The organism is Streptomyces sp. NPDC001070 (assembly GCF_053598835.1).
The window spans coordinates 1-40615 of record NZ_JBSFLB010000051.1 but is presented as its reverse complement, the minus strand read 5'-3'; the positions used below and the strand labels follow the sequence as shown (position 1 = coordinate 40615).

At 68.8% G+C, this 40615-nt stretch carries 31 protein-coding genes and 5 pseudogenes; 17 read left to right on the top strand and 19 right to left on the bottom strand.

The genetic code is table 11. From position 1 onward, the window contains the following. Window positions 1–133: 133 nt before the first annotated feature. Together ACWDAS_RS38430 and ACWDAS_RS38425 are read left to right on the top strand one after the other, a co-directional pair. Window positions 134–364, top strand: a complete 231-nt coding sequence (locus ACWDAS_RS38430) for a hypothetical protein (protein WP_450400254.1) — start codon at window positions 134–136, stop codon at window positions 362–364. 160 nt (window positions 365–524) lie between these two features. Then, on the top strand, window positions 525–1502 hold the full coding sequence (locus ACWDAS_RS38425; RefSeq protein ID WP_450400252.1) for an L-threonylcarbamoyladenylate synthase: 978 nt from the start codon (window positions 525–527) through the stop codon (window positions 1500–1502). Between the two features lie 20 nt (window positions 1503–1522). Here the strand turns inward: ACWDAS_RS38425 and ACWDAS_RS38420 are convergent, their stop codons facing one another. The 5 genes and pseudogenes from ACWDAS_RS38420 to ACWDAS_RS38400 all read right to left on the bottom strand — a co-directional run bounded on the left by ACWDAS_RS38420 (window position 1523) and on the right by ACWDAS_RS38400 (window position 5042). Continuing rightward, window positions 1523–1723 (bottom strand): hypothetical protein, encoded by a 201-nt coding sequence (locus tag ACWDAS_RS38420; protein ID WP_450400251.1) that lies wholly within the window; start codon window positions 1721–1723, stop codon window positions 1523–1525. Between the two features lie 114 nt (window positions 1724–1837). Beyond that, a complete protein-coding gene (locus ACWDAS_RS38415) occupies window positions 1838–2479 on the bottom strand; it encodes a carbonic anhydrase (RefSeq protein WP_450400249.1) in 642 nt (213 codons plus the stop codon). Between the two features lie 257 nt (window positions 2480–2736). After that, window positions 2737–3366: a recombinase family protein gene (locus tag ACWDAS_RS38410; RefSeq protein ID WP_450400256.1), complete on the bottom strand. Its 630-nt coding sequence runs from the start codon at window positions 3364–3366 to the stop codon at window positions 2737–2739. Window positions 3367–3487: 121 nt separating this feature from the next. Then, window positions 3488–3829 (bottom strand): annotated as a pseudogene (locus ACWDAS_RS38405) (zinc finger domain-containing protein); the annotation flags it as partial. Between the two features lie 226 nt (window positions 3830–4055). Continuing rightward, window positions 4056–5042, bottom strand: a complete 987-nt coding sequence (locus ACWDAS_RS38400; protein ID WP_450400248.1) for an alpha/beta fold hydrolase — start codon at window positions 5040–5042, stop codon at window positions 4056–4058. A gap of 142 nt (window positions 5043–5184) precedes the next feature. Between ACWDAS_RS38400 and ACWDAS_RS38395 the strand changes: the two genes are divergently transcribed. Further along, window positions 5185–5790 carry a helix-turn-helix domain-containing protein gene (locus tag ACWDAS_RS38395; protein WP_450400247.1) on the top strand — a complete coding sequence of 202 codons (606 nt, stop codon included), beginning with the start codon at window positions 5185–5187 and terminating at the stop codon, window positions 5788–5790. A gap of 45 nt (window positions 5791–5835) precedes the next feature. Here ACWDAS_RS38395 and ACWDAS_RS38390 read toward each other — a convergent pair. From ACWDAS_RS38390 to ACWDAS_RS38375, 4 genes and pseudogenes are all read right to left on the bottom strand, one after another. Further along, window positions 5836–8972, bottom strand: a pseudogene (locus tag ACWDAS_RS38390) (Tn3 family transposase). Between the two features lie 133 nt (window positions 8973–9105). Continuing rightward, window positions 9106–9327, bottom strand: a pseudogene (locus tag ACWDAS_RS38385) (DUF2267 domain-containing protein); the annotation flags it as partial. A gap of 71 nt (window positions 9328–9398) precedes the next feature. Then, window positions 9399–9794 (bottom strand): DUF2267 domain-containing protein, encoded by a 396-nt coding sequence (locus ACWDAS_RS38380; protein ID WP_067303826.1) that lies wholly within the window; start codon window positions 9792–9794, stop codon window positions 9399–9401. A gap of 102 nt (window positions 9795–9896) precedes the next feature. Next, a complete protein-coding gene (locus tag ACWDAS_RS38375; protein ID WP_450400245.1) occupies window positions 9897–10328 on the bottom strand; it encodes an Hsp20/alpha crystallin family protein in 432 nt (143 codons plus the stop codon). A gap of 128 nt (window positions 10329–10456) precedes the next feature. Between ACWDAS_RS38375 and ACWDAS_RS38370 the strand changes: the two genes are divergently transcribed. After that, a complete protein-coding gene (locus ACWDAS_RS38370) occupies window positions 10457–11086 on the top strand; it encodes a type III effector protein (RefSeq protein WP_067303830.1) in 630 nt (209 codons plus the stop codon). A 204-nt stretch (window positions 11087–11290) separates the two neighbouring features. Here the strand turns inward: ACWDAS_RS38370 and ACWDAS_RS38365 are convergent, their stop codons facing one another. Beyond that, the gene (locus tag ACWDAS_RS38365) at window positions 11291–13465 is read right to left on the bottom strand and encodes a transposase (protein WP_450400243.1); all 2175 of its coding nucleotides are present in this window, start codon (window positions 13463–13465) and stop codon (window positions 11291–11293) included. 984 nt (window positions 13466–14449) lie between these two features. On the opposite strand from ACWDAS_RS38365, the gene ACWDAS_RS38360 reads away from it, so the two are divergent. Together ACWDAS_RS38360 and ACWDAS_RS38355 are read left to right on the top strand one after the other, a co-directional pair. Next, entirely contained in the window at window positions 14450–14968 is a 519-nt protein-coding gene (locus tag ACWDAS_RS38360; protein WP_450400241.1) for an AAA family ATPase, read from the top strand. After that, window positions 14965–15312 (top strand): hypothetical protein, encoded by a 348-nt coding sequence (locus tag ACWDAS_RS38355; protein ID WP_450400239.1) that lies wholly within the window; start codon window positions 14965–14967, stop codon window positions 15310–15312. Before ACWDAS_RS38360 ends, ACWDAS_RS38355 begins: the two co-directional genes overlap by 4 nt. Here the strand turns inward: ACWDAS_RS38355 and ACWDAS_RS38350 are convergent. Continuing rightward, window positions 15297–18695 (bottom strand): S8 family serine peptidase, encoded by a 3399-nt coding sequence (locus tag ACWDAS_RS38350; protein ID WP_450400238.1) that lies wholly within the window; start codon window positions 18693–18695, stop codon window positions 15297–15299. The two genes, ACWDAS_RS38355 and ACWDAS_RS38350, sit on opposite strands and share 16 nt — an antisense overlap. 887 nt (window positions 18696–19582) lie before the next feature. Here ACWDAS_RS38350 and ACWDAS_RS38345 point away from each other — a divergent pair. From ACWDAS_RS38345 to ACWDAS_RS38325, 5 genes are all read left to right on the top strand, one after another. Continuing rightward, window positions 19583–21625 carry a protein kinase domain-containing protein gene (locus tag ACWDAS_RS38345; RefSeq protein WP_450400236.1) on the top strand — a complete coding sequence of 681 codons (2043 nt, stop codon included), beginning with the start codon at window positions 19583–19585 and terminating at the stop codon, window positions 21623–21625. 188 nt (window positions 21626–21813) lie between these two features. Next, window positions 21814–22116: a hypothetical protein gene (locus tag ACWDAS_RS38340; RefSeq protein ID WP_450400234.1), complete on the top strand. Its 303-nt coding sequence runs from the start codon at window positions 21814–21816 to the stop codon at window positions 22114–22116. A gap of 477 nt (window positions 22117–22593) precedes the next feature. Further along, window positions 22594–22977, top strand: a complete 384-nt coding sequence (locus ACWDAS_RS38335) for a hypothetical protein (RefSeq protein WP_450400233.1) — start codon at window positions 22594–22596, stop codon at window positions 22975–22977. Further along, the gene (locus tag ACWDAS_RS38330) at window positions 22974–23714 is read left to right on the top strand and encodes a replication-relaxation family protein (RefSeq protein ID WP_450400231.1); all 741 of its coding nucleotides are present in this window, start codon (window positions 22974–22976) and stop codon (window positions 23712–23714) included. The genes ACWDAS_RS38335 and ACWDAS_RS38330 overlap by 4 nt, the downstream gene beginning before the upstream one ends. Next, complete coding sequence (locus tag ACWDAS_RS38325) at window positions 23699–23917, top strand: hypothetical protein (RefSeq protein ID WP_450400230.1); 219 nt, start codon at window positions 23699–23701, stop codon at window positions 23915–23917. The genes ACWDAS_RS38330 and ACWDAS_RS38325 overlap by 16 nt, the downstream gene beginning before the upstream one ends. Window positions 23918–24220: 303 nt before the next feature. On the opposite strand, the gene ACWDAS_RS38320 is transcribed toward ACWDAS_RS38325, so the two are convergent. The 4 genes and pseudogenes from ACWDAS_RS38320 to ACWDAS_RS38305 all read right to left on the bottom strand — a co-directional run bounded on the left by ACWDAS_RS38320 (window position 24221) and on the right by ACWDAS_RS38305 (window position 28694). Beyond that, on the bottom strand, window positions 24221–25690 hold the full coding sequence (locus tag ACWDAS_RS38320) for an FAD-dependent oxidoreductase (RefSeq protein WP_450400228.1): 1470 nt from the start codon (window positions 25688–25690) through the stop codon (window positions 24221–24223). A 223-nt stretch (window positions 25691–25913) separates the two neighbouring features. Then, complete coding sequence (locus ACWDAS_RS38315; RefSeq protein WP_450400226.1) at window positions 25914–26741, bottom strand: alpha/beta fold hydrolase; 828 nt, start codon at window positions 26739–26741, stop codon at window positions 25914–25916. A gap of 332 nt (window positions 26742–27073) precedes the next feature. Then, a pseudogene (locus tag ACWDAS_RS38310) lies at window positions 27074–27454 on the bottom strand (helix-turn-helix domain-containing protein); the annotation flags it as partial. Between the two features lie 166 nt (window positions 27455–27620). Beyond that, the gene (locus ACWDAS_RS38305) at window positions 27621–28694 is read right to left on the bottom strand and encodes a hypothetical protein (RefSeq protein WP_450400225.1); all 1074 of its coding nucleotides are present in this window, start codon (window positions 28692–28694) and stop codon (window positions 27621–27623) included. A gap of 403 nt (window positions 28695–29097) precedes the next feature. Here ACWDAS_RS38305 and ACWDAS_RS38300 point away from each other — a divergent pair, with 403 nt between their 5' ends. Then, window positions 29098–29745 (top strand): cysteine hydrolase, encoded by a 648-nt coding sequence (locus ACWDAS_RS38300; protein WP_450400223.1) that lies wholly within the window; start codon window positions 29098–29100, stop codon window positions 29743–29745. Between the two features lie 60 nt (window positions 29746–29805). On the opposite strand, the gene ACWDAS_RS38295 is transcribed toward ACWDAS_RS38300, so the two are convergent. Continuing rightward, window positions 29806–30768 carry an SLAC1 family transporter gene (locus ACWDAS_RS38295; protein WP_450400221.1) on the bottom strand — a complete coding sequence of 321 codons (963 nt, stop codon included), beginning with the start codon at window positions 30766–30768 and terminating at the stop codon, window positions 29806–29808. A 763-nt stretch (window positions 30769–31531) separates the two neighbouring features. Between ACWDAS_RS38295 and ACWDAS_RS38290 the strand changes: the two genes are divergently transcribed. Both ACWDAS_RS38290 and ACWDAS_RS38285 read left to right on the top strand, forming a co-directional pair. Then, on the top strand, window positions 31532–32977 hold the full coding sequence (locus ACWDAS_RS38290; RefSeq protein WP_450400220.1) for an aldehyde dehydrogenase family protein: 1446 nt from the start codon (window positions 31532–31534) through the stop codon (window positions 32975–32977). Between the two features lie 180 nt (window positions 32978–33157). Continuing rightward, complete coding sequence (locus ACWDAS_RS38285) at window positions 33158–34279, top strand: IS630 family transposase (RefSeq protein WP_450400218.1); 1122 nt, start codon at window positions 33158–33160, stop codon at window positions 34277–34279. A gap of 43 nt (window positions 34280–34322) precedes the next feature. Here the strand turns inward: ACWDAS_RS38285 and ACWDAS_RS38280 are convergent, their stop codons facing one another. Together ACWDAS_RS38280 and ACWDAS_RS38275 are read right to left on the bottom strand one after the other, a co-directional pair. Next, window positions 34323–34586 carry a hypothetical protein gene (locus ACWDAS_RS38280; RefSeq protein ID WP_450400217.1) on the bottom strand — a complete coding sequence of 88 codons (264 nt, stop codon included), beginning with the start codon at window positions 34584–34586 and terminating at the stop codon, window positions 34323–34325. Between the two features lie 240 nt (window positions 34587–34826). Further along, window positions 34827–36023, bottom strand: coding sequence for an RNA-guided endonuclease InsQ/TnpB family protein (locus ACWDAS_RS38275; RefSeq protein ID WP_450400215.1), 1197 nt, complete (start codon window positions 36021–36023; stop codon window positions 34827–34829). A 227-nt stretch (window positions 36024–36250) separates the two neighbouring features. On the opposite strand from ACWDAS_RS38275, the pseudogene ACWDAS_RS38270 reads away from it, so the two are divergent. Then, window positions 36251–36367 (top strand): annotated as a pseudogene (locus tag ACWDAS_RS38270) (IS5/IS1182 family transposase); the annotation flags it as partial. A gap of 240 nt (window positions 36368–36607) precedes the next feature. On the opposite strand, the gene ACWDAS_RS38265 reads toward ACWDAS_RS38270, so the two are convergent. Continuing rightward, on the bottom strand, window positions 36608–37207 hold the full coding sequence (locus ACWDAS_RS38265) for a TetR/AcrR family transcriptional regulator (RefSeq protein WP_450400213.1): 600 nt from the start codon (window positions 37205–37207) through the stop codon (window positions 36608–36610). A 90-nt stretch (window positions 37208–37297) separates the two neighbouring features. On the opposite strand from ACWDAS_RS38265, the gene ACWDAS_RS38260 reads away from it, so the two are divergent. After that, window positions 37298–38050, top strand: a complete 753-nt coding sequence (locus tag ACWDAS_RS38260; RefSeq protein ID WP_450400211.1) for an SDR family oxidoreductase — start codon at window positions 37298–37300, stop codon at window positions 38048–38050. A 299-nt stretch (window positions 38051–38349) separates the two neighbouring features. Then, entirely contained in the window at window positions 38350–39573 is a 1224-nt protein-coding gene (locus ACWDAS_RS38255) for an MFS transporter (protein WP_450400210.1), read from the top strand. Window positions 39574–40615 lie beyond the last annotated feature (1042 nt).

The following is a 40615-nucleotide window of genomic DNA, read 5'->3' as shown; positions in this document are numbered from 1 at the left end:
ACATCCGGCCCGACCGACTCCCCGGCCCATTCCCCCTGCATGCCTACAAGACTGGCCCCGACTCCACAGAGCCGGGGCCAGAACCCGAGATTTTCGGCAGTCTTCTAGGCAGAATGAGGGCTCCCAGTCGTTCGTGGACCGTCCGATATCGGTTTCCGCCGCGTTCGAGGGCAGCAAGGGCATCGCCGCAGCTCGCGACCTGGCCCGGTCGTTCCTGGCAGATCTGCATGCCCTGCACGGGCTGACGGTGTCCGCCCCTGCGCAGGGCATGGTCCAGCTGGTGGTGAGCGAGCTGGTGACCAACACGGGGTATCGCCGAGGTGAGCCCAAAAGGGGCCATGGGATGATCTTGCTCCGTGATTGATGAGCAGAGTCCTGGTGTGCGGGGTGGCTGGGGTGTCGCCGAGATAAGCGCCAAGGCCGCCAGTAGTTGATCTTGAGCGGCCCGGGTTCAGTGAGGCCGCAGTTGGCGCTGGGATCGATCATGGCCGTCGCCGGTCCTCTGTGCTCCTAGGATTGCGAGGGTGACGGCAAGAACCAGTGACATCGAGAAGGCGGCCGGTGTGCTGCGTGCCGGCGGCCTGGTGGCTCTCCCGACCGAGACCGTCTACGGACTGGGCGCCAACGCGGAGGACCCCGCCGCCGTCTCGCGCATCTTCCAGGTCAAGGGGCGTCCGCCCTCGCACCCGCTGATCGTCCACATTGGGAGCGCGGAGCACCTGGACGACTGGGTCGAGGACGTGCCCGCGACGGCCCGCCTGCTGGCCGAACGCTTCTGGCCGGGGCCCCTCACGCTGGTCCTGCGGCGCGGGCGCCGGGTGCCTCTGGAGGCGACCGGTGGCTTGGAGACGGTGGCCGTGCGCGTGCCCGACCACCCCGTGGCACTCGCGCTGCTGTCGGCCTTCGGCGGCGGTGTCACGGCCCCGTCCGCCAACCGCTTCGGCTCGGTGAGCCCCACGACCGCGGACAACGTCCGTGCCGAGCTCGGCGACGCCGTCGACTACGTGCTGGACGGCGGCCCCTGCGAGGTCGGTGTCGAGTCGACCATCGTCGACGCCACCGGCGAGATCCCGACCATCCTGCGGCCCGGCGGGGTGACGCGTGAGGACCTCGAAGCAGTGCTGGGATGCCCGCTCGCGGTCCCTGCGACCAGCCACATCCGGGTGCCAGGCCAGCATCCGTCGCACTACGCGCCGCGTGCTCGGGTCGTCCTGGTCGGGCCGGAGAAGGTCGTCGCCGAGGCGGAGCTGGCGCAGGAGCTGGGGCACCGGGTCGGCGTCTTTCTTCCTGCCGCCTTCGCCGGCGCCGAGGTGAAGGCGCACGCGGTGGTGCAGGTCCCCGGTTCGATGGCCGCCTACGCGCGCGGGTTGTACGGGTTCCTGCGCGAACTCGACCAGCGGGGGTGCGACCTCATCGTCGCGTCCCTGCCGGCGGAGGAGCGGCTGGGACTGGCGATCGCCAACCGGCTCCGCCGCGCCGCGGGGCCCCGGACCACCGTATGACCAGCGCCGACACCCTGCCCTTACTGCTCCCGGGCGCCGGGGCCTGGCGGATTCGTGGCGGATTCGGCTGAGCTTCCGCCGGTCTGGCAGACCGGGCACAGCTCGTGCCGCCCGTCGTCGGTGACGACCGTTCCCCATCCCAGGCACACCTCGCAGCCCGCGGCCCGCGCCAGGTCGGCGCGGGGGACGGTGCTGGACGCGTGGTCGGCTCCGTGAGCCATCGGGCGGTGCCCTTCCGGCGTGATCGAGCGGTGAACCCGGTGGGTTCCCCATCCACGTATACGGGTCTCCTCGCACCGGGGCAAATCACGCTGGGGCAGCCACGGCCGGGATGGTCAGGACGCGGCAGGGACCGCCGCATCAAGGCCGCGAGAGGCGACGAGCTGTGCACTGCCGTCGGCCAGCCGGTAGGACAGCCCCACCACGCCGAGGCGGCCTGCGGCCACCCGTTCGGCCAGGGCGCGAGAGCGCTCGAGCAGCAGGTCCACGGTGTGCTCGATGTGCTCGGCCAGGATCTCGTCGGCCTGGTCGCGTCCGGCGGCGCGGGCTGCCAGCACGCTCGGGGTCACCCGTTCGACAACGTCACGGACGAAGCCGCCGGGCACCCTGCCGCCGTCGGCTGCGGCACGGGCGGCTGCGATGGCCCCGCACGAGTCGTGGCCGAGCACGACGACGAGCGGGGCGTCGAGCACGCTCACGCCGTACTCGATGGAACCAAGGGCTTCTGCACCGGCGACATGTCCCGCGGTGCGCACCACGAACAGGTCGCCCAGGCCGCGGTCGAAGATGATTTCGGCGGCCAGCCGGGAGTCGGAGCACCCGAACAGCACGGCGAAGGGCTGCTGTGCCGGTGCGATCTCGGTGCGGCGCATGGCGTCCTGGTTCGGGTGCTCGGGGGCGCCTGAGACGAAGCGCTGGTTACCGGCCATGAGCAGCTCGAAGGCGCCGCGGGGCGTCGGGTTCTGGATCTCGGTCATGGCGGCAGCCTACGAGCCGGCACCAGCCGTCGCACCGCCTGGTCCCGCTGGAGCTCACCAGGTCGGGCCACACCGACGGCCTTGCCATCACCCCCAGGCGCCCGGCGAGAGCGGCCTCGGTAGGGAACCTCAGCGCGCGACGGTGCTGCCCCGCCCGTACGCCGACCGGTCCAGGACCCTCCGTTCGTCGTCCGCATCCGCACAACGAGCCAGGTGCCGCCCGCGCTGTCGGCCGAACGAGGGTGGACCGCCCGGGATCACTCGCCATCCCCGCCGTTGCGGGCCTGCGCCAGCAGCTGGGGCACCACGTCCTTCGCTCCGTCGTCGGTCTGCTCAGTGAGCGCGTCAATCACCTCGTCGCTCGTGCCGTCGAGAACCTGCTGCGTGAGGCGATCCATCAGCTCGGGGTCGGTGCCGCTGCCGGGGCCGGTGAGGTCCACCCGGGGCGGCCGACGCGGGGCGATGATCTTCGGCCCGGCCGGTGCCTCGGTCGCCTCGGCTTCGGCGAGCGCGCGGTACAGCGAGGCGATCGAAGGATGTTTGCCTGCGTTCTTGCCGGTCTTGATCATCAGCTTCTTCGCGATCTCCGGTACAGGGACACCGCGGTCCTTCAGCGCACGGGCGAAGAGAAGCATGTCCTCGTCGATGACCTTGGGCCGTCCGCCATGGTTGCCCTTGGCCGCGGCAGTCACCTGGCCCTCCAGGGTCTTCTCCCGGATGTAGTTGCGCTCGATCTGGGCTGCGGCGGCCAGGACGGCGAAGAACATCGCGCCCATGCCATTGGGGTCGTAGATGCCGCTGAGCGGTCCGGTGAGGAGTTCGAGCTGGACGCCGACCGCCTGGAGCTGTCCGGACAGCGTCATCAGTTCGGCGGCGTTGCGGGCCAGGCGCTTGAGCTCGTGGACGGTGAGGATGACCTCCCGGTCGGGGGCGGCCTCCTTGATGTCGTACGCCAGCTTCAGCGCCCTGAAGCTTCGGCCGAGTCTTCACCCGGGTGCTGATCTTCTCGGAGAAGATCCGCTTGCAGACCGGTTCCAGCGCGTCGAGTTGGGACTGGAGTTCCTGCTGGGCGGTCGAGCAGCGCGCGTACCCGATCCGGATCGGCTTTGCCGCCGAGGCGGCAGGCAGAGCCTCGGCGGACGGGCCCGGCTTCCACGGCCGTCCCGGGCCGCGGTCCTCCGGCACGAGGACGTCGAGTTCCTCCCGGAGCGCGGGCACGAGGATGAAGCGGGCGGTGTGGTACTTCGTGGCGGTCTTCCCGCCGCGGGTGCGGCACGGGCTGCCAGCCTGGGCTTCACACTTCGGACAGTCGTTTCGTTCTACCGCGTTTGCGGCTTGATCGGGCGTCAGATCCGCCCCTGAAGTCTGTCAGAACTGTCTCGCACAACACCTAGGTTTTGAGAGGAATTCTGCGAGTCGCGACCTGCGGAAACGTGATCGACCCCGAGGCTCTCGCAGAACTCTCGCAACCGGTCCATTTGTGAGAATCACGCAGCACCCGGCCGTAGCCGCTGCGCTCGGGTACGCCGCCGGGGCTTCTGTTCCGTGTACAGAAGCCCCGGCCGCGCCTGGCGGTTCAACCCGTGAGGGTGTTGAGCCAGCCGGTCAGCAGACGGTTGATCTCCTCGGGGCGTTCCTGCTGGATCCAGTGGCCGCAGCCCTCTACGAGGTGGGAGGCGGTCAGGCCGGGGAGGGTGGTGGGGAAGGCGTCGATAGCGTCGGACATCCAGGTGGTGGAGGCGTCCAGGGCGCCGCCGATGAACAGGGACGGCTGCTTGATCGGGGCTCCGCGGTGGGGGGCGAGGTCCTCCCAGTCGCGGTCCACGTTGCGGTAGCGGTTGAGGGCGCCCGTCAGACCCGTGCGCTCGAACTCTCCGGCGTAAACGTCGAGGTCGTCCTCGGCCAGCCAGGCCGGGAGGATGCCGGCGGGAAAACGGTCACGCAGCTGGCCGCCGTGGGCGACGAAGTGCGGGTCGGGCTCGCCCTGGGCGGCCATGGTATCGGCGGACAGGGCGGCGTAGAAGCCCGCGAGCCAGCCCCGCACGTCAGGCTCGATCTCCGTCTCGGCGCGGCCGGGCTCCTGGAAGTAGGAGACGTGGAACTCCTGCTCGGGGCCGCCGATCTGGCCGAAGATGTCGGTGGGGCGGGGGCCGCCGGGTGGCGCGTACGGGACGCTCAGCAGGGCGACGGCCCGGAAGACCTCGGGGTGGAGCAGGGCGGAGGTGGCGGCGATGTTGGAGCCCCAGTCGTAGCCGACGACCACCGCGTTCTCCTCGCCGAGGGCGTGCACGAGGGCGACGTTGTCCTCCACCAGGTCCAGCATCCGGTAGGCATCGGTCTCCGCAGGCTTGGAGGAGCGGCCGTAGCCGCGCACGTCGAGCGCCACCGCCCGGTAGCCGGCCGCGGCGAGGGCCGGGAGCTGGCGGCGCCAGGAGTACCAGGACTCGGGGAAGCCGTGCACGAGCAGGACCAGCGGGCCGGTGCCCTGCTCGACCAGGTGCAGGCGCCCGGCAGGGGCCTCGACGGTGCGGTGGCGGAGTGCGGCGGACGGCTCGGGCTGCATGAGGTCTTCTCTCGGTTCGCGGGTGGACGCAGGTACGCATCGATCATGCGGCGCAGCGACCGTCCACCGCGATTACCCTTGCCAATCTGGCAAACTTGCAGACAGGATGGTGGAGCGGCACGTCCGGAAGGGGGCAGAGCGGGTGACAGGCGACGACGTGGCCGACACGCTGGCGGCGATGGGCCCCCGGCTGCGGGCCGCACGCGAACACCGCGGCTCCACGCTCACCGGCGTCAGCTGCGCGACCGGCATCGCCCCGAGCACGCTGTCGCGGATCGAGACCAGCCGACGCAAGCCCACCCTGGAAGTGGTGCTGCAGTTGGCGAAGGAGTACGGCGTCTCCCTGGACGAGCTGGCCGGCACCGCTCCCGCCGCCGAGCCCCGCACCTCCGCGCTCCAGCGTTTCGGCGACGACAAGGCGGTGCTGCCGCTGACCCGGTACGTCGGGGGCCTGCACGCCCACAAACACGTCCTACCCGCCGTCCAGGAGCCGCCCGCGCGGCCCCGGCAGGTCTCCCACGACGGCTGGGAATGGCTGTGCGTCCTGTACGGGCGGCTGTGGCTCGCACTCGGCGACCGGGACCTCGTCCTGAGCGCCGGGGACGTCGCCGAGTTCGACACCCGCAATCCCCATGGGGTCGCGAACGCCGGCACCGGCGGCCCGGTCGAGTACCTGATCATGTTCGGGCCGCAGGGAGAGCGCCTGCGACCGCGCACCCCGCCCGCCCCCGGCCCCAGGGCCCGGTAGCAAGCAGCGAACGAACGGCCTGACGTCCCGGATACGCCCAGGATGTCAGGCCTCTTCCGCGTCGTCCTCAGCGGCGTCGGGGTCGCGGAAGGGGCGCAGGCCCTGGCCGGGGCCGCTGGCCTTGATGTTGAACAGGTAGCGGCCCAGGAAGTTGATGTGCCGGTCCTTGAGCGGGGAGAGCCGGGCGACGTCCTCGTCCTTGACGGCGTGGCCCTCGGCGCGGAGCCGGGCAACAGCAGCGTCCAAGTAGCGGGTGTTCCACAGCACGACGGCATTGAGAACGAGAACCAGACTGGCCAACTGATCCTCCTGCCCCTCGCGGTACGCCTGTCGGATCTGGCCCCGGCCGCCGTGGCAGATCGCGCGGGCCAGGCGGTGGCGGGACTCCTGCACGGTAAGCTGCCGGTTCATGAGCCGCCGGTAGGTGTCGTCCACCGGGTCGACCAGGGCGAGCAGGTGCATGGTCTTGTCGATCCGCCCGTACTCGGCGAACGCAGCCCCCAGCGGGGTGGGGTGGCCCTCACGGCCGAACATCCGCAGCAGGTCGTAGGCCCGGACCTGGTTCGTGATGAGCGACCCGGCGACCCGGAGCATGTCCGGCCAGTGCGTGGCGATTCGCTTGAGGTTGACCTTGTTGCAGGCGACGGCCTCCAGCGGCCCGTACCCGGCGGCCGGCGTCTCTCCGTCGTCGGGCAGGTCGGCCCGCCAGAACCGCTGGTCTTCCAGGTCCCGGAAGCGCGGGGCGAAGCGGAAGCCAAGCATCTTGTACAGGCCGAAGGCCATGTCCGAGTACGAGGCGTTGTCGGTCGCGACCATCTCCGGCTTCACCCCGCCGTCGAGGTTCAGCAGGGTGTCCAGCGTGTACAGGCTGTCGCGCGGCGTGCCGCGCACCACCATCGCGCCGATCCCCGCCACCTGGTCGTTTACTGCATTGAGCCAGGTCACGCCGCGTTTGTAGCCGTAGTACTTGGGCGAGGGGCCGGTGTTGATGCTCTTGACGGGGACGACGAAGCGCAGGCCGTCGACGGATGCGAGCAGCCCACCGCCCCACATCTGGCCAGCTCGATACGGGACTGGGCGGTGATGAGCGCGGCGTTCGCCGCGGCGATGGTGTCGGCGCGCACGTAGTTCTGGTCGACGTGGGACAGGCGCGAGCGGGTCAGCGCCTTGTTCTCCGTGTCGATGACCGGGGTCAGGCCGATGTTGCAGCTCTGCGAGACCAGCAGCGCGACCAGGGAGACGAGCAGGCCCTCCATGCGGGTGCGCCGCTCGGAGACATGGCCGAAGGCGTCGAGGAACCCGGTCCAGGAATGGACCTCGAACAGCAGGTCCGGCAGCTCGATCCGGGGGAGCATCGCCTCCGTGGTGTTCTTCAGCCAGGTCAGCGACTCCGGCTCACCCACCGCACCCAGCTTGTCCACCGACAACTTGGCCCTGCCGCCGCCCTCGGGGACGACGACCTCCACCTTCGCGTCGTCCCCGGCCTCTTCCAGCCGGTCGGCCATCTGCCGCCACGCGGCATCCAGTGCCCGGACCAGCTGGTCCAGGTGCTCGGCGGCGTCCTCGGACAGGGACAGGCCCGCCAGCACGTCCGCCTTCATCGCCTCCCACCGCGGCCCGTCCAGCAGCCTCGCGCGCGGGTCCGCCCACCGGTTCGACGGCGAGGCGAACACGTCCCGCCGGTTCAGCGCGCGGTGCAGCTGCTCCAGCACGCACACCACGTACGCGTCACGGTCGACCGAGCCCTGCGGCAGCTTCGAGTTGGAGATCACCGCCCGCTTCCACATCGCCGGCACGAGTTCGGCGTCGACCTCGCGGGGCAGCAGCGGCCGGTCCTTGACCCGCCGCCGCGACAGCGCGGGCAGCCGGCGTACCGCGGCGAGCACCCGCCGCCCGGCCGGGGCCGCACCGAGCGCGTCCGACTCACCCAGCAGGGACAGGAAGGGCCGGACGGTGTTGTAGCGCAGGGCCAGCTTCTCCCGCATCGCCGCCTCGGCCGACCCGTCGTCCTCCGGCACCAGGGCCTCCACGGTCGCGACCGCCCCCACGACCGCCGTACGCGGCACGGCCTCCTCGACCGCCGCCCACAACGCGCTGACGTCCAGGTCCGTCCCGGCCTCGGCGACCAGGTCCCGCTCCTCGGTGAGGATCTTCGACGCCTTCGCCAGGATGCGGGCCGCCTTCTCCAGCTGCGGCAGCATCGCGAGACGGTCCCGGTCCGACGCCCGGCGGGCCGGGCTGATCAGCCGGTTCGCCATCAGCACCGCGAACAGGTCCAGCGCGTCATCGACCGCCTGCGCCTCCAACTGACGCACCACCGCCGTCAACGGCGCGGTCCGCCGCGGCTCCGGCGCCCGCTCGATCGTCTGCGCCTTGCTCAACTGTCCGTACCGGGCCAGAGTGGACAGCCGGTTCACCGGCACCCGGGACAGGTTCACCCGCCCCAGCGCGAACGCCGAGATCTCCTCCACCCGCTCCATGGCCCGCACCATCGCCGTACCCGTCGACTTCGTCGGCGGAGTACGCAGCCGCTCCAGCTCAGAGACCCACTTGCCCTCCGGCACGACCAGCAGCTCAGCCAGCGCCGGCGCGAGCGACGGATCGGCCCGGGACGCGGCGCGGGCCACCGCCTCGTACAAGCGCCGCTCGGCAACCGTCCGGGCCTCCGACACCTGCCGGGCCAACACCGAAACGCCGGGCAGCAGCACCCGGTTCTTCCGCAGCCACGTCACCGCGTGGTTGAACAGCGCCACAGGCCCCTCGGCATGCGTCCACGCCCGCCCGTACAGGAAGCCGCGGAACTCCCGACCCCACTTCCGATCGGTGAAGTCCCGGTACTTGAACCGCTTCTGGATCTCCGCCGCGTGCTCGTACACCGTCGATCGGCGCTCCGGGTACCGCTTCACGCACGAGGCGTCGGCGATGCCGAGCTGCCCGGCCAGGTACTCCACGGCCTCCCACGGCACCGCGAGTGGGTCCTCACCGAGGAACCGGCCGATGTAGCGGACCGTGCAGATCTGCAGGGCCATGCCCAGGCGATGTGCGTCCGTACGACGCAGGGCGATCAGGTCACGGTCGTCATCGTCGAGAAAGAAGAACCGCTCCAGTTCCGGGCGGGTGGGCACCTCGGTGAACGTCCCGTACGCCTCGGCCTGCTCATCAGTTAAAAATTCCACCGGCATGCGGCGGACGGTAGCCATGCCCCGACAGCGATCGAGGATCTTCCTCCGAACCCCCGCACCAGGCCAATCACGTGTACTAGACGACCATGATCGTTCTCACCGGGATTTCCTTTACCTCAACTACTCACACCCGGGTCAGGACCCGTGCGGCCTCCAGGGGCAGGCAGGCGGCCAGGTCGACGCGTTCGTCGCCGGTCAGCTGACTCCCGAGCCCTCCCAGGACGAGGCGGACGGCTTCGTCGGCCTTCTCGCGGGTGGGGTAGGCGCCCTCGTAGCGGACTTTCTCCAGCATCTGCTCGTAAGCCGTCCCGTACGGCTGCTGGTGCCCTTGAGGTGCGCGTACGTCGGTGATCACTGCGGTGCATGCCTTTCATCGGAGCCGGGATGGGGTGGCGCCCGGGGGTGTGGCACCACCCCAGGTCTTGGTCAGGTGGGTTGTGGGCGGCCGAAGAGGAGGTCGTAGCCGGCGGGGAGCTGGAGCAGGATCTGCCCCATCAGGTCGTCGTCGGCGGTGTCGGCGACCGTGGACAGGACGGCGCTGACGTCCCAGGTCGCGGTGTGCTCGGTGGCGCCTTCGATCCAGGCCGCGGTCGCGCGGACGAACCGTTCGGGGGGCAGCGGTTCGGCGCTCTGCAGCGGGTTGAGCAGGATCAGTGCGAATTCATCCGGCAGGCGTGCGGCGAGCTGGGCTCGGACCTCGCCGACCAGGTGCGCGCCGAGCAGGGCGAGGACCACGCGGGCCGCCCGCTCCGCTTCCTGCACGGTCTCGTACTCACCGCGTTCTCTCACGTGGTCGAGGAACGCTTCGCGTCGCAGAGTCATCTCGGCCGCCCCTTTCCTGTTCGGACTGTCCAGGGGTGCGGAGGACGGGTGATGAGGGGGAGATCAGGTGCCTGTCCTCCGCACCGGTCCGGCGGGCTGGTGTCAGCCGGAGATCTCCTTGCGGCCGGAGCCGACGCCAATGGAGATCTTGCGGGGCTTGGCGCGCTCGGCGATCGGGATGCGCAGGGTGAGCACGCCCGCGTCGTAGTCGGCCTGGATGTGCTCGGTGTCGAGGGTGTCGGCGAGCACGATCTGGCGGGAGAAGACGCCTAGCGGCCGCTCGGACAGTTCCATCTGCACGTCGTCGGCCTTCGCCACTGGCCGGCGCTCGGCCTTGACGGTGAGCGTGTTCCGCTCGACGTCGATGTCGATCGCGTCCGCGGTGATACCGGGGAGGTCGAAGGCCACCACGTACTCGTCGCCCTCGCGATAGGCGTCCATCGGCATCGCCGACGGCTTGGACCAGGTGCCCGGGCCCATCAGCTGCTGTGCCAGCCGGTCCAGCTCACGGAAGGGGTCAGTGCGCATCAACATCGTGAAACACCTCCAGCGGTTTGTAGGCAGTTGCTGCCAATGCGCTGCACTGACACCGTTGTAACATGTCATCCAATGGATGACAAACATGATGTCGTCTACGTGATGACACAACGAGGGAGGTGCCCGTGACCGCAGCAGACCAGCCGTCCACAACCAGCACCGACGCCCACAGCCCGGCGTCGTTCCTCGCCGCCGCGGCGGCCCTCAACGCCATAAACGACGCCCTGCACACAGCCCAGCACGAGACCCCTGGCAGCCCCGGCACCGGGCCGGGCCCGGAGCAGGCCCTGGCCTCCCTGATGCTGCTGCGGCAGGTCCGCGAGCAGCTCGCCGGATGGGAGACCGGCTTGATCGAAACCGCCCGCGATGCGGGCGCCAGCTGGGCCGACCTCGCCCACCCCCTCGGCGTCACCAGCCGCCAGGCCGCCGAACGCCGCTACCTGCGCGGCCGACCCGGCCCCGCCGGAACCACCGGCGAACAGCGCGTCACTGCCACCCGCCAGGCCCGGGCCGCCAAGCGCACCACCGCCACCTGGGCCCGCCGCAACGCCGCCGACCTGCGCCGCCTCGCCGGCCAGATCACCGCCCTCACCGACCTGCCCCCCACCGCCCGCCGCCCGCTCAGCGAGCTCCACGCGGCTCTCGCCCACAACGATCCCGCAGACCTCATCGCCCCCCTGACCGCCGCCCGCCCCCACCTGGCCGCCACCCACCCCGACCTCGCCGCCCAACTCGACAGCCTCACTCCCCCCTGACCCCGCCCTGGTGCACCGCAACACCATCCAGTCAGCCTCCGCCCCCAGGCGGACGAGTTGTGGCCTGGAGACCGACGGGGCCGGCCTGCGGTCTCACCTGGCCCGTTCCCTCAATGGGCAGGGCCTGGTGAGGGGCTGATGAAGTTGGCGGCCAGAGTGCCGAGGCTCCGGTTCGTGCCGGGTCTGCCGACCGGCCCCGGCCTTTCAGGCGGCCTGACCGAATCCGGCCACGGCCGGGTCCGTCTCGCGCAGTGGGGTGAAGTCCACGTCCAGCTTCGGGTCGTACGCCTCCGGCTGGATGCCGAGCTCGTGCGTGCTGTACTCGCCGAACCGGTTGATGTGCTCGGTCAGGTACGGCAAGATGTGCGCCAGGTCCTCCGGCTCGATCGTCCAGCCCTCCTCCAGCAGCTGGCGGACGATCTCGGCGATATCCAGGGCGTTGTGGAAGATCACCGTGTTCGTCAGCAGCGCGTTGAACTTCATCGCCTTCTCCTGCTCGACGGGGTCGTTGTCGGCGATGACGCCGCGGTTGCCGAAGCCGACCCACTGGGAGAACCGGTTGAACGACTCGACCTTGTTCGTCGCCGCGGTCACCCGCCGCCGCAGCGGGGCGTCGGTGAGGTAGCGCAGCAGTTGCACGGTGCGGATGACGCGGCCGACCTCGCGGAAGGCGGTGTAGGTGGCGTTCTTCCGCGATCCCGACCGCAGCCGCTTGAGCAGCGTGGACGAGGAGATCGCTCTTTCCCGCACCGAGACGGCCACCCGCATCAGGTGCCGGAACTGTGACTCCATCAGGTCCCAGTCGATGACGTTCTTGCCCGGCTCGCCGAACAGGGCGTCGATGTGCACGTACTCGCTCTGCTTGCTGGGCCGGTAGAACGTGGAGTCCTTCCAGTTCCGGATGCGGGGCATCAGGTCGAAGCCCAGCAGGTGGGCGAGTGTGAACACCGGGAAGGACTGGACCTGGGTGTCGGCGTGCACGGTGGTCGGCTTGACCTCGGAGGTGTTCTTCAGCAGGCCCTCGATGATGTAGACCGCCTCCCACACCCCGCACGGGATGAAGTGCGTGAATAGCGCGATGTACGTGTCGGAGATGTGGTGGTAGGCGATCGCGCCCGGCTTGCCGTACCTGACGGAGGTCTCGGCGAGCAGGTTGTCGAGGTAGGTGTCCATGTGCGTGCCGTCAGCGGCCACCGCGGTGCCATCGCCCCACGCCTGGGAGATGTCGAGCTGGGCGTGCGCGTTGACCAGGTCGGCGATCGCCTCGTTCAGCAGCACAATCAAGAAGTGCCGGTTCGCCGTGTACAACAACTCATGCCCGGAGACGCCGGGGATGTGGCGCGCGGCCTCGTACGGGCCCATGTTCGTGCCCTTCACGAACGTCGTGATCACGTAGCGGCCGAAGGGGTCGGCCAGCTTCGGCTCGTTGCCGGAGGCCGGCCCGAAGCGCCGCCACCACTCCACCCAGTACGCCGTGCGGGCCAGGATGCCCATCAGCGACCGCTCCGGCATCCTGGCCTTGATCTCCTCCTCCAGCCGCTTCGCCGAGGGCCGCTGCCCCTCCGCGCGGTGCGGCTTGAGCGATGGGATGCCTGTCTCCGGGTCGATGACCAGGCCCTCGTTGTCCGGGTATCCGGCGTCCGCCGCCGCGGCGGCGTCCCGCAGCTTGTCCTCCAACTGCCGGCGGAAGAACCCGGCGTCGAACTCGGCCGTCTCGCCCTCCTCGGCGAGGCCGACCTCCACCAGGTAGGCACCTAGCTTCTCCTGCACGGCCTCCCACGCGAGCAGCTGCTGGGACCAGTCGGCGTACTCCTCCGAGCCGACGACCGCGACGTCGCCGGTGCGCAGTTCCTCGGCGAGGGCGGTGAAGACCATCGCCTCGAAGTGCGTGCGGACGAACTGGCCCGGGCGGGTCTTGTCGAGTACGGCCTTGCGCCAGTTTTGGGTGGTGAAGGAGATGTCCACCTCCCGGCCCGTCTCGTCGAAGGCGGTGATGTACTCCCCGCGGGCGGCCTGGTGCCGCTGGGCGTGCGCGAGCGCGTCCAGCACCCGCCCGTCCTCGCTGGTGGCGGTGAACTCCAGCTTCTCGGCGAGGTCGAACATCACCGCCCGGTCCCGGCCGATCTGCCCATACAGCAGCACCTCCCAGAAGCTGCCGTGATGGGCGGAGACCTTCTCGATCTGCTCGTACTGCTTGTCGAAACCGCCGAACTCCTCCACGGTCTGGGTGACCGCGCCGAGCCCGCCAGCCTGCACCACCAGGGCCTTCGTAAGGGCCAGCAGGGCCGGGGAGACGTCGCCGTCGAGCTGCATGGCCACCTCCTCGGCCGTCGCCGCCTCGTCCAGGCCGTCCAGCGCCTGCCGGGCCTCGGCGGTCATGGCCGCGGCTTTGACCAGCGCGGCCTGAGCCGGGCCGCCCTCGTCGATGTAACAAGCTCATCCGCTCATCCACCGTCGCCTCCGTCAGGGGAGTCTGACCCACCACGCCGTCCCGGTCCCGCCAGTGCAGCAGCCGACGACGCCGGCCCGTCTCGTGCGTCACCAGCCGCTTTGGCAGCCCGTCGTACCGACCCACCGCCTGCGCCCGCCGCACCACCCGGGCGCGCGACGACTCCACGTACCCCTCGACCTCGCCGACCACGACAGAGGAGGCATAGAACGTGCGCGCCCGCTTCGACTTCGTCACCACCCGCGCCAGACGCCCCGCGTAGTACCGGCCGCCCTCCAGCTGCAGACGCGGCAGCTCCAGCGTCAGCAGCGAGGCCCCCTCCGTCAGACGCACCCCGGAGGAGAACAGCAGGTCAGCGAAGGCCGCGTTGCGATCGGCCAGCTGTCCCGCCCACCCGGCGTCCGGCAGCCCGTCCGCGCCGTGCCCGCGCAGTCCCACATCCACCCAGCGGCGGAAAGCCCGCGGCGTCAGCCAGCGCACCTCGCTCGTGCGCGCATTCTTCGCCCGCGCTACCGGCACCAGCCGGGCCTCGCCGGTCCGACCGGTGACCGTACGCATGAGCACCGGGTTCGCCAGTACGTAGTCGCCCTGTACCGCCCACCCGTACAGCCGCGCGAGAGCGGCCAGTCCGCGGTTCCACCGCGCCCCGCCGACTCGGCACGGATTCCGCGGCGAGCGAGTCCGCCAGTCCTCGAAGTCCCACAGATCGTCCGCCGACGCCTCGCTCCACCACTTCCCGCGACCCCACAGGAAATCGAAGAACAGGCAGTAGTCGTCCGTGTAGTTGCGCTTCGTCTCCTGCGCGAGACGGGCGAACGACGACCGGCACAGATACCGGCTCAGTACCTCGTCGATCCGGTAGTCCGGAGAAAGAAGAATCGGATCCCCAGGATGAATCCCAACACGATCCTCACGTGTCGCCAGGTCCTCCCACCCAACCAGAACAGGCACCCGACCCCCGCCTCTCGGCGAGCTGTCGGCACCCAGAACGTACGCCAACCCAACACTCATCCACCCCTGCTCGATCCGCTTCAACACGCCAATCCAACAGGGAAGACGACGCCAGCGACCAGGACGCCACCGCCGACGCGGTCGCGATCCAGACCCTCATCCTGTCCATCCGGCTGCGCCGCGGCCACTACGCCATCGTCGACAACACGTCCGTGGAGGCCGTGCACCGCCACGATCTGATCGCCCTCGCCCGCGATTACGGCCGGCCGGCGATCGCCGTCCCGATCGTCGCCGAGCTGGACGTGTGCCTGGCCAGGAACGCCCTCCGACCCCCCGAATCGTGCGTGCACGAAGATACCGTCCGCTGGCAGCACCAACTGGCCACGGAGTCCCTGCCCCACCTGATGCGCGAGGGCTTCGCCGCCGTCTACCCCATCCACGCCCCCACCGTCCCGACCGACCTGGATCAGGAGCCCACATGACGACCACCACCCCGACCCCCGCACTGACTGAGATGCGCGCCGCGCTGCTCCGCCTCATCCACACCACCCCCCACCCGGAATACGCCCGGATCTGCACCGCGGCCGACACCGCCCTCGCCACGAGCGACCCCCAGGCGGCCGACCAAGCCGCCGCGGCCCTGCGCAGCCACTCCCCCGGCCTGACCAGCCACACCCAACGGGCCCGTACCTGCACCAGCCTTCGCAGCACTTCGCCCCGCCGACCGGTAGATCGACGGGGCGAAGCACCAGGGTCCGAATTGACCGACGGCATCGAAGTGTCCGGCGGGTCCCGCGGCGCCATCGGCGGCTACTTGAGGAGGTAGGCCTTGATGACGGTCTGCTTGAAGGAGTTGCCCGCGGCGTCCTTGACGTAGGTGCGCAGGCTGACCGATCCGCCCGAGAAGCGGCGCGGGCTGTCCACGGTCACGGTGCGCTGCATGCCGTCGCCCTTGACGGCGGCCGACTGCCACGTCCTGCCCTCGTCGTAGGAGACCTCGACGGTGAGGGTGCGGATCGGCGACTCGGCGGCGCCGACTGTGCGCTGGATCAGCACCGGGATGTCGAGGGCGTCTCCGGCCCTGGCACGGTTCCACTCGTCCAGCTCCGGCGACATGCGCACCGCGTACAGCGGCAGAGCCTGGCGTGTCGTCGTGGTCTGCGACCGGAAGCGCCACTCCGCCCGCACGTCGGAGGAGATGGAGGAGACGGGGTTGCGGTCGCGCTGCACCTCGAGGTTCAGCTGGTAGTCGGCGGGGGTGGCATCGGCCGGTACCGGGGCATAACCCCACCATTCCGAGACCAGTTCACCGTTGCGCCTCAGCTGCGCCGTGGGCCGGCTGGCGGTCGTCGTTCCCGCCACCAGGTCGAGATTCCCGTTGGCGGAGTCCTGGATGGAGTACTGGATTGTGTCTCCCTCACGGAAGGAGTTCATCCCCTCGGGAGCGAACCCCATGGCCTGTACGCCCTGATTCCAGCGCTCCTCGACCGTCGCTCCGGCCTTGTAGCCGTGCCGGGTGCTGATGTACATCTGCCCGTTCGGGCTGTCCGGAGCGAGGAAGTCGAACTGGTCGAAGGCGGTCTGCCAGAGCAGGCCGTCGGCCGCCGAGAAATAGTCGACCCGCTGGCTCGGAACCGGAACGCCCTTCATCATGTGCCAGCCGATACGCAGGTCGTCGACATCCGTGTAGACGAAACGGAAGGCGGGGGCTCCCGGCGCGGTGGCGGCGAAGGTGGTGTTCACCTTGGCCAGCTCCGACTTGCGGGGGTTGTAACCGGGATCGGCCGGGATGGCGCCGTGCACCGGCCGGGTGAGGTAGTAGACCGACGAGGGGTTCCCGTCCGCGCCGGCGGGGTCGCCCCAGACGGTGCTCACCAGGTAGGTGAACTTCGAGTTCTGGGCCTGCGCCGTCGGCGTCGCGTACACGCCCTCGATGTGGTCGGTGCCGATCGCGTTGCTCATGGTGACGGAGAGCAGCTCGTGGTGCAGGCTGATGGTGCCGATCTCGGCCGAGATGATGCGCGCAGCGCGGCTCGGCGCCGAGACGGTGACGGGCTTCGCCTTCCGGGCGTCGATGGCGACCTGCCGGTCGGCGGTCATCACGACCTTCGGCACGCCGACGATGATGCCCTCGGTGAAGGACGCGTCGAAGAAGAAGCCGCTCACCGAGTAGGTGTCCTTCGGCACCCGCACCACGGTGCTGTTCTTGCCGAGCGCTTCCACCTCGTAGGACTTGCCGTCGGCCGACTGGACGAGCAGGTAGGCGATGTCGGGGGCCGTGCCGGTGCGGCTCTTCAGGTCGATGCGCAGGTCGTAGGAGGGCTGCTCGAGGTCCATGCCGAACGGGACGCGCAGCGAGACCTGCCCGTCCGCGGTGGCCGCGCTCACCACGCCGCTGTACGCGGCGTAGAGCGTGGTGGCCTCCGGGGTCGCGGTGAGGGTGACGTCCGCCGTTCCGTGCGCGGGCACGGTGACCGTGTCGGCGCTGAGGCGGAAAAGGCCCTCGGGGGCGGGCACGTCCTTCTTCCCGCTGCTTGCGTTCTGCTTGAGCTGGAGGGTGACCGGCTCCGTGCCCGGGTTGCGGTAGGTGATCGTCTTGGTCACCGGCGGCCGTGCGCCGTCGGTCCAGCGGATCAGCCCGAAGTCCAGTCCGGCGGGATCGGCGGTGACCTCCTGGTCCACCGCCCGCGCGACGTCGACGCGCCCGGCGCCCTGGAAGTACGCGCCGTGCTCCTTGGCGCCGGTCGCCGACTGCATCAGCTGGCGCTTGACCTGCTCCGGCGTCCAGTCGGGGTGCTGCTGGAACAGGATCGCGGCGGTTCCGGCCACATGCGGCGTGGCCATGGAGGTGCCGCTCATCGCGATGTAGCCGTCGTCTTCGGTGGTGCCGCCCGCCCTGGCGGCGACGACGCCGACGCCGGGGGCGATGAGGTCCGGCTTGAGGCCGGAGTCGCCGGTCCGCGGACCGACCGAGCTGAAGACGGCGAGGTCGTCGTCGTCCTCGGCGGCGCCGACGGCCAGCGCCCCGCCGGCGGAGGCAGGCGAGGAGACCCTGCTGCCTGAGCCGTTGTTGCCGGCCGCGGCCACGACCAGGGTGCCGTAGTCACGGGTGACGGTGCCGACCATGGCCTCGAGGGCGTCGGTCTCCGGGGTGTCCGTATCGCCCAGGCTGAGGCTGATCACCTTGGCGCCGTGCTGGGCGGCCCAGGCCATTCCCTCGATGATGGCGGAGTTGTCGCAGTTGCCGTCCGCGGTGCAGACCTTGCCGAACAGGATCTGCGCGCCCGGTGCCACGCCCTTGTACCTGCCACCGGAGGCCGCGCCGGAACCGGCGACCGTCGAGGTCACATGCGTGCCGTGGCCGTTCAGGTCGTCGGTGTTCGGCTCGGTGGTGAAGTTCGACGAGTCCGCGACGAGACCCTTGAGGTCCGGGTGGTTCGGGTCGTAGCCGGTGTCGAGCACCGCCACCTTGACACCGGCGCCGGTGTAGCCCTTCTCCCAGGCGTGGGGGGCGCCGATGCGCGGCACCGTCCGGTCGAGCTGGACCTTGGAGTGACCGTCGAGCCAGATCCGGCGGACGCCCGCGCCGAAGGAAGTGGCACCCGCCTTGGCGGGAGCGATGCCCTGCCAGAACCCCGCGGCGTCCTCCCGCTGTTCGGCGAGGGTCGCGAAGGGGGTTCCGGAGATGGGGCGGACCTTGTCGGCCCCGGCGGCGGTGAGCCGGCTCCCGGCGGTGCCCGCGTCACCCGCGTACTGGACGATGAGCGGCAGGCTCGAGCGTTCGGCGTACTTCCCCTTGACCAGGGCCGATACGTTGAACAGCGCCCTGTCGAGGCGGTCCGCTGCGAGCAGCGGAAGCGCGTCGACGGGTATGACCGTCCAGTCCGAGCCGTCCTGCCGCTTGACGAACGTGAGCCGCTCGCGACCTTCGGCAGGCTCGACCGACACACTCTGCTTGCCCGAGCGGTCCGTCTCCAGCGTGACGCGGTCGCCGGTGATCAGGGTGACCTGGTGCCGGGAGACCAACGGCGTCCGGGTCGCCGTCGCTCCGCCCTGCGCGCCCGTGCCGCTCCGTTCGGTGTCTGCGGCGAGGTCCCGTGCCGCGGCGGGAGCGGCGGCCAGGCCGGCCAGCAGCGCCACGAGGGCCGTGGTGGCCGCGGCACGCCGCGACCCGGGACGCCGGCCCCCGAGGCGCCACCTGTCGTTCATGTATCTCATGAGGTGACAGCGTGATGTCGAAAAAGGCGCAGGTCAGCACTTTCCGGTGTCCACAGAGCGACAAGTCGCTATTGCGTCATGGACGAACCTCAATAAATGGTGACAAGGCACCGGAGTTCGCACCCGTCCAAGGGGCCGGAGCCTGCGTGACGACGGCCTGCACGACGCCGTTGGGGTTGTGCAGGCCGTCGTCGTGTTCAGGGGGTGGGTTCGTGTCGTTGCGTGGGGTGGAGCTGGCGGAGATCTCGGAGGAGACCGCGCGGACGACCTGGTCACCCACCGCCGCGGGCACCTGCTGATGGACTGGATCCGCCAGGCCGAACAAGACGCTCCTGCACCCGTCCGCGGTTTCGCCGGCTTCCTCCGTCAGGACCTCGACGCCGCCCTCCGGGCCCTCGCCGAAGTCCTCGGCGTGCCCGGACCCACCTCCACCGTGGCCCAGCCGGCCCCGGTACCCTCTGCAGCGCGGGAGGCGAGCTGATGGACGGTATTGCCTGGGCCCACCGGACGTGGAACGTCGTTGTGGGCTGTGAACCCTCTCCGAAGGCTGCGGCCGATGCTACGCGGCAGGGATAGCCCGCCGTTTCGCCGGCAACGAGGCCTTCCCGAATGGCTTCGCCGTGGCGCTGCGTCCCGGCTGGCTCGACAGGCCCCGAACCTGGCGCGGGCGCGGGCCACCGCGAAGGAACTCCTCGAGCACCCGGCTGTTCGCCGCGTAGGGGGAGCGCTTCCGGCGCTGCGTGGTTCCGGCCATCGCGTCGGATCGACCCGATGGCTTCGCAGCAGACAACCACCAACTGCCCGGCGGCGTGGTTGGATACAACACCCCAATCCTACGGGGGTGTTGGGGCCGTTGAGGCAAAGCAGAGGGCAGGCCGTTGACAGAGCATCAGATGCGGGTACCGGAAATGATCGGTCGCTATCGGGTTCAGCGGCGGCTGGGCGAGGGCGGCACGGGCGTTGTCTACCTGGCGATCTCACCGTCCGGTCGGCAGGTGGCCGTGAAGATGATCCGCCGGGCCCTGGCCGACGACGCCACCTTGCGTGCCCGCTTCCGCCAGGAGGTCAGCGCGGCCCGAAAGGTCAGCGGCGCATTCACCGCCCCCGTGGTGGACGCCGACATGGACGCCGACGATCCGTGGATGGCGGTTCTGTACGTCGACGGCACATCGCTCCGCGAGCGCATCACCACGTCGGGCCCGCTTCCGGCCGAGGAGGTCTGGGAACTGGCATGCGGCCTGGCGGAGGCTCTGCAGGACATTCATGCCGCAGGCCTGGTGCACCGCGACCTGAAGCCCTCAAACGTGATCATCACGAGTGACGGACCGCGGGTAATAGACTTCGGGATCTCACGGAGCACGGAGGAAAGCCGGGGTATCACCACCACGGGTGCCTTCCTGGGCACTCCACCGTTCATGGCTCCCGAACAGGTCCGCGATGCCAAGACCGTCGGCCCGCCGGCGGATGTCTTCGCCCTCGGTTCCCTCCTGGCCTACGCCGCCACGGGGCGCGGTCCCTTCGACACCCACTCGGCTCTGACGACCGCCTACAACATCGTCTACGAGGCGCCGGACCTGGCCGGCGTACCCCCTTTGCTTGAGCCTCTGATCAACGCGTGTCTGGCAAAAGATCCCGCTCAGCGCCCTGCCCCGGGCCAACTTCTGGACCATCTCGTCGCCGGTCGCAGCCTGCACAGCTCCCGCGGCCGCTTGAACGCTCGACTTCCCGGCCGGCGCACACTACTGCGGGCCGGTGTCCCGGGAGCCGTGTTCGCGTTGCTCGTCGCTGCGGCGTTCGTCTGGTTGCCGGACAGGGGCGTCAGCAATGCCGCTGCCAACTCTTGGTCCACCAGAGTCGTCGAGCCTACCGCCGCACTCCGCCCCAAAGGCTGGGCGCTCTTCGAGACCCGCCTCTTCGAGGGCGAAGACGCCCTGTACGCCCATCCATGGTGTACATCGGCAGCGGGCGCCTTGGTATGCGGGTCGGAATCCCTGTGGGCGGCCCGCATCGACCAACGGACGGGTGCCGTCCTCTGGAAGGTGGAGCATTCCGGGGCCGATCGCGATGCGCGCTTTATCGGGGTGGCGGGGGGCAACCTCATCCTGGTCGCCGGCGAGAAGGAAGTCCTGACCGCTCTCGACCCGATGACCGGCGGGACACGGTGGACGAAGACTCTCACCGGCCGTCATGAGGATCCCGTACTCATCGGCGACGTCGGCTATGTGACGATCGAGACGCCACGGACATCGCTGATCGCGCTGGACATGCGCACCGGCCACCAGATCGCGGAGCGGAAGAAAACAGGCCCGGTCATACGGACAGACGACCGGAACCTGTACATCAGCGATTACCGTGCGGGAAACCTGGCGATCACGTGTCTGGATCCCACCACACTCAAGCCGCTGTGGACTCGCCGCGACGTGGACAACCGTTCGTGGCTCATCCACGTCGCAGGCACGCGGTGGACGATGATCAGCAGTGGCTCCTCGAGCGATGGCGGGCGTGTCGCCGAGCTCATTCACTGGAACAGGGAAACCGGCACGGAGCAGCGAATCCCCCTGCAGGAACCAGTGGCTGGCGAGGCGCAATTCATCGGCGACGTGCTCTATGTGACCCGCCGCAACGGTGACCTGCACGCCATCGACACCAACACCGGTCGCACGCTGTGGTCGAGACCGACCGGGATCGATTCCCCGGGCCCACTGGTGGGCGAGGATGGCCGCATCTATGTTGTCGGCGCCGACGGGCGCCTCGCCAGCTTCGACGCGGGCAGCGGGCGCACCGTCTGGAGGTCGGCCCAGCGAAGCGATCCCGACGCGGCGATCGGCAGGATCTTCGCCACGCCGGTCCTCGGCGACGGGATCGTCTACGCGGCTTCTGCCCGGGGGACCGTGTTCGGGATTCGGCCCCCGGCCCGATGAACTGACGTCCACCGCTCGCCGTCCTCGGTGTCACCTCGCGACGCGCCGATCAGCCCGCCGCCTGGGAGGCGCGGCCCGCGGGGTCGTCCGCGACCCGCCCGTGAAGAGGCCGCTGCTCGGGCGGCCTGGATCGGCACCCAGGCCGGTCCAGGCGTAGCACACGCGCACTTCGGTGTCGCGATCGAGGGGTGCCGGCTGCGGGCGACGGACCTGGACTGGTCGTACGGCTCGGGCCCCGGAGCTTCGCGGCACGGCCCGAGGACCTGGCCCTGACGATGTGGGGGCGCAGGCTCCCCGCCGGGCGGCTGGAGGGGGGATCCGCTCTGAGCCGCCGGGCCCTGTCGGAGCACTGCAACCTGGCCCGCCGTCCGGGCTACGAGGACATGCACCACGGGTGCCGTCGCCTCGACGACTACACGATGCCCGGTTACCCATCGATCGTCGTCACCCCCCGCTGCGGATGCTCCTGCCACCGGGAAGGCGCGCGATGAGCGACAACAGCGAGCGCGTCTCCGGCACCTGTGCACGCTGCCAGACCCACACCGAGAACGGCCGCTCCTACATGGTCGAGTCCGGATCGGGCCCGGGCGGCATCTTTGTCCTGTGCGCCGACATCAAGGCCTGCGCAAAGCGGGAAGGGCCGACCCGGCCGCGCAGGTACTCCCTGTGGAGCGGCCGCCGGCCTCCGACGGCGAGCACTACGGGAGGCCGACGGCCGAGGCCCCCACCGAGCACTGGCGGTGGGGGCCTCCTTACGTCCGGCATGAGACAGCCCCCGGTCGGATCACTGCGGCGGGGGCTTCTCTCGCGCCTGGGGGTCGTCTGGGGGAGGTGAGCGAACCCTAGGGCACTGCACCCAGACTCGCCCCGGCCAAGCCCGGCCGCCAGCTGGGCGGCGCACACGGGTGACGGGCGACCCCGCCTCGAGGGCCATGTCCGCAAACCCAGGCGGGGCCGCACCACCCAGAATGGACGAGTGGGGTGAGCAGATCAGCCCCGCGGATGCCGCCGAGCTCGGCCGCTACCAGCACTTCGCGTCCTTCACCGTCGGCGGCAAGCGCGTCGGGCCGCTGCGGATCCGCGGACCGGAGCTCAACGACGTGTTCCGGGACCTGTACCGGCCCAGCAAGCCCGGCTCACTGCTCCGGGCCGCCCACGACAACACCGGCGCCAAGCCGCTGTCGGAACTCACCGCCGTGGCCTCCACGCACGAGATTTCCGTCCTGGACTTCCTCACCGGCCAGGCGACCGGCAGCGGCGCCGGCCAGCCGTCGACCACTGCCGCAACCAAGCCGCAGCAGCCGTCACAGTCCGCCGCTGATGTCACCGAAGAGGAGAAGCAGTACCGATGAACCTCACCGACGACACCGCCCAGGACATGCTCACCGACCCGGACCGTGAGGCAGGGACGCAGCCCGCCACCGACGACTCGGCAGCGCACCGAGCCCTGGCCCTTCTCGCCCAGCACCGCCTGGCCACCACCCCGCACCTGCAGCAACTGGTCGCCCCCGACGCCACCCGGCAGTTCACCAGCCGCGCCCTCAACATGCTCCGCGAGGCCGAACTGGTCTCCTACGCGATGGTCGACAGCCGGATGCAGGTCTGGTTCCTGACTGCTCAAGGCGCCCGGGCCGTCGCCGGGTGGCCCGAGCTGCGCGGGCAGCCCGCCTTCGCCCCGGGCAGCCCAGTGGAAGCCTCGCTGCCGGCTTCCCACACCCTCACCGTGCTGCGCACGCACCTGGCGTTCCTCACCGACGCCCGCACCCGCGGGGACGAGTACGGGCCACTGGACTGGGTGCCCGAGGTCGCACACCGGCTGCCGGACACCGGCGGTGAGGACCGCCTGATCGCCGACGCCGTCCTGCACTACACCGCCACGAGACCGCAGCGCCTGCAGTACCGGGCCTTCGTGGAAGTCGACCGCGCCACCATGAGCAGCGAGCGCCTCGCGAGGAAGCTGATCTCGTACGCGCGGTTCCACGAGTACGTACCGCAGCCTCCCGGGCGGCGGGGCACCGTCGCCGACCAGGACGCGATGCTGGCCTGGCAGCGGTTCTACCCGCGCTTCCCCGCGTGCTGTTCGTCCTGACCGGCGCGGGGCCGGATGCGCTGCAACGGCGGATCGGGGACCTGCGGGCCATGGTCGCGGGACACCCGCTGGTGACCCAGCTCGCCGGGCATGTCCAGCTGGGTGCGGCGGTGCTGGAGGACATCGAACAGTTCGGGGCGTCCGGCCCGGTCTGGACGCCGCTCGCGGGCGACCGTACCCGGCGCTCCTGGATGGATTTGTAGGCGCTGATGAAGAAGCTGCGTAGCCGGCCGCCGCGGTTCGTGGCTCTGGACAACAGGGCCGTCGACGATGTGCGGCTGAGCGTCTTGGGCGTCGGACTGCGCCATGGCGCTGCGCTGCCCGGACGGCGCGGACTTCACCGTCGCCTCGCTTGCGGGTAAGCGCAGGCCTGGACGTGAGGCGTTGACCAAGGCGATGCGGAACCTGGTGGCCGCGATAATCCTGCGCTATCCCCAAATCTCCCACGCAACGCTGACCTTGGACGAAATTCTTGTCGCAACCCGGAAGGCAGCCGCGTAACGTTGTTACTCCTCTGCCGCCGCTGGGCCACAGTTCCTGGCCAGGGCCTGTCGGATCTCGGCGTCCCGGCTCTCGGCGGACTGGTCGGATGTCGCCCAGGCGATGTAGGCGTCGGGTCTGACCAGGACCGTCTTGCCGGTCGGACCGGCTGAGGTGGCGAACTCCACCTCGCCGCCCCACTCGTCGGCGATCGAGGAAGGCAGCGGCGCGTCCGCCGGCGTGACCAGCACGAACCGGCGCGCACGGAGGGCTTCGTAGAGGCGTCTCCCGCCCATCAAGGGGATGTCCGGAGCTCTCTTGCCGGTGAGCGGGTGGGTGCCGACCGCGGCAGGATAGGCGATGTCGATCCCGGACATGGCCCGTGCCAGGCGCTTGGCGATCGGAGGGAAGTGAAGGACCGTGCGGGCGGCGAAGTCCCGAAGACCGCATAGAGCCTGAGGTGTGGTCAATACTCCGCGCAGAAGCGCGCCGCTCCTGCGGATCACCCTGCGCCCCACCGGGTGCCTCTCGGCCTGGTACGTGTCAAGCAGAGCGTCCGGCGCTCGGCCGCGAAGGACCGCGGCGAGTTTCCAGCCGAGGTTGGCCGAATCCTGAATACTGGTGTTCATGCCCATGCCACCCGCCGGCGAGTGCACATGGGCGGCGTCCCCGACGAGGAAGACTCTGCCGTCCCGGTAGCGCGGACACTGCCGCTCGTCGCTGTGGAAGCGGGAGATCCAGCGCGGGTCGTGCATGCCGAAGTCCCGCCCGAGCGCCCGGCGGGCGATCGCCTTGATCTCCTCGAGATCGACCGCCGCAGTGTCGGGCATCTGGTGGCGGCGGCTCCACGCCATGATCCGGAACCATCCATCACCGAAGGGGACAACAATGGCGAACGCATCCCCCACCGCCCCCACCGTGGGAGGCTTCCGCGGAGGTTCGGCGAGCCGCACGTCGGCGAGCATCATCGACCGCACCGCCGCGCGGCCGGGAAACGGCAGGCCGAGGGATCGGCGCACCGTGCTGTTGCGTCCGTCGGCGCCCACGACATAAGCCGCGCGCAGAGTGTGATCGGCACCGTCGGCGTTCCGCACCTGCACTTCGACACCATCGGCATCCTGCCGGACACCTGTAACTTCGCACCCTTCCCGGAGTTCGACTCCATGGCTGCGGGCGCGTGCGCGGAGCACCCGCTCGGTGTTGTACTGGGGCGTCACGAGCACATGAGGAAAGCGAGTCGGCAACCGCGACAGATCGATCTGCAGGAACTGGAGAACAGGACTTCGCAGACCCGTCGAGATCAGATCATCCGCGACCGCGCGGGCATCCAGCTGCTCCAGCGTCCGCGCGTTGACAGAGAACGCGCGTGTGAGCTCCGAGTCCCGCACGCGCCGCTCGACGACGGTACAGCTGACACCGGACTCCGCCAGGTCGCCTGCCAGCAGGAGCCCCGCCGGCCCCGCACCCACGACCAATACCTCAGTGTCGAAATCCATGCGATTTCCTCCCCGTGGGCCAGCCACCCGTCGCGGGCAGCACACAGTCCCGGGCAACCGGAAACTCTCGCCGGCCGACCGGGGCGCCAAAAGACCTGATGCACATGACCCAGCGCCCCGCCACGCCGGACTTCAGGCTGCGCGACACACCGCGCACAAACATGGCCCGGGCCCCGCGGGCGGGGCACAGGCCGAGCTGTCGCGGCGTAGTCACGTCTTCGACTCAACTGCGGGCGAACTCGAGGAGGTCCCGGTTGAAGGTCTCGGCGAACTTCGGGACCATTGCCAGGCCGTGAGGGGCGCCCGGATACACCTTGTAGATCGCGTCCTTGACGAGCTTGGAGGACTTGTCACCAGCCGCCACGATGGGCACGATCTGATCGTCGTCGCCGTGCACAATCAGCGTGGGCACGTCGACCTTCTTGAGGTCCTCGGTGGTGTCCGTCTCTGAGAATGCCTTGATGCAGTCGTAGGCGCCCTTGATGCCTACTGTCATGCTCCAGAGCCAGAACTCGTCGCGGATTCCTTGCGTGACCGTTGATCCGTCGCGATTTGCGCCGTAGAAGGCGGCACTCAGATCCTTGTAGAACTGTGAGCGGTCTGTTTCCACACCTTCACGGATCTCATCGAAGACCTCGATGGGCAGGCCCTCCGGGTTGGCCTCGGTCTTGAGCATCAGCGGGGGGATCGCGCCGAGCAGGACCAGTTTGGCGACCCGGTCAGTGCCGTGCCTTCCGATGTACCGGGTGACCTCACCGCCGCCGGTGGAGTGGCCGACCAGGATGACATCGTGAAGGTCCTCAGCCTCGATGACAGCGGCCAGGTCGTCGGCGTACGTGTCGAGATTGTTGCCGCCCCAGGCCTGGCCGGATCGTCCCCCGCCCCGCCGGTCGTGAGCGATCGCGCGGAAGCCGTTGTCAGCCATGAGCTTCATCTGGGGGTCCCACGCGTCCGCAGTCAGCGGCCAGCCATGGGAGAAGACAACCGGCTGGCCGGACCCCCAGTCCTTGTAGAAAATCTGCGTGCCGTCCTTGGCTGTGGCGAAGGGCATGTCGGAGTTCCTCTCGAGATGGTCCAGAACTCGTCAGATCGGCGCCGTGACAACACAGGCACCTCGTCGGACTCTACCCGAGTGGCCGCGCGATCGCGCGTCGAAATGTATTGGCCCAGCGTGGCGGCGCGTAAACGGGATTTCTGGGTTTGAACTCGCAGGATAACGCCCAGTCGAATCCGATTCTTACGGTGAGGGACTTCGTCCTCCAGCCACCGAAGAACGCACATCGGTGAAACGAGGGGTCTCCTGTCCCGCCCCGTTATCTTCTTCGCGGTCCTGCAATGGGGCCGCCGGCCTTTGGGCCCGGCATGACTGTTGCCCCCTGTCGACTGGACGTTCACGCCGTGGCGGCGGTGCTTGGCGGAGTAGTCCGCCCGGCCGGCGTCGAGGCGGTCGCATGCGGAAAGGGTGCCGTCGAGCAGGACGAAGTCCGGGTCGGCTTCACGGAGGACTTTGAGCAGGCCAGGTGCCCGCACCGCGAGCAGGTCGACCACGGTGTGGGTGTAGGCGTGGGCGGTGCCCACCGAGATGCCGAAGCCGGCGGCGATCTGCGCGAGGGTGTCGTGCTTGCGCAGGAACACCAAGGCGACCAGCGCGCGCTGGTGCGGTGGGAGCTTGCAGCGGCGGTCACCCTCACGGGTGACGATGAGCATGGTGACCCACTCAACCAGCACGTGCGACAGGTCGAGTGCGGCTGGATGGGAAACCAACGAGGCTCCTGTGCCAGCGGGTTGAGACTTCGAACACCTCCTCCAACGGCACAGGAGCCTTGTGCGTTGCGGGTCCCGCCGCCGTGAGGTAAATGGCTTGTCACACACCCTGACGCGGCGGCACTTCTGTCTCCGGCTGCGGAGGGTGCGTGACAGGCCCGGCAGCTCATTGGATCAGGTCGGTGTGCGGATGCTCGGGAGAGATGGGGCAGACGTAGATCTGCATGTTGTCGGTGCTGCCGACTTCGACCTTGGTCGGCCCCGAGGGGCTCTGGCCACAGCAATGCCCGGCGGTGTTGGCGGCGGCCTGGTCCTCTTGAGGCGTCCAGCTGTGTCCCTCGCCGCCGTCCCATTCGCGGGAGGCGATGGTCAGCAGCGGGACCATCCGGGCGTCGCACACAGCGCAGTATCGGGGGTTGGGATCGGTGCGGCCCCACGGAGGCCAGCCGCCGACCTTCCAGCCGGGCGCATCAGCCAGATGCTCGTCATAGAAGTCCCGCGGATACTCCGCGTAGGAGCTGTCCACGCTGGCGCCGGCCGCCTGCCACCTGCCCCAGTCCTCCACCATCAGCCGCATCTGCGGGCTCAGATCGAGGCTGTCGGGGTAATCGGCGATCTCTTCCGGTGCCAGCACGCACGGCTCCGGCACATAGCCCTCATAGTTCACCTCGTACGGCTCAGGCGGTGTGGCGAGGATGTCGACAACCTCGGCGGCGGACCGCCAGAACAGTGCGGTCAACGGCTTGTGATCCGGATCGTGGTCGTAGGGGCACCACAGCACCTGGAGCAGATCGGCCTGTCCCGGCGGCCGCAGCAGGGGAATGTCGCGCAGATACAGCTGGGCCACGGGCAGCATGGGGACCGGGCAGTCCGCAGGCGGCGGGCCGGCGTCGAGTCGCTCCGCGAGTCTCGCGGCGTTACGTTCCTTGACCGCTGCCTCCTCGGGCGTTGTCCCAGGACCACCGTGATCGCCGTGCCACCGGACCCGCATGCGCCTCAAGAGCCGCACGTCGTCCGGTGACTCGCGGAACCCGCTGTCCACGTGCAGGTGCGAGGTTTCGCAGTGTGGCCACGGCTCCGCAGCCGGCCACAGCAACGGCCCCCCGACCGAGCTCTCCCCGGTCGAAGGCGACCCGGGACGAGGGTGCAGCCGAATCGCAGGACGTGCCAACGGCGCCAGCTCGGGAAAGACCGCGGTCACGTCCACGGGCCGCGGCGGAGTAGTACGTACGAAAACCATGCCGGTGATCCTGCCACCAGCCACTGACAACCCCTGGTTGCCTCAATCAGCCTCAGTGGCATCGGTGTTCATCTGGTCAAGTCCAACGCATGCAGCCTCGGCCACAACGACAGCAAGCCTGCCTATGTGACAACTAGCGTGCTTCGGCTCAGCCATCACTCGATCAGTGGCCACTCTGAAAAAGCTCACTGTTCGTCGCATTGCGGATCCGCTCCTGCCCGGAAGCCGTCCTCGCAGCCCGTTCGCCGCCGGAGGAAGCCGGGACGACAACCGAGGTACAGCAGGTGACCGATGCACAACGCTCGACAGTGGGGCAAGCTGGAAGGGCCAGAACATCCGCCAAACGCATATTGCCACCCAAGAATCGTGACGCCAGTCGTCATTATCACAAAAGGAGCGCCAGATGGAAATCAATAGGTCTGACACGGCGGTTGTGTTCATTGACCCACAGAATGACGTGCTGAGCGAGCACGGGGCCAATTGGGCTGTGGTGGGTGCAAGCGTCACGGAGAACCGGACCGTCGAGAACATGGAGAGAATATTCGAGACGGCGAAGACGGGCGGATACGAGGTCTTCATCTCGCCTCATTACTTCTACCCGACCGACAGCGGATGGCGAATGAACGGGCCACTCGAGACGAGCGAGCTCGAGACCCACACCTTCGCACGGGCGGGGCAGCTCGATCTGACGGGGTTCCGAAACTCCGGGGCGGACTGGCTGGACCGTTTCAAGCCCTACATCGAGGACGGCAGAACGGTGGTCGCCAGCCCGCACAAGGTGTTCGGGCCGGAAAGCAACGACTTGGTCCTGCAACTTCGTAAGCGGGGAATTCAAAGGATCGTTCTTGGCGGGATGCTGGCGAACATGTGCGTCGAGTCCCATATGCGTCACCTCATCGAGGAGGGATTCGAGGTCACCGTGGTCAGGGATGCGACAGCAGGCCCCCGACACCCGGTCTGGGGCGACGGCTATCAGGCGGCGATCATCAACTACCGCTTCTTCGCCCATGCGTTGCTGCCGACTGACGAAGTACTCGAAAGAATGCGGTAGGGATCCCCCCTCGTCACCACCCTGCTTCCTCCCGCCGGCCCCAGCGGGGCACGTGTCGAATCAGCGGGCAACAGGATACTCCGGAAGAAATGTGCCTCGAATGATACCCTTCACCGTACGTGCGGCAAGTGCTGCATAGCCCAGAGTGGAGAGTGCGAGAAGAACGTATGTGATCGGCTTTGAGTAATCAACGTCCTCCGCCTTCAGCCACAAGATCACATCCGTGACAGCGGCGACGTAGGTAAAGGCGAACGCCCAGAAGGGCGGCCCGAAAAGGGCCGTCCGATACGAGGGAATCATCGAAAGCTGCACGAGCGCCATCAGCAATGCGTAGCCAGCCAGCCCACTCGCCATGAAGTCCGCTTTCCCTCCATTCATCGCGAACCAGACGTTACCGGCTACGACGGGCGGCGCGAGTTCAATTGCAATAACGGGCAGCAGCCGGTTCGGCAGTGCGGGCTGCGTGAACAATCTGAGGAGGAGAATCGAGCCGAGGACGACCCAGCAGATGAATCCGAACCCGAACATGAGCTCTGAAATCCTGACCCAGCCGAATGCCGCTGCCCCACCCGCCGCCAACAGACCGCCGGCAACGGTGGGCAGGAAATATCCTGGATGCCAGTCCACGAGTCTCATTTCGACGCGAATCCACGTCCCCGTCAGCCATCCTCCCAGAATAACGGTGGCGACAAATGCAATGAGATAAATGCACTTACCGGCTGTGTCCGCATACGGTTTCAGTGCGACACCAAAGAGCATGGGAACAATCGGCACCAGCGAAATAAATGGTCCGGTAACCGGGTGTGTGAATTCTTTCGCCAGATGGCCCCGAGAGCGGATGTTCACCACGTAGGCGACCATTGTCAGGAGCCACAAGAGGCCGGCGCACAACCACAGCACGATTCCCGGCCATTCAGGTGTGCGGGCCACGCTGTGCGCCACTGTCCACGCCTGGGCCAGTCCTGCCACTCCAAAACTGATGCCGAAGAGATTGGGAGCCACTAGATACTTGCGGCCGGTCAAAGACATACTCCGTTTCATGAGTGCCCTGAGAGGGTTATTTCCGTGACGTCTCAGCGATCATCGCTTCCGCAGGTGCCCGACGCGAGTCGACACTCCTGAGCGAGCGCCCCCGAGTCACCTCCGGACGAGCCTTGGCACAGAGTCCGCACAGCTCGCCCCCGTCCGTCCATCACGATCCGGCGCACCGCCGGAGCCAGCTCCGCGTGGGCACCGTCAACGACGTATTCTCCGAAGCCGGACCTCACCCCTTCGGGGGCAAAAATTGTCATCGCCCCGGAGAAGAACATCGCTGTTCCAGCAAGTTCTCGAAGCGCAGATGCTGCAGCACGGTCTCGAATACATCGGATCGGCGCCCTGATGGTCGAACCGCGTGCACGGAATCGACCTGGCACGCGGCCGCATGGAGCACAGACTTCACGTCTGGACCTTCACGGCCGCGATGGCAGCCTTTAGCGGACTCTCCACAGTACGACGTCATGTCGGATGCAGCTCTCAGCGTCGAAGAATTCCTTTCCGAAACCGAGCTGCGGGCATACCCGACTCGCCCGTCCGCATACGGCACCAGACAACGCCATACCTACTGCGATAGGGCAAGCACGGGTGGTACCGAAATCAGCAGTCGGAGGAGAACTGGCCTTCCGGAGTCCGCGGGCCGAGGATCGCTACATTTTGTATAAATCTCCTCTGGCGACGCGGGTCCTACGGTGAGACCCGCTGACGGAATCGCGTCAGCGCACCCCGAACGTTAGGGCCGTGACCGGACATGACTTCCCCCCGCTCCTTCTGGCTCGCCGGCCGCCGGGCCGACGGCGAGACCACGCTGGCTGTGACCTCGCCCTGGACCGGCGAAGTGGTCGGCCAGGTCAGCGTGCCGACCGATGATCAGGTCGAGATGGCGGTGGCCGCCGCATACGCCGCTCGCGAGGAGTTCGCGGCCACCCCTGCCCACCAGCGTGCCGCCGCCCTCGACCACGTGAGCAGGCGACTCGTGGAGCGCACCGAGGAGATCGCACAGCTCATCTCCGCGGAGAACGGCAAACCGATCAAGTGGGCCCGCGGCGAGGTGCGCCGCTCGGTGTCCGTATTCCGGTTCGCCGCCGAGGAAGCCCGCCGCTTCAACAGCGGTGAGGCTCAGCGACTGGACACGGACGCAGCGGGCCAGGGCCGCCTCGCGCTCACCCGCCGCTTCCCCAAGGGGGTCGTGCTGGGTATCACGCCCTTCAACTTCCCGCTCAACCAGTGCGCCCACAAGGTCGCCCCCGCCATCGCGGCCGGCGCCCCGATCATCCTGAAGCCGGCGCCGAACACCCCTCTCTCCGCCCTGTTCCTCGGGGACCTGCTCGCCGAGACCGACCTGCCGGAAGGCGCGTGGAGCATCCTGCCGGTCGCCAACGACCGGATGTCTGCGCTGGTACAGGACGAACGCTTGCCCGTCATCTCGTTCACCGGTTCTGAGAGGGTCGGCTACGCGATCATGGACTCGGTACCCAGGAAGCACTGCACGCTGGAACTCGGCGGGAACGGTGCCGCCGTCGTGCTGGGCGACTTCGCCGGCGACGAAGACCTCGACCGGGCCGCCGACCGGATCGCCATGTTCTCCAACTACCAGGGCGGACAGTCCTGCATCTCCGTGCAGCGCGTCATTGCCGACGCCGCGGTGTACGACCGCCTGCTCCCCCGCATCGTCGCGGCAGTCGAAGCACAGGTCACCGGGGACCCCTCTGACGACAGGACCGATGTGGGCCCGCTCGTCAGCGAGGACGCCGCGTGCCGCGTCGAATCGTGGGTCGACGAAGCCGTTGTCGCCGGTGCCACGCTCCACACGGGTGGCAAGCGCGACGGCGCCTCGTACGCGCCCACCGTTCTCGCGGATGTTCCAGCCGACACCACACTGGCCTGCGAGGAAGTCTTCGGACCTGTTCTCACCGTGCTCAAGGTCTCCGGCGAGGCCGAGGCCTTCGCGGCAGTCAACGAGTCCAAGTACGGCTTGCAGACCGGAGTGTTCACGCACGACCTGCAGGCGGCGTTCCGAGCTCACCGGGCTCTGGAGGTCGGCGGTGTCGTCATCGGTGACGTTCCCTCCTACCGGGCCGACCAGATGCCCTACGGCGGCGTCAAGCAGTCCGGTGTCGGCCGCGAAGGAGTGAAGTTCGCCATGGACGACTACACCTACGAACGCGTACTCGTCCTCACCGACCTTGCCCTGTAGCAACCCACCGATTCGGATTCAGGGATTGATCCGTGTGGCTTGCCTCGCGCGAGTCAGGGCAAGCCACACGTCGGTAGGGACCCAGTGGAGGTCTAGTGCTGTGACCGCATAGGTTCGCCGGGTCGACGGTCGGGGCGGTTGGATGGGCGGCGACGTCTTTTCCAACTGCCGGGAGGTGTGGTGGCCGAGCCTGTGCGGGTGCGCAGACTGACGGACCAGGAAGGGCAGAAGCTGCAGCAGATCGTGCGCCGGGGCAGTACCAACTCGGTGCGCTATCGCCGGGCGATGATGCTGTTGGCGTCCGCCGGCGGGAACCGCGTTCCGGTGATTGCCCAGCTGGTCCAGGCCGACGAGGACACGGTGCGGGAGGTGATCCACCGGTTCAACGAGATCGGCCTGGCCTGCTTGGACCCTCAGTGGGCGGGAGGCCGTCCCCGCCTGCTCACCCCTGACGACGAGGACTTCGTCATCCAGACGGCCACCACCCGCCCGACCACACTCGGCCAGCCCTTCACCCGCTGGTCCATCCGCAGACTCGCCGCCTACCTACGCCGCGTGCACGACCGCGTCATAGGGATCGGCCGCGAAGCTTTACGGTGCCTTCTCCTGCGCCGCGGCATCACCTTTCAGCGCACCAAAACCTGGAAGGAATCACCCGACCCCGACCGTGAGGCCAAGCTCGACCGGATCGAGCAGGTCATCGATCGTTTCCCGGACCGGGTCTTCGCCTTCGACGAGTTCGGGCCCCTGGGCATCCGGCCCACCGCCGGCTCGTGCTGGGCCGAGCAGGGCAAGCCCGACCGGCTGCCGGCGACCTACCGCCGCACCCACGGCGTCACCTACTTCCACGGCTGCTACTCCGTCGGCGACGACACCCTCTGGGGCGTGAATCGTCACCGAAAAGGCACCGCGAACACCCTGGCCGCGCTGAAGTCGATCCGCGCCGCCCGCCCGGACGGCGCCCCGATCTACATCATCTTGGACAACCTGTCCGCCCACACCGGCGCGAAGATCTGCCGCTGGGCGAAGAATCACAAGGTCGAGCTGTGCTTCACCCCGACCTACGCCTCCTGGGCCAACCCCATCGAGGCCCACTTCGGACCCTTGCGGCAGTTCACCCTGGCCAACTCCCACCACCGCAACCACACCGTCCAGACCCGGGCCCTGCACGCCTACCTGCGCTGGCGCAACACCAACGCCCGCCACCCCGACGTCCTCGCCGCCCAACGCCGAGAACGCGCCCGTATCCGCAGCGAGAAAGGCATCCGCTGGGGCGGACGCGCACGAACAACCGCAGCCTGACGACCCCGGCGAACCTATGCGGTCACAGCACTAGCGCGAACAGTCATGAAGCAGCTTCCGCCGAGTTGTGAAACGCCCTGCGTGCGTCCATCACGCCCTGGTCGGCGAAGGTCTGTCGTCGCTCGGCCGCCTCGAGAAGTCTGCGCCCTCCGTCAGCAGGATGCGGATCCTGCTGCGCGAACTCCTCTTCCCTGGAGCCGCGTTCGACGAGGCGGGATGGGGCATGGTCACCAAGCAGTTGACCGTCCAGATGACGCGGCTCCCCCGCCCGGCCGCTGAAGGCCGTCGGCCTGGAGTTCACCTCCACGGCCGAGTCCGCCGCAGAAGCGCGCGGCGTCCCCCAGGAGCTCTGCCGCACTGCCGACCGCACTCCGGTCCGCTCAGAGCGCGCAGCGGCACGGGGGTGCGTCTTCCTCGCACCCAACCGAACATCGCCCGCACGGACCGAACGTACAGTCACAGCTCCGCTACACGACGGCCGTCGGAGATGTGTCCGCATCCAACATCTACCGCTTGACTTCCTCCCCCTCCTGAAGGAGGGGGATTCCTACGGCTCGCGCCGTGAGGTTTCCTGCTTCATCGCCGACTGCCCGCCCGGAGAACTCCGTTGGGGTCTTACACCGGCTCCACAGGCCGACACCGCCAGTCCGGCGGCCAGGACGTTGCGCGCCGCATTCACGTCGCGGTCGTGCACGGTGCCGCAGTCGCACGTCCACGTGCGGACGTTCAGCGGCATCTTCTCTTGCAGGGTGCCGCAGGCCGAGCACAGTCTGCTGGAGGGGAACCAGCGGTCGACCGCGATCACCTCGCGGCCGTACCAGGCCGCCTTGTACTCCAGCATGCTGCGGAATTCCGACCATGCGGCGTCGGAGATCGCCCGGGACAAGCTGCGGTTCTTGAGCATGTTCCGGACCGTCAGGTCCTCGATCACGACCACTTGGTTTTCGCGGACGAGTCGGGTGGTGAGCTTGTGCAGGTGGTCCCGGCGGCGGTCGGCGATCCGGGCGTGGACGCGGGCGACCTTGCGGCGGGCCTTGGCCCGGTTCGCGCCGTCGCCCCGTGCTGTGCGGGACAGCTCCCGCTGCGCCCTGGCCAGCCGGGCACGGTCCTTGCGTTCGTGCCTCGGGTTGGCGATCTTCTCCCCGGTAGACAGGGTCAGCAAGTGGTCCAGGCCCGCATCGACACCGACCGCCCGGCCGCCTGCGGGCAGCGGCTTCACGGTGGGGTCCTCGACGAGCATCGAGACGAACCAGCGCCCGGCCGCGTCCTGGGACACGGTCACCGTCGACGGGGTGGAGTATTCCGGCAGGGGCCGCGACCACACGATGTCCAGTGGCTCGGCCATCTTCGCCAGGGTCAGCCTGCCGTCGCGGAACCGGAACGCGCTGGTGGTGTACTCGGCGGACGTGCGGGACTTCTTCCGCGACTTGAACCGGGGGTACTTCGCCCGCTTGCCGAAGAAGTTCGTGAACGCCGTCTGAAGGTGTCTGAGCGCCTGCTGAAGCGGGACCGAGGAGACGTCGTTGAGGAACGCCAGTTCCTCGGTTTTCTTCCACGCCGTCAGCATCGCCGAGGTGGCGTTGTAGTTGATCCGCTCGGACCGCAGCGTCCACGCCTCGGTGCGGGCCTGGAGCGCCAGGTTGTAGACCTTGCGCACGCACCCGAACGTGCGCGACAGCTCCGCTGCCTGCGCATCGGTCGGATAGAAGCGGTACTTGAACGCCCGCCTCACACAAGTGGCCACAGCTCACAAGATACTGCATTGGCTTGTGACTACCTGACGTGACGTCGGGAGTGGACACCGAACCGCCCCGGGGGCAGTTCGGCTTTCCCTGCCCTGCTCCGCAGGAGTCCGATTCCTCCCCCGCCTGAAGGCGGGGGTCTCCTCGGAGGTTCCCGATGAAACGAACCCTCACCGCCGCAGCCGCCATTGTGCTGACTACCGCGACAGCTTGTGACAGCAGCCCAGGTCAGGCGCGACCAAATACGCGTCCCGGGTCTTCGCCAGCCGAAGCCTGGAGGTTGAACGGCGTTCACCAGGCCATGCTCGGCATCGCCCGGCTACACAACCTGGCCCTGACTCGGTAACTCACGCCTCATACGGGACAACCTATAGATGACCGCCTTGGCCTTCCGCAGTCCGGCTTTGGCCACGACCTTCTCGACGTCCGAGACGAAGGCCGACGCCGTCAGCGCGATGAGTCGTCCACGGACTCGGCCTTATCGAAGGTGGTCAGGGGGTGTTCGGTGGCAGTCCCGCCGTCCTGCCGAATAGCAAGGCCCCTCCTGCCCTTCTCGCAACCCTGACGACGTGGTCCGATGGGTTCGTCAGTTCGCGGGGCGTGGCAGCACGGCGAGTGCGGTGCGGGCGATGTCCGTCAGCATCTCCTCGTCGGCTCCGGCCTTGCCCAGTGCTTCGATGCCGCGCAGAACGGCGAGCACCAGCGCGGCCAGCCGTCCGGGGTCCGCGTTCGCGTCGAGGTCGCCGTTGCGCTGACAGGCGGCGATGTCGTCCTTCAGCAGTGCGTGGAGCGCTTCGATGGCAGTGTGCGCACGGTCGGCCACGGTCTTGTCGTGTTCGGCCAGCTCGGCGGTGCCCTTGGCCAGCAGGCATCCGCGCTGGGCGGTGTCCGCGGCGGTGGCCGCGGCCACCGCGTGAACGTGGGCGGACAGCCGCGTGTACGCGTTCTCGTCGTCGTCGCCGCGCAGCTGCTGGGCCGTGGCGTCGACGACCGAGTTGCAGTAGTCGTCGAACACGCGGTGGAAGAGGTCCTGCTTGCCGCCGAACGCGCCGTACAGGCTGCCTTTGCCGAGGCCGGTCGCGGCGGCGATGTCGTCCATGCTCGTGCCCGCGTACCCACCCGCCCAGAACCGCTCCCGCACGGTCGCCAGTACCTGCTGCTCGTCGAACTTCCGAGGTCGTGCCATGACGCTGAGCATACGCTTTCTTGACCGCATCGTCCACAACGGTTAATGTTGTGGACGAAGCAGTCAAAAACTATCGAGGAGTGGCGCGTCATGACGGAAGTACTCGCAGGCAAGGTGGCCGTGGTCACCGGGGCGAACAGCGGCATCGGACTGGCCACGGCGCGGCGCTTCGCCGCCGAGGGCGCCCACGTGATCATCACCGGCCGGCGTCAGGACGCGCTGGACGCGGCCGCTGCCGAGATCGGCACGAATGTCACCGCCGTCCGCGGAGATATAGCCAGCCCGGCCGACCTCGACCGGCTCTTCTCGGTCATCGCCGAGCAGGGCCGCCGCATCGATGTGCTCTTCGCCAACGCCGGGGGCGGGGAATTCGCAACCCTGGAGCAGGTGACGGAGCAGCACTTCGACGACACGTTCAACATCAACGTCCGCGGGACGCTGTTCACCGTTCAGAAGGCACTGCCGCTCCTCAACGACGGCGCCTCGGTGATCCTGACGGGTTCCACCGCCGCCACCACCGGCGGAGAGGCGTTCGGCGTCTATGCCGCCTCCAAGGCCGCCGTCCGGTCCTTCTCGCGTACTTGGGCCAACGAGCTGCGCGGCCGTGGTATTCGTGTCAACACCCTGGTGCCCGGACCGATCAAGACCCCGGGACTCACCGGCCTGGCGCCCAACGAGGAAGAGGCCAAGTCGCTCCACGCCTTCTTCGCGCAGCAGGTTCCCCTCGGCCGCATGGGCGAGCCCGCCGAAGCAGCCGCGGCTGCTCTGTTCCTCGCGTCCGACCAGAGCAGCTTCGTCACCGGCACCGAGCTGTACGTCGACGGTGGGCTGAACCAGATCTGAATGTCCCCCGTTCCGCAGCGGGGGGCGAGAGAGCCCTCCGCTTGCGGGAAGACGGGATTCGCCTGCCGCGTGACCCTGCCGTACCGGGCGGACACCGCCCGGACGACGCAGCAGGTCACCGGCGCGACTGTGGTGCGCGTCACCCGCCCGGTGATCCACCGGCCCGAGCGCGCGCCTCGTTTCCATGGTCACGCCGCTGTGACCCCTGCCGCTCACGTCCCACCGTCGCGGCACAGCCGCCGCGCAACACCGCGGCATGGGCCACGCACGGCCCCTGATCCGTCCAGGAGACAAGAAGCATGAGTGACCACTCCACCACGGCACCGGTCGTGGGCCGGCGGGAACCGCTGGAAGCGGCAGGCCACGCCGCACCCTCGCCGCAGGGCAACTGGCCGGCCGTCGCCTCGGTCGCCTTGATGTCCTTCGTGCTGGTGCTCTCGGAGTTCCTGCCGATCGGGCTCCTGCCCGTGATCGGATCCAGCCTCCACGTCTCCGTCGGCACCGTGGGCCTGGTCGTCGTCGTACCCGGCCTGACGGCAGCCGTCACAGCGCCTCTGCTCACCATCGCCTCGGGAAAGCTCGACCGGCGCAAGGTCCTGATCGCGCTGGCGGTGTCCTTCACGGCCTCCAACGTCGTGGCAGCACTGGCCCCCAACATGCCGGTGATGGCGGTGGCCAGAATCCTCCTCGGCGTCGCCGTCGGCGGATTCTGGGCGATGGGTGCCGGCGTCGCCGCCCGACTGGTGCCCGCCGAAGCGGTCAACCGCGCCAGTTCGCTGATCACCGCCGGCATCTCCGCCGGCACCGTGGTCAGCCTGCCGCTCGGCGCACTCGTGGGACACCTCGCCGGATGGCGAACCGCGTTCTTCATCGCCGCGGGCGCCGCTCTGCTCGCCCTTGTGGCTCTGGCACTGCGACTCCCCTCGCTGCCGCCCACCGGCGTGATACGCATGGCCACGCTCACGGCGTCCCTGCGCATTCCCGCCGCCCGCATCGCCCTGCTGGCCACCGCGCTGATGTTCCTCGGGCACTTCGCCGCCTACACCTACATCACCCCCTACCTGGAAGACCGGGCGCATTTCGGCTCGTCCGCGGTGACGCTGGTGCTCCTCGGATACGGCGTGGCAGGACTGGCCGGAAACTTCGCCGCCGGCGCGATCATCGGCCGCAGCCTGCGCGCGGTCTACGTCACCGCGGCCGTCCTGCTCGCCGCCACGGTCGTCCTGCTCAACACCCTCACGGGCGCCGCACCCGCCGTCGTCGTGCTCGTCCTCCTGTGGGGTGCGGCCTTCGGCGCGGTGCCCCTGGCACTGCAGACGTGGATCCTGCGCGCGACCCCCGACGCTCCCGAGAGCGGCCTGGCGCTCCTGGTCAGCGTGCTGCAGATCTCACTCGCCGCGGGATCACTCGTCGGCGGCATGGTCGTCGACGGCTACGGCGCTCCGGCGGCCTTCGCCTTCGGCGGCGCCCTCGCCCTGCTCAGCGCGGCCACTCAGATCTTCACGCGCCTGTCCCGCGACTGATCCCCGTCGAGGACGGCCTCGGACCGGCACACGGCTGTCCTGCCGCCGACGTGGGACGCCCGGCCGGGAAGCGGGCGCCGTGAGCGCGAGCGGAGAGCCACCCTGCTGGTTCCGCTCGACACAGGCCGCCGACGATCCCCCGCCGATTTCGCCCAGGCCCCTGCCGAGGCCGGTGTCGACCAGCCGAGTACGAGTATTCCGAGCGCGAGGCCCCTGCACTCGAGACGGTGCGGGGGCAACTTGCGGACTTGCTGGACGCCAGCCGTTCCGTCGTCCTCAAGCACGGCCTCCGGCTTCGCTCCGATCCCGACGTGCGAGGAGGGCCCTCCCGGGCTCCGGGAGGGTACTCCTCGCTCGTGTGTCTGGTGGCCTCCGAGAAGGAACTCTTGCGCCGCCTCGCTGCCCGCAACCTGCGTCGGCCTCAGTTCCGAGCAGAGGCGCCAAGTGCTCGGCCATCACGAGCAAGGTCCGGTCCGAAGATCCAGTACCAGATCCGCCGGAGCAACGGCACCTGGGCCACCATCACCACCGCCACGCTCGGCACCCGTGGAACCGCCACCGGCAAGGTGACCTTCACTCACACCGGCACCTACACCCTGCGCGTCTACCGCCCGGCGACGACGGCACTGCCCGCCTCGTACTCGCCGGCCTGGACGGTCCGCGTCAGCTGACACCGTCTCGGGGACACAACGAATAGGAGAGAGCCAGGTCAGGAACCTGACCTGGCCCTCCTCTCATCAGCACCCCACAACGGGCAGATCAAGTCCAACTCCGGTTCTGGAAGGAAAATGGCGCTCGTGTCTGCCACCATCGGCAGCAAGAAGCCACATTCGGCTTGTGTCGAGATGGTCCGACTTGGGTTCACGGCGCGTCAGGTGTGCGACCGACGCCTGCTCGGAAGTCGCCGTGCCCGGGGGGTGCGCAGCCAGGCCCCGAGCACGACGCACACGGCGGCCGTGCCGTACGTCCACGTCTGAAGAGAGACGCCGGGCAGCAACCCACCCCCGAGGTAGAGGACGGTGCCGGCGAGGGTGACGGACAG

Coding starts and splice junctions, on each gene's coding strand:
- ACWDAS_RS38420 (WP_450400251.1), bottom strand. CDS start 1,723: ATGGCTCACGGAGCCGACCACGCGTCCAGCACCGTCCCCCGCGCCGAC.
- ACWDAS_RS38415 (WP_450400249.1), bottom strand. CDS start 2,479: ATGACCGAGATCCAGAACCCGACGCCCCGCGGCGCCTTCGAGCTGCTC.
- ACWDAS_RS38320 (WP_450400228.1), bottom strand. CDS start 25,690: ATGGATTTCGACACTGAGGTATTGGTCGTGGGTGCGGGGCCGGCGGGG.
- ACWDAS_RS38315 (WP_450400226.1), bottom strand. CDS start 26,741: ATGCCCTTCGCCACAGCCAAGGACGGCACGCAGATTTTCTACAAGGAC.
- ACWDAS_RS38375 (WP_450400245.1), bottom strand. CDS start 10,328: ATGTTGATGCGCACTGACCCCTTCCGTGAGCTGGACCGGCTGGCACAG.
- ACWDAS_RS38355 (WP_450400239.1), top strand. CDS start 14,965: ATGACGACCACCACCCCGACCCCCGCACTGACTGAGATGCGCGCCGCG.
- ACWDAS_RS38335 (WP_450400233.1), top strand. CDS start 22,594: ATGGACGAGTGGGGTGAGCAGATCAGCCCCGCGGATGCCGCCGAGCTC.
- ACWDAS_RS38365 (WP_450400243.1), bottom strand. CDS start 13,465: ATGACCGCCGAGGCCCGGCAGGCGCTGGACGGCCTGGACGAGGCGGCG.
- ACWDAS_RS38400 (WP_450400248.1), bottom strand. CDS start 5,042: ATGCAGCCCGAGCCGTCCGCCGCACTCCGCCACCGCACCGTCGAGGCC.
- ACWDAS_RS38290 (WP_450400220.1), top strand. CDS start 31,532: ATGACTTCCCCCCGCTCCTTCTGGCTCGCCGGCCGCCGGGCCGACGGC.
- ACWDAS_RS38255 (WP_450400210.1), top strand. CDS start 38,350: ATGAGTGACCACTCCACCACGGCACCGGTCGTGGGCCGGCGGGAACCG.
- ACWDAS_RS38305 (WP_450400225.1), bottom strand. CDS start 28,694: ATGGTTTTCGTACGTACTACTCCGCCGCGGCCCGTGGACGTGACCGCG.
- ACWDAS_RS38380 (WP_067303826.1), bottom strand. CDS start 9,794: ATGACTCTGCGACGCGAAGCGTTCCTCGACCACGTGAGAGAACGCGGT.
- ACWDAS_RS38300 (WP_450400223.1), top strand. CDS start 29,098: ATGGAAATCAATAGGTCTGACACGGCGGTTGTGTTCATTGACCCACAG.
- ACWDAS_RS38350 (WP_450400238.1), bottom strand. CDS start 18,695: ATGAACGACAGGTGGCGCCTCGGGGGCCGGCGTCCCGGGTCGCGGCGT.
- ACWDAS_RS38265 (WP_450400213.1), bottom strand. CDS start 37,207: ATGGCACGACCTCGGAAGTTCGACGAGCAGCAGGTACTGGCGACCGTG.
- ACWDAS_RS38330 (WP_450400231.1), top strand. CDS start 22,974: ATGAACCTCACCGACGACACCGCCCAGGACATGCTCACCGACCCGGAC.
- ACWDAS_RS38260 (WP_450400211.1), top strand. CDS start 37,298: ATGACGGAAGTACTCGCAGGCAAGGTGGCCGTGGTCACCGGGGCGAAC.